The 55,891-nt window shown below is 66.6% G+C and carries 57 protein-coding genes and 4 pseudogenes (1 of these 61 running past the window's edge); 30 read left to right on the plus strand and 31 right to left on the minus strand.

Annotated elements, in window-relative coordinates; all coding sequences use genetic code 11:
- The first annotated feature begins 210 nt into the window (after positions 1-210).
- Together RHA1_RS02435 and RHA1_RS50270 are read left to right on the plus strand one after the other, a co-directional pair.
- Positions 211-585: a nuclear transport factor 2 family protein gene (locus tag RHA1_RS02435; protein WP_009473104.1), complete on the plus strand. Its 375-nt coding sequence runs from the start codon at positions 211-213 to the stop codon at positions 583-585.
- A gap of 362 nt (positions 586-947) precedes the next feature.
- Complete coding sequence (locus RHA1_RS50270) at positions 948-1,115, plus strand: hypothetical protein (RefSeq protein ID WP_016880955.1); 168 nt, start codon at positions 948-950, stop codon at positions 1,113-1,115.
- Between the two features lie 811 nt (positions 1,116-1,926).
- Here RHA1_RS50270 and RHA1_RS02440 read toward each other — a convergent pair.
- Positions 1,927-2,295, minus strand: a complete 369-nt coding sequence (locus RHA1_RS02440) for a PH domain-containing protein (protein WP_009473107.1) — start codon at positions 2,293-2,295, stop codon at positions 1,927-1,929.
- Positions 2,296-2,495: 200 nt separating this feature from the next.
- Here RHA1_RS02440 and RHA1_RS53175 point away from each other — a divergent pair, with 200 nt between their 5' ends.
- A complete protein-coding gene (locus tag RHA1_RS53175) occupies positions 2,496-2,672 on the plus strand; it encodes an FHA domain-containing protein (RefSeq protein ID WP_337503921.1) in 177 nt (58 codons plus the stop codon).
- Positions 2,673-2,749: 77 nt separating this feature from the next.
- On the opposite strand, the gene RHA1_RS02445 is transcribed toward RHA1_RS53175, so the two are convergent.
- Both RHA1_RS02445 and RHA1_RS50275 read right to left on the minus strand, forming a co-directional pair.
- Positions 2,750-3,103, minus strand: coding sequence for a DUF732 domain-containing protein (locus RHA1_RS02445; RefSeq protein WP_009473109.1), 354 nt, complete (start codon positions 3,101-3,103; stop codon positions 2,750-2,752).
- 712 nt (positions 3,104-3,815) lie between these two features.
- On the minus strand, positions 3,816-3,959 hold the full coding sequence (locus RHA1_RS50275; RefSeq protein WP_167540918.1) for a hypothetical protein: 144 nt from the start codon (positions 3,957-3,959) through the stop codon (positions 3,816-3,818).
- Positions 3,960-4,618: 659 nt separating this feature from the next.
- Between RHA1_RS50275 and RHA1_RS51515 the strand changes: the two genes are divergently transcribed.
- Complete coding sequence (locus RHA1_RS51515) at positions 4,619-4,810, plus strand: hypothetical protein (RefSeq protein ID WP_009473110.1); 192 nt, start codon at positions 4,619-4,621, stop codon at positions 4,808-4,810.
- 386 nt (positions 4,811-5,196) lie between these two features.
- Here the strand turns inward: RHA1_RS51515 and RHA1_RS02455 are convergent.
- A protein-coding gene (locus tag RHA1_RS02455; RefSeq protein ID WP_085996104.1) for an IS3-like element ISRhosp1 family transposase occupies positions 5,197-6,419 on the minus strand; the annotation gives its coding sequence in 2 pieces (ribosomal slippage) (positions 5,197-6,164 and positions 6,164-6,419; 1,224 coding nt in all).
- A gap of 321 nt (positions 6,420-6,740) precedes the next feature.
- Here RHA1_RS02455 and RHA1_RS02465 point away from each other — a divergent pair.
- A complete protein-coding gene (locus RHA1_RS02465) occupies positions 6,741-7,952 on the plus strand; it encodes an LCCL domain-containing protein (protein ID WP_050787234.1) in 1,212 nt (403 codons plus the stop codon).
- 22 nt (positions 7,953-7,974) lie between these two features.
- On the opposite strand, the gene RHA1_RS02470 is transcribed toward RHA1_RS02465, so the two are convergent.
- Both RHA1_RS02470 and RHA1_RS53480 read right to left on the minus strand, forming a co-directional pair.
- The gene (locus RHA1_RS02470; RefSeq protein ID WP_011593767.1) at positions 7,975-9,834 is read right to left on the minus strand and encodes a serine/threonine-protein kinase PknD; all 1,860 of its coding nucleotides are present in this window, start codon (positions 9,832-9,834) and stop codon (positions 7,975-7,977) included.
- A gap of 357 nt (positions 9,835-10,191) precedes the next feature.
- Positions 10,192-10,404 (minus strand): DUF6461 domain-containing protein, encoded by a 213-nt coding sequence (locus RHA1_RS53480; protein WP_423816206.1) that lies wholly within the window; start codon positions 10,402-10,404, stop codon positions 10,192-10,194.
- A 212-nt stretch (positions 10,405-10,616) separates the two neighbouring features.
- On the opposite strand from RHA1_RS53480, the gene RHA1_RS45565 reads away from it, so the two are divergent.
- Positions 10,617-11,420 carry a GOLPH3/VPS74 family protein gene (locus tag RHA1_RS45565; protein ID WP_011593769.1) on the plus strand — a complete coding sequence of 268 codons (804 nt, stop codon included), beginning with the start codon at positions 10,617-10,619 and terminating at the stop codon, positions 11,418-11,420.
- 236 nt (positions 11,421-11,656) lie between these two features.
- The gene (locus RHA1_RS02485; RefSeq protein ID WP_011593770.1) at positions 11,657-12,025 is read left to right on the plus strand and encodes a DUF732 domain-containing protein; all 369 of its coding nucleotides are present in this window, start codon (positions 11,657-11,659) and stop codon (positions 12,023-12,025) included.
- A 181-nt stretch (positions 12,026-12,206) separates the two neighbouring features.
- Here the strand turns inward: RHA1_RS02485 and RHA1_RS02490 are convergent, their stop codons facing one another.
- Complete coding sequence (locus RHA1_RS02490) at positions 12,207-13,340, minus strand: BTAD domain-containing putative transcriptional regulator (protein WP_011593771.1); 1,134 nt, start codon at positions 13,338-13,340, stop codon at positions 12,207-12,209.
- 183 nt (positions 13,341-13,523) lie between these two features.
- Between RHA1_RS02490 and RHA1_RS53485 the strand changes: the two genes are divergently transcribed.
- Positions 13,524-14,324 carry a DNA ligase-like domain-containing protein gene (locus RHA1_RS53485; RefSeq protein WP_011593772.1) on the plus strand — a complete coding sequence of 267 codons (801 nt, stop codon included), beginning with the start codon at positions 13,524-13,526 and terminating at the stop codon, positions 14,322-14,324.
- A 37-nt stretch (positions 14,325-14,361) separates the two neighbouring features.
- Complete coding sequence (locus tag RHA1_RS02500; protein ID WP_011593773.1) at positions 14,362-16,602, plus strand: putative bifunctional diguanylate cyclase/phosphodiesterase; 2,241 nt, start codon at positions 14,362-14,364, stop codon at positions 16,600-16,602.
- 72 nt (positions 16,603-16,674) lie between these two features.
- On the opposite strand, the gene RHA1_RS02505 is transcribed toward RHA1_RS02500, so the two are convergent.
- The 12 genes from RHA1_RS02505 to RHA1_RS02555 form a co-directional block, all read right to left on the minus strand.
- Positions 16,675-16,923 (minus strand): hypothetical protein, encoded by a 249-nt coding sequence (locus RHA1_RS02505; RefSeq protein ID WP_041810966.1) that lies wholly within the window; start codon positions 16,921-16,923, stop codon positions 16,675-16,677.
- A 14-nt stretch (positions 16,924-16,937) separates the two neighbouring features.
- Entirely contained in the window at positions 16,938-17,165 is a 228-nt protein-coding gene (locus tag RHA1_RS02510) for a hypothetical protein (protein WP_148228366.1), read from the minus strand.
- 39 nt (positions 17,166-17,204) lie between these two features.
- Positions 17,205-17,609 carry an SDR family oxidoreductase gene (locus tag RHA1_RS45575; protein WP_011593775.1) on the minus strand — a complete coding sequence of 135 codons (405 nt, stop codon included), beginning with the start codon at positions 17,607-17,609 and terminating at the stop codon, positions 17,205-17,207.
- A gap of 103 nt (positions 17,610-17,712) precedes the next feature.
- Complete coding sequence (locus RHA1_RS49215) at positions 17,713-17,958, minus strand: SDR family NAD(P)-dependent oxidoreductase (protein ID WP_029538294.1); 246 nt, start codon at positions 17,956-17,958, stop codon at positions 17,713-17,715.
- Between the two features lie 140 nt (positions 17,959-18,098).
- On the minus strand, positions 18,099-19,139 hold the full coding sequence (dmpG, locus tag RHA1_RS02520) for a 4-hydroxy-2-oxovalerate aldolase (protein WP_011593777.1): 1,041 nt from the start codon (positions 19,137-19,139) through the stop codon (positions 18,099-18,101).
- Positions 19,136-20,083 carry an acetaldehyde dehydrogenase (acetylating) gene (locus tag RHA1_RS02525; protein ID WP_009473124.1) on the minus strand — a complete coding sequence of 316 codons (948 nt, stop codon included), beginning with the start codon at positions 20,081-20,083 and terminating at the stop codon, positions 19,136-19,138. Before RHA1_RS02525 ends, dmpG begins: the two co-directional genes overlap by 4 nt.
- A gap of 18 nt (positions 20,084-20,101) precedes the next feature.
- On the minus strand, positions 20,102-20,902 hold the full coding sequence (locus tag RHA1_RS02530) for a 2-keto-4-pentenoate hydratase (protein ID WP_011593778.1): 801 nt from the start codon (positions 20,900-20,902) through the stop codon (positions 20,102-20,104).
- A gap of 43 nt (positions 20,903-20,945) precedes the next feature.
- A complete protein-coding gene (locus tag RHA1_RS02535) occupies positions 20,946-21,890 on the minus strand; it encodes a 3-carboxyethylcatechol 2,3-dioxygenase (protein WP_011593779.1) in 945 nt (314 codons plus the stop codon).
- A 120-nt stretch (positions 21,891-22,010) separates the two neighbouring features.
- The gene (locus tag RHA1_RS02540; RefSeq protein WP_011593780.1) at positions 22,011-22,880 is read right to left on the minus strand and encodes an alpha/beta fold hydrolase; all 870 of its coding nucleotides are present in this window, start codon (positions 22,878-22,880) and stop codon (positions 22,011-22,013) included.
- Positions 22,877-24,787: an FAD-dependent monooxygenase gene (locus RHA1_RS02545; protein WP_011593781.1), complete on the minus strand. Its 1,911-nt coding sequence runs from the start codon at positions 24,785-24,787 to the stop codon at positions 22,877-22,879. The genes RHA1_RS02540 and RHA1_RS02545 overlap by 4 nt, the downstream gene beginning before the upstream one ends.
- Positions 24,788-24,791: 4 nt before the next feature.
- A complete protein-coding gene (locus tag RHA1_RS02550; RefSeq protein ID WP_193384946.1) occupies positions 24,792-26,138 on the minus strand; it encodes an MFS transporter in 1,347 nt (448 codons plus the stop codon).
- A 379-nt stretch (positions 26,139-26,517) separates the two neighbouring features.
- Positions 26,518-27,243 (minus strand): GntR family transcriptional regulator, encoded by a 726-nt coding sequence (locus tag RHA1_RS02555; protein WP_011593783.1) that lies wholly within the window; start codon positions 27,241-27,243, stop codon positions 26,518-26,520.
- A gap of 364 nt (positions 27,244-27,607) precedes the next feature.
- On the opposite strand from RHA1_RS02555, the gene RHA1_RS02560 reads away from it, so the two are divergent.
- The 6 genes from RHA1_RS02560 (at position 27,608) to RHA1_RS50285 (ending at position 32,627) form a co-directional block, all read left to right on the plus strand.
- On the plus strand, positions 27,608-28,681 hold the full coding sequence (locus RHA1_RS02560) for an LLM class flavin-dependent oxidoreductase (protein ID WP_011593784.1): 1,074 nt from the start codon (positions 27,608-27,610) through the stop codon (positions 28,679-28,681).
- A 28-nt stretch (positions 28,682-28,709) separates the two neighbouring features.
- Positions 28,710-29,330: a cysteine hydrolase family protein gene (locus tag RHA1_RS02565; RefSeq protein ID WP_016880934.1), complete on the plus strand. Its 621-nt coding sequence runs from the start codon at positions 28,710-28,712 to the stop codon at positions 29,328-29,330.
- A 119-nt stretch (positions 29,331-29,449) separates the two neighbouring features.
- A complete protein-coding gene (locus tag RHA1_RS02570; RefSeq protein WP_011593786.1) occupies positions 29,450-30,559 on the plus strand; it encodes an alcohol dehydrogenase catalytic domain-containing protein in 1,110 nt (369 codons plus the stop codon).
- 69 nt (positions 30,560-30,628) lie between these two features.
- A complete protein-coding gene (locus tag RHA1_RS02575) occupies positions 30,629-30,949 on the plus strand; it encodes a WhiB family transcriptional regulator (protein ID WP_041810969.1) in 321 nt (106 codons plus the stop codon).
- 31 nt (positions 30,950-30,980) lie between these two features.
- Complete coding sequence (locus RHA1_RS50280; protein WP_167540919.1) at positions 30,981-31,142, plus strand: hypothetical protein; 162 nt, start codon at positions 30,981-30,983, stop codon at positions 31,140-31,142.
- 546 nt (positions 31,143-31,688) lie between these two features.
- Positions 31,689-32,627, plus strand: a complete 939-nt coding sequence (locus tag RHA1_RS50285; RefSeq protein ID WP_011593789.1) for a MalT transcriptional regulator family protein — start codon at positions 31,689-31,691, stop codon at positions 32,625-32,627.
- A 163-nt stretch (positions 32,628-32,790) separates the two neighbouring features.
- On the opposite strand, the gene RHA1_RS02590 is transcribed toward RHA1_RS50285, so the two are convergent.
- From RHA1_RS02590 to RHA1_RS02615, 6 genes are all read right to left on the minus strand, one after another.
- Entirely contained in the window at positions 32,791-33,171 is a 381-nt protein-coding gene (locus RHA1_RS02590; RefSeq protein WP_009473137.1) for a nuclear transport factor 2 family protein, read from the minus strand.
- Positions 33,172-33,271: 100 nt separating this feature from the next.
- Entirely contained in the window at positions 33,272-33,883 is a 612-nt protein-coding gene (locus RHA1_RS02595) for a malonic semialdehyde reductase (protein ID WP_011593790.1), read from the minus strand.
- 168 nt (positions 33,884-34,051) lie between these two features.
- Positions 34,052-35,215 carry an acyl-CoA dehydrogenase family protein gene (locus RHA1_RS02600; RefSeq protein ID WP_011593791.1) on the minus strand — a complete coding sequence of 388 codons (1,164 nt, stop codon included), beginning with the start codon at positions 35,213-35,215 and terminating at the stop codon, positions 34,052-34,054.
- 139 nt (positions 35,216-35,354) lie between these two features.
- Positions 35,355-35,996, minus strand: a complete 642-nt coding sequence (locus RHA1_RS02605) for a 3,4-dihydroxy-2-butanone-4-phosphate synthase (RefSeq protein ID WP_011593792.1) — start codon at positions 35,994-35,996, stop codon at positions 35,355-35,357.
- Positions 35,997-36,087: 91 nt separating this feature from the next.
- Positions 36,088-36,585, minus strand: a complete 498-nt coding sequence (locus tag RHA1_RS02610; RefSeq protein WP_011593793.1) for a flavin reductase family protein — start codon at positions 36,583-36,585, stop codon at positions 36,088-36,090.
- A gap of 224 nt (positions 36,586-36,809) precedes the next feature.
- On the minus strand, positions 36,810-38,087 hold the full coding sequence (locus RHA1_RS02615) for a PucR family transcriptional regulator (RefSeq protein WP_011593794.1): 1,278 nt from the start codon (positions 38,085-38,087) through the stop codon (positions 36,810-36,812).
- A 306-nt stretch (positions 38,088-38,393) separates the two neighbouring features.
- On the opposite strand from RHA1_RS02615, the gene RHA1_RS02620 reads away from it, so the two are divergent.
- The 4 genes from RHA1_RS02620 (at position 38,394) to RHA1_RS02635 (ending at position 43,771) form a co-directional block, all read left to right on the plus strand.
- Positions 38,394-38,966 carry a VOC family protein gene (locus RHA1_RS02620; protein ID WP_011593796.1) on the plus strand — a complete coding sequence of 191 codons (573 nt, stop codon included), beginning with the start codon at positions 38,394-38,396 and terminating at the stop codon, positions 38,964-38,966.
- 68 nt (positions 38,967-39,034) lie between these two features.
- Positions 39,035-39,925 (plus strand): fumarylacetoacetate hydrolase family protein, encoded by an 891-nt coding sequence (locus tag RHA1_RS02625; RefSeq protein WP_011593797.1) that lies wholly within the window; start codon positions 39,035-39,037, stop codon positions 39,923-39,925.
- Positions 39,918-41,684, plus strand: coding sequence for an FAD-dependent oxidoreductase (locus RHA1_RS02630; RefSeq protein ID WP_011593798.1), 1,767 nt, complete (start codon positions 39,918-39,920; stop codon positions 41,682-41,684). Before RHA1_RS02625 ends, RHA1_RS02630 begins: the two co-directional genes overlap by 8 nt.
- Positions 41,685-41,770: 86 nt before the next feature.
- Positions 41,771-43,771, plus strand: coding sequence for an acetoacetate--CoA ligase (locus RHA1_RS02635; RefSeq protein ID WP_011593799.1), 2,001 nt, complete (start codon positions 41,771-41,773; stop codon positions 43,769-43,771).
- 69 nt (positions 43,772-43,840) lie between these two features.
- On the opposite strand, the gene RHA1_RS02640 is transcribed toward RHA1_RS02635, so the two are convergent.
- Together RHA1_RS02640 and RHA1_RS02645 are read right to left on the minus strand one after the other, a co-directional pair.
- Complete coding sequence (locus RHA1_RS02640; protein WP_041810976.1) at positions 43,841-44,545, minus strand: GntR family transcriptional regulator; 705 nt, start codon at positions 44,543-44,545, stop codon at positions 43,841-43,843.
- An 86-nt stretch (positions 44,546-44,631) separates the two neighbouring features.
- On the minus strand, positions 44,632-45,108 hold the full coding sequence (locus RHA1_RS02645) for an Lrp/AsnC family transcriptional regulator (protein WP_011593801.1): 477 nt from the start codon (positions 45,106-45,108) through the stop codon (positions 44,632-44,634).
- A gap of 273 nt (positions 45,109-45,381) precedes the next feature.
- Between RHA1_RS02645 and RHA1_RS02650 the strand changes: the two genes are divergently transcribed.
- Genes RHA1_RS02650 through RHA1_RS02660 form a run of 3 tightly spaced genes read left to right on the plus strand, consistent with a single transcriptional unit; the run spans position 45,382 to position 49,173 of the window.
- Entirely contained in the window at positions 45,382-47,733 is a 2,352-nt protein-coding gene (locus RHA1_RS02650; protein ID WP_011593802.1) for a thiamine pyrophosphate-binding protein, read from the plus strand.
- Positions 47,734-47,776: 43 nt separating this feature from the next.
- The gene (locus RHA1_RS02655; RefSeq protein WP_011593803.1) at positions 47,777-48,880 is read left to right on the plus strand and encodes a 2-oxo acid dehydrogenase subunit E2; all 1,104 of its coding nucleotides are present in this window, start codon (positions 47,777-47,779) and stop codon (positions 48,878-48,880) included.
- A gap of 41 nt (positions 48,881-48,921) precedes the next feature.
- Positions 48,922-49,173, plus strand: a complete 252-nt coding sequence (locus tag RHA1_RS02660; RefSeq protein ID WP_011593804.1) for a DUF3263 domain-containing protein — start codon at positions 48,922-48,924, stop codon at positions 49,171-49,173.
- A gap of 54 nt (positions 49,174-49,227) precedes the next feature.
- Here RHA1_RS02660 and RHA1_RS51530 read toward each other — a convergent pair whose 3' ends face one another.
- Complete coding sequence (locus RHA1_RS51530) at positions 49,228-49,416, minus strand: hypothetical protein (protein ID WP_237726834.1); 189 nt, start codon at positions 49,414-49,416, stop codon at positions 49,228-49,230.
- Between the two features lie 896 nt (positions 49,417-50,312).
- Between RHA1_RS51530 and RHA1_RS02670 the strand changes: the two are divergent.
- Positions 50,313-51,989, plus strand: a pseudogene (locus RHA1_RS02670) (acetolactate synthase large subunit).
- Between the two features lie 134 nt (positions 51,990-52,123).
- Here RHA1_RS02670 and RHA1_RS50290 read toward each other — a convergent pair.
- On the minus strand, positions 52,124-52,276 hold the full coding sequence (locus tag RHA1_RS50290) for a hypothetical protein (RefSeq protein ID WP_167540909.1): 153 nt from the start codon (positions 52,274-52,276) through the stop codon (positions 52,124-52,126).
- A gap of 1 nt (position 52,277) precedes the next feature.
- Here RHA1_RS50290 and RHA1_RS51535 point away from each other — a divergent pair.
- Positions 52,278-52,392 (plus strand): annotated as a pseudogene (locus RHA1_RS51535) (malic enzyme-like NAD(P)-binding protein); the annotation flags it as partial.
- Between the two features lie 231 nt (positions 52,393-52,623).
- Here the strand turns inward: RHA1_RS51535 and RHA1_RS02675 are convergent.
- On the minus strand, positions 52,624-53,016 hold the full coding sequence (locus RHA1_RS02675; RefSeq protein WP_011593806.1) for a WhiB family transcriptional regulator: 393 nt from the start codon (positions 53,014-53,016) through the stop codon (positions 52,624-52,626).
- 339 nt (positions 53,017-53,355) lie between these two features.
- Complete coding sequence (locus tag RHA1_RS02680) at positions 53,356-53,661, minus strand: epoxide hydrolase N-terminal domain-containing protein (RefSeq protein WP_011593808.1); 306 nt, start codon at positions 53,659-53,661, stop codon at positions 53,356-53,358.
- Between the two features lie 128 nt (positions 53,662-53,789).
- Between RHA1_RS02680 and RHA1_RS53490 the strand changes: the two are divergent.
- The 6 genes and pseudogenes from RHA1_RS53490 to RHA1_RS02705 form a co-directional block, all read left to right on the plus strand.
- Positions 53,790-53,978 (plus strand): annotated as a pseudogene (locus tag RHA1_RS53490) (zinc-ribbon domain-containing protein); the annotation flags it as partial.
- A 14-nt stretch (positions 53,979-53,992) separates the two neighbouring features.
- A pseudogene (locus RHA1_RS02685) lies at positions 53,993-54,256 on the plus strand (acyl-CoA dehydrogenase family protein); the annotation flags it as partial.
- A gap of 115 nt (positions 54,257-54,371) precedes the next feature.
- Entirely contained in the window at positions 54,372-54,998 is a 627-nt protein-coding gene (locus RHA1_RS02690; RefSeq protein WP_011593810.1) for a histidine phosphatase family protein, read from the plus strand.
- 15 nt (positions 54,999-55,013) lie between these two features.
- On the plus strand, positions 55,014-55,310 hold the full coding sequence (locus RHA1_RS02695) for a hypothetical protein (protein ID WP_011593811.1): 297 nt from the start codon (positions 55,014-55,016) through the stop codon (positions 55,308-55,310).
- A 138-nt stretch (positions 55,311-55,448) separates the two neighbouring features.
- Positions 55,449-55,658: a hypothetical protein gene (locus tag RHA1_RS02700; protein WP_011593812.1), complete on the plus strand. Its 210-nt coding sequence runs from the start codon at positions 55,449-55,451 to the stop codon at positions 55,656-55,658.
- A gap of 56 nt (positions 55,659-55,714) precedes the next feature.
- Positions 55,715-55,891 carry the 5' portion of a hypothetical protein gene (locus tag RHA1_RS02705; protein ID WP_011593813.1) on the plus strand. It continues 291 nt past the right edge of the window, so only the first 177 of its 468 coding nucleotides appear in the window; it begins with the start codon at positions 55,715-55,717; its stop codon lies beyond the right edge, outside the window.

The following is a 55,891-nucleotide window of genomic DNA, read 5'->3' on the forward strand; positions in this document are numbered from 1 at the left end:
AAGAGGACACCCATCCGGCACCGACAACGCCGCGATGAATCAACGGCCCAAGTTGCCCGGTCGGACGGAACACTCCGTGATTCGAAGCGGGGAGCCGTGCGGCGGCAACGTGCCCGGTCCGAAGTAAGCCCGGGCGCGTCGCCGTGCATTTGCGACGTTTAGTACACCTGTACTCGGGTAGGGCTGCAGGACCAACTTAAGGGGCCAGCCATGTCAGCACAGCAAAACATCGAGACCGCCAAGAATGGGTACGCCGCGTACTCGGCGGGCGATGCCGAGAAGGCTATGAGTTTCTTCGACGACGACATCGAGTGGATCTCGCCCGGCAACAGCACCGTCAGCGGCACCTTCCATGGCAAACCGGAGGTCGGCGCGATGTGGATGAAACTGGCCGAGAAGTCCACAACGACAACACCAGAGCGTTTTCTCGCCGACGACGATGTCGTTGTCGTTCTCACCCGAGTCGCCGCCGGTGGGGAGTCCGCCGACGAAGCCGATGTGCTCACTTTCCGCGATGGGAAGGTCGTCAAATTCCAGTCCGCCGCGGACACCGCGATGCTGGAACGAGTCTTCGGCACGAAGTAGCCGCGAACGGACACGATTGCATGACAGCTCGTGCGATCGATGACGTCGTGGGTAGCCGCGGTCGGAACCGCGGCTCGGGCTGGGTGTTGTCAACCGCGCTAACAGCACCCGGATCACGTGCCGTCAAACTGGCCCCAGGATCACACGATCATTGGTCGCAGGCGTTCTCTACCTCGTAAACAACACACGCCACTCCCCGACCGAGCCACTCGGATTGCGCAGTCAGTGGCCGGTGCCCGCTGCGAAGGTCTATCCGCTGGACCTGCCGCTCAGCCGCGCGGACACTGGGTGACGAGAGCACCAACCAGGCCCACCGGCACCACCTGCTCGGATGGACGCTCAACCGAATTGGCGGTGAGACGATGAATCGCGAAACGATTCAGGGGTGGGTCGCGGAACAGATACACCTCGATCCCGCGACCGCCACGCCGGCGCTGCTCGCGAAGCTGGACGATTTGACCGCGCGGGCCGAGGCGATGTGCGTCCGCCAACTGCTCGATCTGCCAGAGTTCCGACGTCTGGTCTGGTGAGCTTTCACCGCTCCGAGTGCGTGAATCCCGTCGCGGGGCTCGTGCAGTCGACTGACGATCACGTGCGGGTGCCCTTCTGAAACTGACAGTGGGCGCCCGGGGACCAAAAGCTCCTGAGCGCCTCCTGGCGGGTCGGCCGTCCGTTTGGGCTTGACCACAACGGAACCCACACCGCCACCCGACGGTCGGTGGCCGGATCACGCCACATCCCCAGCTTGCCGTCGTCCAGCTGGCCTCGTCGCCGGGCGGGACCACACCCGGGGCACCGTGACCTTCGACTCCACCACATCATCGTCGAATTACGCTGCCACATAACGTCGAACGGTCGATTGCGACACCGTTGCGCCGTGGTCGTCACGCAGGCGTTGCGCGATTGTCGCCACCGTTGCCGTCGACTTCGACTGTCCGCCGGTCCCGTCGTGGTGCGCCGCGATCGCCGGCCACGTCACCGCCCGCGCTGCCCGGTCGCCGACCTCCTAAAACCACCCGGCGATCAGCTCCCGCCAGGGCGCCTCGTCGAACTTCCCACCCTCCTTGGGTGCCAGCCCCGCCGCCAGCACGGGTGCCCCACCCGAACCATGCTGCCCGCCTTCAGGACTGGCCAGTGAAAGCGCCAAGAAGGACCCCGCCCCGCCGCGCGAGCTGTGCCGAGCCGTGCTGAGACGACCGAACGGGACGCCCGCCTGTGATTCCCAGACGTCAGGAGTGGTGCTCCGTCCTCGTCACAGGCCCAATACGCAACCCCAGAGTTCGCCGAGGGCGTGTGGGGGTTGTCTCTTCAGAAGACGCCGAGGCTCCCTGTTGTTTTTGGTCAACGCGTGATGTGCCAGAGAATCACGTCATGGACGTGGCGTGACTTGTCCATACCGCGAAACTCTGCCGTGTGCACTTTGCCGGCATCGATCGCGATGCTGCCGCCGGAGAAGAAGGCGCCCGCCCAACTTTTGTTGCTGACGACGGAGACCGAACGAATCTTGCCGTATGGAATCGACGTGATCGCGGTCTTGTTGCCGACAAAGCTCCTGTCCTGCAAAATGACACGCCGATCGGTCAGGGCAACGAACCCAGTACCGGTGCCGATGCAGTCGTAGACGGCGATGACCGATTCCCCCTGCAACAGTCCGCTTTGTATCTGCGCGAGCTGCTCGCGCTTGTCGAAGATGGGTTGCAGTGTCTGCATGTGGTGTCCTTGTACATTCGGGAGGGCAGATCGTGCCCGTCCGGGCGGGTGTGCCGCGTTCGATGTGAGTCGGCATATTCGCAGTCGACAATGCGGATCGAAGCCGCGCCTCTGGGAGTTCCAGAGTTGGTGTGCCGTCGTCGTCGCCGTAGGCGCCTGTTGTACGTCTGTGCCAACGACCCGGATTCTCGGATCGACAGGTGGCGAGCCACTGTGGGAAAGACTTGCGCTCCCCGACTGGCGTATCCGTGCGCGGCAACCGCGTCGTCGACAGCGTCCGGCTCACCGACGGTGACATCGTTCGGATCGGCGACCACGAGTTCGCATTCCAGATCGCGGTCGACCAGTGCCCTTGCCGGCCAACCGTCGGACGGTAGGCAGGGCCGGTCTATGCCCCGTCGACCGGTTCGCATCGCGTGCGGCCACCAACGCGGCGGGGCGGTGCGACGGGGAATCAGGCTGGGATCTCGTAGGCATATTGCGGGCAGAACGCCCCCACGGCGTCGCCAATGAAGAAGCCCACCTCGTACGGCGTGTAGTAATAGTCGGACTTGTTCAGGTACGCCTCGGTCATCTCGAAGAAGCCGTAGCCGCTCTCGAAGTCCCCGCAGATCTCGTAGCCAAACCCCACCGCGTAGTAGGACGAGCCGTAGGAAATGCCTTCCGCATCCAGGGCGGTCAGGTATGTCTCCTCCGGCGACAGATAGCTTGTGGCGTTGGCGGTGCCGACCGCGCCCAACGCGGCGGCGCCGAGAACGGCGGCGACGGCGGCGGCGCCGACGGCGGACTTCTTCAGACTGGTGAACATGGCGGGTCCTTTTCGGTGAGTACCTTGGCTGGTAGGAAAAGGATCCGAGACGCCGCTTGTTAGATTCTGAACAGAACCTTGTGATGGTCTCAGTGAGTCCGCCCCGGGCCTTTCGGCTCCGCCTTGACGGTGTGGATGTCGTCGAGACGGTCTTCGCGTTCCCGAGATTGCTGCGGGCGCTGCGGGCATACAGTTTCGCGACGACACCATCGGGGATCTTGCCGAGGTGGCCGCCGAACTTCCCGGACTCCTGGTGCCAGGCGACGCGGGGCCCCCGGCCCCTGCCGGGGCGAAGCGGATTTCGGTCTCGAAGGGCGCGGGGGTGTCGATGCCCCGGCGACGCAGGTACTTGCCCTGCTGTACGTCGGTCACTTACTCGGTGACCGCGAGCCGGCGGCCGTCGACCTTGACAATGTGATGCACGACGGCCCCACCTCACCGCCGTTTCCCGAGACCTGTTCGTAGGAGACCACATTCCTGGCGTAGAGAGTGCGTTGGCCAGGTCCTGAAAGAAGGCGAACACCTGGTTGACGGGGTGGTGGTGAGTCGGTTGTCGATGACTGCCGCAGAGAAGATGTCCCACCTGGCCGTTCCACCACCACCTCCGTCGTGACCCGGTGTGGGGCGGCGGTCCCGATGGTCCGGCGGACTGGTTGCCCGTGTGCTCGGATCGGGTTGAGCAGTTTCCTGTCCCTGTTAGCCCGTCTCCATGTCAGTTGATGGTGACGGTGCGGGGCGGATAGACGTGCTGGTTCTTCCCGCGAAGGGTGCCACCTTGAAGCCGCGTCGCGCTGCTCGGCCGCTCATGGATGTCCTGGTCGATCGGCTCAGGATCCGCCGCGACCTTCCAGTCCACGGCGCCATGCGAGGCGGCGTCGAACCTGAGCCCGTCGACGCGGCCTTTCTCCCGCTTGGACCGGCGCCCGGCCGCGCCGAGCTTGCGGAGACCGTCACAAGATTCTATTCAGATTCCGACAAGCGACATCCCAGATCCTTTTCGTACCTGCCAAGCTACTCATAGAAGAGGACCCACCATGTTCCCCACGTTCGTCAAGTCCACCGCTCGCGTCGCCACCGCCACACCGGCGCCCCGAATCGCCGGCTCTATCAAGAGACACACCGGCCTTCGCGCCGCGATATGTGTCGGCGCTACGATTCCGCTGGCGCTCTTCGGACATGGAATAGCCTCAGCCGCAGGAACTGTCGAGATATATGGCAATGCCGGCGAGGTCGATGTATATGTCACCGACGGTACCCCCGGGGAGAACTGCCTAGTCAATGACAACGGCTACACGTTTGGCGGCGTAGTAGACGATGCGGGTTATCTGGATTTCTATATTCCAGCCGAGCCCGGCGACCACCAGGTGACAGTGGCGTGCGACCCGCAGCGGAGGCTACGGCCAATGGGTCACGGTCGCACCCACCGGCCCCGGACCCGGACCGGCCCCGGCCCCAGCCCCAGGACCTGCCCAGGGCTACTTGGTTAACATCTGGGGCATCCCAGGCGGAGTCGATGTGAATATCACCGGCGCGGTGCCATGGGAGTGGTGTCGAGCCGACGCGGACAACACGCCGTTCTACGTTGAGGACCTCGTAGATGAATCGGGCAACCTGGTTCTTATTCTCCGCACGCCTCCCGGCCAGCAAACCGTGACCGTGGTGTGCGACAGCAGCGGAGCCGTCGCTCAAACGGTGACGGTCAGCTGACAGGTCTCGTCACCGGATTCTGGGGGCAGTCGGTCACCGATTACCCTCGGCCGACGCCTTCTTCGCCGAACACCCTGTCCTTGCCTGACTGACAGTCCGGTCCTTGCTTGACTGACAGTCCGGTCCTTGCTTGACTGACAGTCCGCCCGCAGCGAACGGTGGCCGAGAGGCGTTCGTCCAGCGCGTCGAGTACCTCGCTGAGAAGTGCGGTGAGCGCTTCCCGCGTCGACGTCGGGAAGCAACAATCCGGGATCAGGCGCGATCAACGGGTTCGTGGACCGTTGTCCGGGTCGTCGGTTACCGCCTGCGCAAGCCGGAGAGCCAACTGGGCCGTCGACACCGGTTCTCGTGGGGTGAGGTTGCCCCTTGAGAGTGGACACCGGATTTCATGCGGCAACTGACAGCGTAGACGACGCGATGAGTCGTTGTTCGAACTCCACTGGGGTGAGGTATCCGAGGGCGGAGTGACGGCGACGTCGATTGAAGTACGAGAGCCACTCGAACAGCTCCAGCCGTGCCTGCGACTTCGACGTCCAACTCCGTCCGTGCAGCCACTCCCTCTTGAGTCCTTGGAAGAACGACTCGGCGAGAGCATTATCGTAACTTGACCCGACCCGTCCTCGACTTTGCTGAATCCCATGACGGCGGCAGACATCGACGAAAGATGCTGCGGTGTACTGTGATCCGCGATCGCTGTGGAAGATAACGCCACCGACGTCACCACCGCGGGTGCGCACCGCCATCTCGATCGCGTCCGTGACGAGCTCGGTGCGCATGTGGTCAGCGATCGACCAGCCCACCACCCGGCGTGAGCAGATGTCGATCACCGTGGCCAAGAACAACCACGAGGATCCCACCGGGATGTAGGTGATGTCCCCACACCACTTGGTATCGACAGCCGTAGCGGTGAAGTCTCGCATCACCAGATCCGGCACCGACGGAGCCGACTTGTCCGCGATGGTCGTGCGCTTGCTGCGGCGCAGGTGCCTGCCCACCACGTGGTGGATTCGCATCAGCCGGGTCACCCGTTTGCGGTTGATCTTGCGTCCGCGGGAGCGGAGTTCGGCGTGAACCCGCGGGGCGCCGTAGGCGCTCCGGTGCTCGGTATGGATTGCGCGGATCTCGGCGACTGTCGCGGCTTCCTCGGCCTGCCGCTCGATTCGGGCCGGCTCCGTGATCAGGTGCTTGTAGTAGGCGGAACGGGAGGTCCCGAGCGCCCGGCACAGCCGCTGCACGCCGAACTCGGCGCGATGGTCGGAGATGAAGTCCCAGCGGCGGGTCTTCACTTCACCTCCTTTGCGAAATACGCGGCTGCCCGGCGCAGAATCTCGCGTTCGAGCTGCCATTCCTTTTCCGCACCGCGCAGCCGCGCGTTCTCCGCGCGCAGCCGCGCGAGCTCGTCCGCCTCGGTCCCGTCGGCGCCGGTACTGCGGTCCTGCGAGCGCGCGTTACGGGCGGCGGTGTCCTTGCGGACCCACGTCCGTAGCGTCTCGCCACTGACGCCCACATCCGCGGCCACATCCGCGTACGTGCGTTTACCGTCGGCCGCGCGGTACAACGCGACCGCGTCTTTCCGGAATTCCTCCGTGTACAGAGACTGGCGTCCCACCTCGACATCCCTCCTGGCTCTCCTAGAACCATTGTCAGGGGTGTCCACTCCAAGGGGGCAGCCTCAGGGGCCCGGTTTGGGGGGGTATCGTAGGCGAAAATCCGGCGGCATGGTCGACGGCGGTGCACCATGAGCGAAAATCCGGGTTCGCCAGGCGGTCCGCACTGGCAACCCAGCGGGCCTGAGTGGCAACCTCAGGCCCAACAATGGCAACCGCACGCCCAGCAGTGGCCGCCCGCCGGTGGGCAGCCCCCTGGTCCTCCACCTCCACCGCCACCTCGTCGTTCACCGGGCGGTGGCCGCTGGCCTCTGCTGGTCGGGTTGATCGCCGCCGTGCTGATCGGACTGCTCGTCGGCGGCTATCTGTTGTTCGTGAGGGGTGATGCGGATGAGGGTGAGGTGTTGCTCGAGGCGGCGGCATCCGAGGGGCCGTTTCCGTGGACGCCGCCGGTGGTTCCGCCCGATGCGCCGACCACGCTGCCGGAATCGATGCCGACGATGGCTCCCAGTGCGCCGGATCCGGGACGGCCCGGATTGATTGCCGTGCCGGGCGACCGAACCGGAATCTACGGTGGCTCCCTCGAGTTGTCGGTCTGCGACAAGCCGAAACTGATCGGATTCCTCGAGCAGAATCCGGGGCAGCGGGCCGCGTTCGGCGAGGTGTTGGGTATCACCGACGTCCGCGCCTTTGTCGAGTCGCTCACGCCCGTGATTCTCGGTTCCGATACCCGGGTGACGAATCACGGGTACGAGAATGACCGACCGACACCGTTGCAGTCCGTGCTGCAGGCCGGGACGGCAGTCCTCGTCGACGACCGCGGTGTACCAAGGGTTCGGTGCCAGTGCGGGAACCCGCTGTTGCCGCCGCAGCCCACCAAAGCAGCCCCGACATACACCGGGCAGCGGTGGCCGGGTTTCGAGCCCGACAAGATCGTCGTCGTGCAGTCCGCGCCGACGCCGGTTACCCAGCTCACGGTCATCAACATCGTGACGGGGGCACCCGTGGTGATCAACGTCGGCAGCGGGACACCGCAGCAACCGACGACGACGCCGACGCGTACCACGACGGCGCCACCCCCACCGCTCCGAACGACAGCGGCGCCACCCCCACCGCTCCGAACGACAGTCGCGCCACCGCCACCCCTCCGGACCACAGCGGCGCCACCCCCACCGCCGCGGACCACGATGGCGCCACCCCCGCGGACGCAGCCGCCGACAACGCAGGCGCTGCCACCCGCCGACTGGAGTACGACGGCCGAGGCTTTCCGCGGCCAGGACGGAGGTCGAGCGTCGTTCGACTGCCCGCCAGGAGGAACCTTCGGCTCCGTGTGGGGTTCCGGCACCTACACCGATGACTCCAGCGTGTGCACGGCCGGTGTGCACGCGGGGGTCATCTCCCAGCAGAGCGGCGGGGTGGTGATCATCGAGATCTCTCCCGGTCTCGGCTCCTACCAAGGATCGACGGCCAACGGTGTCACGTCCCAGGACTGGGGAAACTGGTACGGCTCGTTCCAAGTCGCCGGTGGTGGCTGACCGCGCTCGGCCGGCGACCAGATCAACCGTCGCCCGACAGTTGCAGCACTCTGTCGCCGTCGGTGACGACGAGATCACCGGTGGCCGTGACCGCGACCCAGATCGGGCCGTGCAGTCCGGTGAACCGGACGACGGCCGGCGTATCGGCACCGGCCCGAAGTGCGACGACGCGGCCGCCTCCGTAGTCGGCAACAAACACACCGGTGGAATCTGCCGCCACACCGGTCGGGGACGCGAGGCCCGTGAACGGCAGCACGGTCTGGTCGGTGGCGCCGGCGGGCAGGAAGAGCACGCGATTGTTGTCGGTATCGGTGACGAATACGTCTCCACCGGAGTTGACCGCCACCCCGACCGGTCCGTGCAGGTCGGATAACGGCAGCACCTGCGGGCTCGCAGCACCCGCTGGCAGAGCGACAATTCTGTTGTTGTTGTTGTCGGCGACGAAAAGATGACCCGCGTCGCTGACCGCCACTCCGGCGGGCCCAGCCAGGCCGGTGAACGGCAGCACCGTCTGGGTCGTGGCTCCCGCGGCGAGCTCGAGCACCCGGTTGTTGCGTGTGTCGGCGACGAAGACGTCGCCGGCGCCGTTGGTCGCCACCCCCGACGGGTGGTCGAGATCGGTGAACGGGAGTACCTCCTGGGCGCCGGCGCCCGCGGCCAGTCTCAGGACTCGATTGTTGTTGCTGTCGGCGACGACGAGATCGCCGGCAGTGTTGACCGCCACGCCGACCGGATAGTCGAGGCCTTCGAACGGCAAGGTGGTCTGCGTCGCTGACCGGTTCGGCCAGCTGACGAACACCACCGCGGCACCGACTGCCAGCAGTGCGAGGAGGGCCAGCGCAAGCAGAACCCCGGCCCGTTTCCGCCGGGGTGGAACGCTGTTCCTCTGCGGCGGGGGCGGTTGCGGTGCCAGAGGGGGAAGCTGTTGCCCTTGCCGGCGTGGCGTCGGCTGCCGACTCGTCGGGGTATCGGGTGCGGCGTGCACGTTCGCCGTCTGCCTCCGCGTGAGGATTTGCTTGGCCGTCTGCGCGGACTGCATGCGTGACAGGGCGAGCTGAACGCCCGCGGAAAGTGCGTGGCAGCTCGGCAGCCGGTCTTCACGGCGCTTCGTCAGAGCTGCGGACACGATGTCGTCGAAGGTCGGCGGAAGATCACCGCGCACAGCGCTGATCCGCGGTACGGGTCCACAGAGATGACCGCGCATGACTTCCTGGGTGCTTCCGGTGAACGGGGGGTGTCCGGTGAGCAGGCAAAATAGGGTGCATCCCAATGAGTACACGTCTGCGCGCAGGTCGAGTGGGATGCCTTGGAAAGCCTCGGGCGCCGAGTACTGCAGGGTGGCCACCAGCGACCCGGTTCTGGTCAGGTGCTGCGTCTCGTCGAGGGCCTTGGCGATACCGAAGTCGGTGAGCAGTACCCGCTCGGGTTGCCCGGCGCCCGACATGCCCAACAGAATGTTCGCCGGTTTGACGTCACGGTGCAGCACGCCGTTCTCGTGCGCATAGTCCAGAGCCTTGGCTGTTTCGGCGACGATGTGCACGGCGCGCGGCGGGTCCATCGGACCCTCACGCAGCGCCACCGCGGCATCGGTTCCGGCGACGTATTGCATCGCAATCCAGTGTTGATTTGCTTCCCGGCCTCGGTCGAAAACGGACACGATGTTCGGGTGTTCCAGCCGCGCCGCGTGGTCGGCCTCGAGCTCGAAGCGGGATCGGAAACAGTCGTCGGTGGTCAGGCTCCGGTCCAGCAACTTGAGGGCGGTGTTCCGAGGCAGGTGAGGATCGCGCGCGAGGTACACAGCGCCCATCCCGCCGACCCCCAACACCCTTTGGATGGTGTAGCCGGCGAACACGTCACCCGGCTCGAGTTCCGCACCACCCATCGGCAACACCGCCTTCGGTCGGACCTCTGCGCTGTATGTGAGCCAATTGGAGTGTATGACTTGGCACACTTACGGGGCACGAGTCGGTCGCCCACGGAATCCACCTCGGCCGCCACGGCAAACGCCGATACCTTCCGCCAGCCCGCGGCGTTCCGCCGGCCGTCACGACTGCATCTGCCTGAACCAGAACTCGACGGCCCCCGCCGGGCGGCGTGCCAGCGAGGGCCCGGCATTGTTCCACGCACGGTGATCGCGAAGAATTCCGCATGCAGGCGCAGATGTCTATCCATAACGGGAACGGGTTCTCAGTGGTTCGATTGCCGGTGTCACGGAGTGCGCCGGCACATTCAACCCGGGTCATCTGATGCCGGCGACCGTGAACGATCCGTCGTCGAGCAACACCGGAGCGATCCTTACCCCGGTTATCCGTTCGACCAACGCGAACACACCCCTCGATGTGTTGGTACTCGCGGCAGCCGCACGCAGCCTCGTCAGTTCGATCCCGCCGCTCTCGCGGACAAGCGCAACCCGCGATTCGGGGGCCGTACCCACATCCGACCACGTGACCACGACGCTGAGCGTCAGCAGTCAAAAGTTTGCGGGCAGTAAGCCATTCGCACCACAACTCGTCGTTCCCGAAGCTTCAGCTCTATGAATTCGTCCACCCTTGATGCTGCGGTGGTGCGATCAGCGTATCGGTGATCCAGACATCGCCGCTGTTCCGCTGGATCATCAGCGACGCCGCCGTTGCCTGATTCGGTCACGGCGGCATCAGGGCTGGAATGGGATGTGTGCCTCCCCTCTCGCTGTGGAAGCGCCTGTATCTGCTCTGCACACGCCCCGACGGCCTCGTCGCCGAGTACGACGAACTCGGTGCACTCGTCCGTGCGGGGGTTCTTGCCGAGCTCTACCTGACCGGCGAGGTAGCGGATCGCAAGGGCCACGCGGTCATCGAGTCCACCCCGGTGCTTCCGGGCGCGCTGGAGCAACATCTGATCGCGCAGATCTCCGCCTCACACCCGCGCACCTGGGAACACTGGATCGGCACCGACCCGCGGCCCACCGAGCGGCTGGCCCGGGACCAACTCGTGAGTGAGACAATCGTGGCCACGGAGCAGCGCCGGTCCCTCGGCATGGTCCCCTATACGAGGTACCGGGCGTCCGACCTGGAGTTGAGGGCACGGCTGCGGGCGGCGGTCGAGGACACATTGCGCGCGGCCAAAGCCGACGAGCCCGACCACGACGCCATCACACGCGCCGCGCAGGGCGCCCTCTCGATGCTGCCGGACAATGCCAAGTCCCTCCCCCGCACACAACAGCATGAACTGCTGGCCGAACTCCGCGAGCGGGCCGAGTCCAGCCTTCGCGCCTCCCATCCGCGCGGTCAGGGACGCGCGGTCACCGACACGGACGCCGTATACGCCGCCCTGTCAGTGCGAATCCCATATCGCTGCAAACACTTCCAAGTTGAAGGCGACTACCACGACCAAATCCTGTCCTTCTCGAAACGAATCGGTCCGATCGCCCCGGCGTTGTCGTCGGCATTGCGCACCATGAAGTGGACGCGCGCCGCCAGTTTCACTTAGACCGACCCGGCCGAGCGGGACATCCGACCCGGGTCCGATCGGCTCGGGATCCTCCGAGACCGTCGAGTCACGGAGCGGAGCCGAGGCGGCATCACACCCGAACCCGTTGATGCAGCGGTCCTCCCGCTGTGACCGGCCCCAGGCCGCGTCGAGCTCGCGGAGACCATCACAAGTTTTCGTTCAGAATCCGACAAGCGACATCCCAGATCCTTTTCATACCAGCCAATGGCAACTCAATGAAAAGGACCCGCCATGTTCCCCAAACCGTCAAGTCCGTCAAGTCCGCCGCTCGCGTCGCCACCGTCACCGCCGTGCTCGGCGTCGCCGCCGTGGGTGGGGTCGGGGTCGCCAACGCCACCAGCTATGCGCCGGAGGAGGTGTACCTCACCGCCCTCGACGAAGAAGGCATCCCCTACGACTCGGCCTACTACGCGGTGGCGCTGGGCTACGCGGTCTGCGGGGACTTCGAGAGCGGCTACGACTTCTACGACATCGGACTGGATTTCCTGAGCGAGTCCTCCTACTCGCCGTACGAGGCGGGCTTCATCATCGCCGACGCCGTGACGGTGTACTGCCCGCAATACACCTACGCGCTCCCAGCTTGATTCACCCGCCACACGCCCCGCCGAGTCGGTTGCCGTACCCGAGACGAACCGGTCGGTGGGGTGTGCCCGTCGGTGCCGCTCCGCGACCGGCCGGAGCGTCAAGGCCCGGTGGTGATGCCGCGAGGCGGAACACCGGTCGGGTAGCACGACGACGCACGCGTCGGGGGTTGGAGGCGCTGCGCTATTCGAGCACGATCTGGAATTCGAGCTCGGTGTCGCCGATCCGAATGATGTCACCATCGACGAGCCAGACGCTGTCGACGACGCGGTTTCCGCCCACGTACACACCGTTCGAGGAACGCAGGTCCCGCAACACGAAGTTCATCCCGGTGTCCACGATGATCGTGTGGTGGCGACTGACCTTGCCCTGTGCGAGCACGATGTCGTTGTCGGGCATCCGGCCGATCCTGACCCCCGCCGATCCGATCCGAAAGACATGGCCCTGACGATCACGCAGCTGCGCGGCCAGGGCGCGTTCCAGCGTCTCGAGGACGGTGACCGTATGAGCGGCGGTCGCCAGCGCGGTCTCGGTCACCGCCAATGATTCCTGCCGCAGGATGCGGCCCTCCAGTTCCAACAGATCACGGCCCGGATCGATGCCGAGTTCCTCGGCCAGGTTCGAGCGCAGCCGGCGACACGCCTCGAGGGCGTCGGACTGTCGGCCACACACATACAGCGCGGTGATCAGCTGACCCCACAACGGCTCGCGATGCGGGTACACGGACGCGAGGGACACCAACTCGGGGATCACCGCCTCGGCTCGTCCGCACACGATCTCGGCTTCCGCGCGGGCGGCGAGGGCCGACACCTTCTCCTCCTCGATCGCGGCGGCAAACGTCTCGGCGAACTCCAGATCCCGGAGATCGTCGAGTGCCGGGCCCTTCCACTCGGCGAGCGCGGCGGCCAGGTGCCCGCTCGCGTCCTCGAATCGCCGGGCGGCGGCGGCCTGGGTCCCGGCCCTCTTCTCGGCGAGGAATCGTCCCAGATCACAACCCTGGTCCGGCACGATGAGCCGGTACCCCGGCGGCGCGCTGGCCAGCACGGCCCGGGCATCGACCCCGGCATGGCGCAGAATTCGACGCAGATTCGAGATGAACACCTGCAGGCTCGCCCGGGCCTCGGGCGGCGGCCGATGATTCCACACCCGGTCGGCGAGGGCCTCGGCGGACACCGGGTGGTTGCGGTTGATGATCAGGGCCGCGAGCACGGCACGCTGCTTGGGGCCACCCAGCGGTGGGGCGATCCCGTCGATCGTCATCTGCACCGGGCCGAGTACGTCGAAGTGCAGTCCCGTCCCGGGCTGTGTGCCGTCCACTACATCGATGACCCTACCCCGGTGGCCCCCTCCGGTGCGGCCCCGTCGTCGGGGACCGTCGCGGCGCTGACACAAAGCCTGTCCGCCGTGACCCGCGGACAACGGTTGGCTGATGCCCGGACGTGGCGGAGGTGGTCGGTGTTGACTGAGGACGGCGAGGCATCCGGGTGAGGTGGTGACGGCATGGGTGAGCACGGCATCTTGAGGCCGAGTGAGGTGTTCGCCGGGTACACCATCGAACGCGTGGTCGGCGTCGGGGGGATGGGCACCGTGTACGCGGCGGCGCATCCGCGGTTGCCGCGGCGGATCGCCCTGGGGTGCCGGGTGCTCGCCGCTGTCGGCGCAGGCCGCGATCCCGAGCTGTGGACCCGCAACCGGAACGTCGTAACAGCCGCCTACCCGGAGGTGGGCGAAGTCCACGGTCGGCGTTCCGCGGGTCCTCAGGATATTCACAGGTTTCATGCATTGCTGCGGCCACCGTGGGGGGTGGACGATCGGGCTGTGCATCGACGACGCTGGCCGGCGAACCCTCCGCCCCCGTGCGGGGGTGTCCGGGTGCACGGTCGCCGTGTGCTGGCCGCAGACCCACACCTGACGTTGGAGCTGGGGCGGATCGTCGGGTTCGGCAGCGGGCTCGCGGTGTACCTGACGCTGACCGTCACCGGCATCCCGGCCGAGCGGGCCCGCCACGAGACCCGCACGCTGACCGACCCGGCGGATCGGTCGGCGCGGTGGTCCTACCTCGGGGTGTGCGCGGGTGCGGACCGGATCGCCGTCGCGGACCCGTACCTCGCCCACCCGGATCTGCAGGCGTGCACGGCCGGACTGTGCACGTACCGCACCGAGCCGCAGTACTGGATCGACACCCCGGCGCCGGTACGGTCGGTGACCCTCACCGCCGGGTGGCCGCAGATCGGTCTGGCACCGACGGTCGCGACGCTCACGCTGGCGCGTCGCGATCATGTGTCGACGAATCGGCGGTAGTCATTTCGCCGACCTGTCGGATGAGGAAGGTGTACAGATGGGATTCGACTCGGCCGACCCGGACCTGTGGCGGTCGGTGTTCGAGCGTGCCACGGACCTGGTGATGGTGTCGGATTTCGTCTCCGGCCGCATCATGTTTCTCAACTCGGCGGGAATCCGACTGGTGGGCCTGCACGACGATGCGGACGCCCGCGCCCGGACCACCGCCGAGTTCCTCACCGACGCCGGGCTGGCCCAGACCCCCGAGGTGGAGGCGGCCCTGACCTGCGACGGGCATTGGGAGGGAATCAGCGAGCTGCGACACTTCGGCACCGGGGCACCAATCCCGGTGTCCATCTCCACCTTTACCGTGCGCGACGGGGAGGCCGGCCCGGCGGTGATCGCCATCATCGCGCGCGACCGCCGCCACCGCCGCACCCACGATCGCCGATTCCGGAAGGCCCTCGATGAGGCCGCGCACCGGGCCCGTGAACAACACGCCCTGGCCGAGCTCGGCCAACTCGCCGTCGACGCCGACCTCGACACCCTGCTGCCCGCCGCCACCGGTGCGGCCGCCTCCCTGATCGGGGTGCAGTGCGCCTCCATCTCCCGGATCACCGACACCGACGCGCTCGAGGTCCTCGCCTACCGCGGACATCCCCCGCAACCGCGGTCCTTCGCCACCGGGTCGGCATCCCAGCCTGGGTACGCCCTGGCCACCGGCGAGGTGGTGGTCTGCCCGAACCGGCAGCAGGAAACCCGGTTCGCCACCACCACGATGGCCGGGCGCGGGCTGCGCAGCGGCATCAGCGTGCCGATCGGCGACGGAACCCGCTGGGGGGTGCTTACCGTGCACAGCGCCCACCCCCGTGACTACACCGACCGCGACGTCGCGTTCCTGCGGGCGGTCGCGGCCGTGCTGTCCGCTGCGATCGGCCGGATCGACACCGAAACCCGGGTGCGGCAGCAGAGCAGCCGCGACCCGCTCACCGGGCTGCCGAACCGCACCGCCGCGTACCGGCGGATCACCGCCGCCCTCCACACCGCCCACCAGGACCACACCCTGCTCGCTCTGCTGCTGGTCGATCTCGACGACTTCAAAGTCGTCAACGACAGCCTCGGCCACGCCCACGGCGACGCCGCCCTGATCCGGCTGGCGGAGCGGCTGGTCGGGGCGGTCCGCCCGGCCGACACCGTCGCCCGCCTCGGCGGCGACGAATTCGTCCTCGTCTGCGAGGACATCGGCACCGCGGACGCCGCGACCGCACTGGCCGACCGGATCACCACAGCCCTGCGCACCCCGGACCACTCCGCCAGAACCCCGGTGCCGCTGCGCGCCAGCATCGGCATCGCCCTCTCCGACCAAACCTGCACCGCCGACGAGCTGATCCGGCGGGCCGATCTGGCGATGTACCGGGCCAAGAGCGCCGGCGCCGGCGGTCACGCGCTCTACCACCCGGGCGACCGCGACAGCTACGACGCCGACCGGGTGCTGCGAATGTCCACCGACCTGCGCACCGCACTCGACCGCGACCAGCTGACCCTGCTCTACCAGCCGATCGTCGACCTGAGGAACGGCGCCGTCGTCGCGGTCGAGGCTTTGGTCCGGTGGGCGCACCCCACCCTCGGGAACATCAGTCGCACCGAGTTCGTCGCCGTCGCCGAACGGACCGGCCTGATCGGCCCTCTCGGCTCCTGGGGGCTGCGCACCGCCTGCCGGCAAGGTGTCGCCTGGCCGACGCACCCCGGGACCGACGTCCGCGTCCACGTCAACGTCAGCACCGTGCAACTGCGCGACCCCATCTTCGCCGACCAGGTCGCCGACATCCTTGCCGACACCGGGCTGCCCGCGCACCGCTTGGGCCTCGAGATCAGCGAGACCGCGTCGGCGTCGGTGACCGCCCGCACGGTCGGCATCCTGACCGCGCTGCACGAGCTGGGGGTCGTGCTGCTGCTCGATCACCTCGGCACCGGACACGGCCCACTCGGATATCTCATCCGCTACCCGATCTTCGACTCCCTCAAAATCGACAGGTCCTACATCACCGCCCTGCCCGGGCCACGCCCCGAGGCCGTCGTCACCGCCTTCGTCACCATCGCCCGTGCCTACGGCGCCACCGTCATCGGCAACGGAGTGGAAACCCGGATCCAACTCGACACCCTCCACGCCTGCGGCTGCGACCTCGCCCAAGGCTCCTATCTCGCCGAACCCGCCCCCGCCGACGCCATCCCCGCACAGCAGCGCGACCACCGGGCCGGCACCGACGCACCGAAACCAGCACCCCCGCCAGCCCACTGACCCTACAAAAGACGACCGGTGTCGAAAATCGATCAATATCTTCAGCCCTACCGATGCTGTCTTTCACGTAGTTCACGCGATGCTTTGGGAGTACACAGTGTCCATGCGCGGGCCGGTCGTCAGCGGCACGAGGAGATCTACGGCCAGGGGTGCCCGCATCCGCGTCCGCCTCACCCGCGCCACCGCCGCCTCGGTGGGATACACATGGCTGAGGATGTGCACCATATGACCGCCGATGATGCGGTAATTCTTGCCCGCGGCGGCGGCAGCGAGATCCGCCAGCGCACTTGGGCCCCAGGTCCGCCGCGTTGGAGGCGGCATCGATCCGCACGACGTCAGCCACGCCAGGTTCCATCCAGGATCGCCCCACGCAGATGCTCGGCGGCCTCCGCCGCATCCGGGCCCGGGCTGCCGAGCACATCGTGTAACGCGATGATCGGATCGACCCGCACCACAGGCACATCGTCTGCTAGGACGGTCGGATCGAGCGCCGTCGGTTGTGCCGCGGCGGCCGCAGTGCGCCATACGGTCCGGTCCTGCGGCAGAATGTTCTGGAAGACCACCTTCGTGATCCTCCTGCTGGTCGTCATAGTGCTGACAGGTCAGCAGCACTTGCTGCCCGTCCTGTACGAAGTGCTCGGCTCAAGCTTCGGGTTGGCGGCGTGACAACCGTCAGGTTGGCGGCGTAACAACCGTCGGGAACGGCACCCGGCCCCGCACCGGGTGTCGTTCCTCTGTGCACGAGGTCGTGCACGTCGGGCAGTTGGCTCTTCGACCTGCCTGAACAACGAAAAGTCGGTGGTCCGGGCAGGAAACATACGACCGCAGGCGATGTCGTCCGGGGTGGCGAGTTGGCGCAGCGCAGTGGTGGAGGCGGCGGTAGCGCGGGCATGGTCGTCACCACGAAGCCAGCGTGCGTTCATGTCGGTGTCAAGGGCAGCGGGTGCCACGGCGTTGACGGTGATGCCGCGTTCGCCGATGTCTACGGCGAGGGCGGGTGTGAGCACCTCGATCGCCCCCGGGCGTAGCTGATGACGTCGGGTCTGGCGGATCCGGAGGAAATGTTGACGATGCGACCGCCGTCGCGCATGCGGGGCAGGGCGTGCTGAGTCACGAAGAACGGGACTCGCTGGTTGAGCGCGCCAGTCGGTCGAAATCCTCAACAGTGACGCGCTCGAGCGCTCCGCACCGATTGATCCCGGCGTTGTTGACGAGGATGTCGAGCCCCCGGTCGAGCCCGAGACCGTTGAGTTCGGAGTCGAACTTCCGCATCAGCGTTTCGGGCCCCTCGGGTCGGGACAGGTCGGCCTGGACGGCGGGCGCGAGATGCCCGGCAGCCGTATTGCTGTCATCCATCGCAGCGGCGGCGGCCGTCCGATCGGATCCGTAGTGGACGATCCTTCGGCGCCGGAGGCGGTCACCACATGTGCGGCGGCCGCCCCGATGCCGCGGCTGCCCCCCGGTGACCAGGGCGACCCGTCGGCCGATGTGCATTCCTACTGACGGGCCGCGAGGTCGAGGGCGATGTCGGTGATGAGGTCTTCCTGGCCGCCGACCAGTCCTCGTTCGCCGACGGCGAGCAGGATCTGCCGGGTGTCGAGCCCGTACTGTTTTGCGGCCGTTTCGGCGTGCCGCAGGAAGCTCGAGTACACCCCGGCATAACCGAGGGTGAGGGTTTCCCGGTCGACCTGCACCGGACGGTCCTGCAGGGGTCGGACGACGTCGTCGGCGGCGTCCTGGAGGGCGAACAGGTCGCAATTGTGCTTCCACCCGTGCAGGTCGGCGACGGCGACGAACGGTTCGATCGGGCAGTTGCCGGCACCGGCGCCGTGCCCGGCGAGGGAGGCGTCGACCCGGGTGACGCCCTCTTCGACCGCGACAACGGAGTTGGCGACGGACAGCGACAGGTTCTGGTGGGCGTGGATACCGATCTGGGTCTCGGCATCGAGGATGTCGCGGTAGGCGCGGACACGTTGGCGGACACCGTCCATGGTGAGCCGGCCGCCGGAGTCGGTGACGTACACGCAGTGCGCGCCGTAGGACTCCATCAGTTTGGCCTGCTCCGCCAATTGCTGCGGTTCGGCGAGATGGGACATCATCAGGAAGCCGGAGACGTCCATGCCGAGTTCGCGGGCGGTGCTGATGTGCTGGGCGGAGACGTCGGCCTCGGTGCAGTGGGTGGCCACCCGCACCGACTGCACGCCCAGGGCGCGGGCGCGTTTGAGTTCGGCGACGGTCCCGATGCCGGGGAGCAGCAGGGTGGTGAGCTTGGCGCAGTGCACCACCGCGGCGGCGGCCTCGATCCATTCCCAGTCGGTGTTGCTGCCCGGCCCGTAGGTCAGGGAGTGCCCGGCGAGGCCGTCGCCGTGGGAGACCTCGATGGCGTCGACGCCGGCGCTGTCGAGGGCGCCGGCGATGACGGCGACGTTTTCGGGGGTGATGTGGTGGCGGGTGGCGTGCATGCCGTCGCGGAGGGTGACGTCCTGGATGTAGAGGGTGACGTCGTCGTCGTCGGCGGTCGGGGTGGTGGTGCTCATCGTGCGATCTCCAATGCTGTGCGCTCGGCCAGCTTTTCGGCGACCTGGAGCGCTGCGGATGTCATGATGTCGAGGTTTCCGGCGTAGGCGGGCAGGTAGTGGGCGGCGCCTTCGACCTCGAGGAACACCGATACCTTCCACACCGGTGAGCCGATGTCGGCGCCGCCGGTGAGGGTGGCGACCGTGTCGGCGCCGCCGAGTTCGGTGAACTGCACGTCCTGCTTGAGTCGGTAGCCGGGTACGTAGGCGGCCACCGTGGCGACCATGTCGGTGATCGACTGGCGGATTGCGTCTTGGTCGGGGTTGCTGACCAGGGCGAGGACGGTGTCGCGCATGATCAGCGGCGGGTCGGCGGGGTTGAGGACGATGATCGCCTTGCCGTGCGCGGCGCCGCCGACCTCCTCAATGGCCTTCGCGGTGGTTTCGGTGAACTCGTCGATGTTCGCGCGGGTCCCGGGGCCGGCGGACTTCGACGCGATCGAGGCGACGATCTCTGCGTAGTGCACGTCGGTGACCTTGGAGATCGCGGCCACGATCGGGATGGTGGCCTGGCCGCCGCAGGTCACCATGTTCACGTCGGGGGCACCCAGGTGCTGGTCGAGGTTGACCGCGGGCACCACGTAGGGGCCGATCGCGGCGGGGGTGAGATCGATCAGGTGCTTGCCGTAGGGGCGCAATGCTTCTGCGTTGGTCAGGTGCGCCTTGGCGGAGGTGGAGTCGAAGATGATTTCGATGTCGTCGAACTCGGGGTGCTCGATCAGCCCCTGCACCCCGGTGTCGACGGTGCTGATGCCCAGGCGGCGGGCACGTGCGAGTCCGTCGGAGGCCGGGTCGATGCCGACGAGGACGGCGATCTCGACGTTCTTCGCGACCTGCTCGAGCTTGATGACCAGGTCGGTTCCGATGTTTCCGGATCCGATGACCGCTACTTTGGTGGTGCTCATGGGTTTCTGCTTCCTTCTTCAGTCTGTGAACGAGACCCGGACGTCGCCGATCCCGGTGATGGAGGCGGCGTAGGTGGCGCCGGCGACGACGGGGACCATCGGGCCCAGCGCCCCGGAGAGCACGACCTCACCGGCGCGCAGTGGGGAGCCGTAGGACAGGCTGGTGTTCGCCAACCACACCAGCGCGTTCCAGGGGCTGCCCAGGCAGTCCGCCCCCACCCCACTGGAGACTTCGGTGCCGTTCTCGGTCATCGTCATCGAGATGGCGGACAGGTCCGGTGCCTGCGTGCGGGGAATCGACGCGCCGAGGACGTACAGGCCGGAGGAGGCGTTGTCGGCGATGGTGTCCGCGAGGCTGATGTCCCAGTCGGCGATGCGGGAGTCGACGATCTCGAACGACGCCACCACCTGCGCGACGTACTCGGGGGCGTCCTCGCTGGTGATCGGGTCGGTGATGTCGCGCGAGAGAATGAAGGCGATCTCGGCCTCGATGCGGGGTTGCAGCATCCGCGACCGTCTGACCTGTAGCTCGGAGCTGACGTCCATGTGGTCGAACAGCACCCCGAAGTCGGGTTGGTCGACACCGAGTTGGGCCTGCACCGCGGGTGAGGTCAGGCCGATCTTGCGGCCGACGATCCGGTGACCGGCGGCGACCGCCGCATCGACGTTGCGGGTTTGGACGCGGTAGGCGGTGTCGATGTCGGTCCGCCCGATCAGATCCCGTACCGGGGTGCACGGGGCGCCAGCACGTTCGGCGTCGGCCAGGCGTGCGGCGGCATCCTCGATCAGGTGATTGTCTACTGGGCGGACGGAGGTCATCCGGGGTCCCTTTCGTTGGTCGGCGTGATGGGAGCGGCGGGGTCTATTCGTCGACGGCGACGGCGGTGCTGATGCCGAATCCGGCGATCCATTCCGGGATTTCGCGGTAGAAGGTCGAGGTGACGCGGTACTTCCCGGCGGCGCTCATCGCCGCGTACGCGGCGATCCAGGTGCGTACTTCGTGGGAGGAGTGCCCGGCCTGTTCGACGAACCATTCGTTGGTCCAGGAGTCGATCTGCTCGATCTCGCCGGAGGTGAGAACGTCGAGCAGGTTGCGATCCCATTCCGGGTTGAGGGGCGCAATGGTGGCCACCCCGGCAGCGAAGTCGCGACCGGCGTCGATGACCCGCTGTTCGCGGGCGTTGCGCTCGGCCTCGGTGGGGTTGCGACCGTCGATGAGCTTCTCTTTCACCTCCGTGGGGGCGGTGGCGAACTGCGGGACCGGCGGATCGTGGGACAGCCCACCGGATCCGACGAACAACACCCGCTTGTCGAGGTTTGCCGCGGCCCGCCCGACGGCCTCGCCTAGCAGTCGGACGCGGCTGACCGGGCCGAGTGGTTCGGCGACGGAGTTGATGAAGATCGGCACGGTCGGGACCGCGGTGATCGAGCCGACCAGCAGTTGCAGGGCTTGGGCGAAGCCGTGGTCGACGTGCATGCGTTCGGAGAACGCGACGTCGACTCCGCTGGCGAGGACTTCCCGGGCGACCGTGTAGGCAGCGTCGCGGTCGACGTTCAGTGGTCCGGATTCGGTGCCGTAATCGCCGACCGACTGGGCCGCGGCACCGATGCAGAACGGGGGCATCAGATCGTAGTAGACCCCGTTGTAGTGATCCGGGGCGAAGATCACGATCAGGTCGGGGGCGAAGTCGGCGATGAACGTGCGCGCATTCTCGAACGCGGCATCGACGTCGTCGATCACGGTTTGGGCCGGGTCGTTTCGTCCCATGAGGGGGGAATGCGACATCGTGCACAGCGCTACGGGCATCGTCTGTTTCCTTCTGGTTCTCGCGCGGTTCGTCGACCGGGAGTGCGAGGGATCGGGGTGGCTATGTGGGGGCGCCGATTCGTGGGTGCCTGCTCGCGGTGGCAGGCACCCACGGGGCGATCAGGCGCGGTCGAGTAGGAAATCCAGGTGCAGCTGGTTGAACGTGTCCGCGTCCTCGTACTGGGGCCAGTGCCCGCAGTTCTCCATGATCGCGAGCTTCGCGCCGGGAATGTGGGAGGCGATCCGCTTGGCTTCGTCGACGGGACCGGAGGGGTCCTTGGTGGTCCACAGCATCAGCGCGGGCGCGGTGATGCCCTCGAGGGTGGCGTCGGTGATCATGTTGCGTTTGCGGGTTTCCGGGTCCTGCAGGGCCATGTTCGCCTCGCAGGCCTTGAGCCAGTCCGGCTGTTGGAAGATCGCCTGCCGGGTGCGGATCAGGTCGTCGGTGACCATCGCCGGGTCGGCCATCAGCCATTCGAGCCGGGCCTGGACGCGTTCCCAGCTCGGGTCCTTCGCTGCCTCCATGGACAGGGTGTAGAGGCGTTCCATCACCTTCGGGTTGGCCATGGTGCCGCCCATGGTGTTGAGCACGATCCGCTCGACCTTCTCCGGGTGATCGTGCGCGAACTGGGCGGTGACCCAGCCGCCGAGCGATTCGCCGGAGAACGAGGCCTTCTCCACGCCGATCGCGTCCATGAACTGCAGGACGTGGTCGATGTAGTGCTTGATCTCGAGCGGGTGGTCGGGCTTGCTGCTGTAGCCGTGGCCGATGAAGTCGATCGCCCACACGTTGAAGTGCTCGGCGTGGGCGGCCAGGTTGCGGACGTATGCTTCGGCGTGGCCGGTGATGCCGTGCAGCAGGATCAGTGCCGGCTTGGAGGTGTCGCCGGCGTGTAGGTACCGGGTCCGGTAGGGGCCCGCTTGGATGAAGCCCTGGCTGAATTCGACCTGGTTCAGGTCGTTCCAGACGCTGGTGTACGGGCGGGTCATCGGTTTACTCCCTCGGTTGTGGTGCTGGTGGCGGAGGCGGGTGCTGCGTCCGCGGGGGTGGTGTGCGGGACGGTGATCGGCACGGCCTGGGTGTTGTACTGGGGCTCCTGCGTGGCGTCCGGGGCCGGTGCGCTGCTGCCGGACGGGCGGTCGAGAACTGCGGTGAGCGCGTCCTCGAGGCTGGTCAGTGCTTCGCTGTCGTCCCAGACCGGGGCGCTGTGCCGCCACGCGATGTACCCGTCGGGGCGGACGAGGAGGGCACCGGCCTCGTCGATGTCGCGGATCTGCCGCCAGTAACCGTAGGGGTCGATGGTGCCGGGTTCACCGACGACCACGGTCCGCAGGAACGGCACGTCGAGTTTGGCGGCGGCACGCTTCCACGCCTGGCCGCCGATTCCGGTGAGCAGGGTCATCATTCCCTTCCCGGTGACATCGAGAGTGGAGATGCGGGTGCCATCGGCGCCGACCAGCCACGCGTGCGGCAGCTTCGCGCCGGGCCGGGTGGTGGCCTGCAGGTACAACTGCCGGTCTCGTGCCCACACCTCGTCTCCCGCCTCGGGATCGGGGACGACCGCGGAGGAGGCGTAGCGCTGGTTGAGTTCGACGCCGTGGGCGTTGAATTCGGTGTTCTTCACCTCGAGCGCCTCGTAAAGCTGCTCGCGCAGGGCGACCCCCTCGGGTGTGGGTTCCTTCAGCTTCTCCAGACCGGCGGCGACCGGATCGTCGCTGCCTGAGTCGAACCACTCGCGCAGCCCGGCGTAGTCCTTGCGGGACTGGTTGGCGCGAGCGACGATCTGCTTGCCGACCGGGACCCGCTCGGGCGAATAGGACTCGAGCAGGCCCTGCCCGGCGTAGCCCTTGACGACGAACGCGACCTTCCACGCCAGGTTGAACGCGTCCTGGATGGAGGTATTCGATCCCAGCCCGCTGCTCGGTGGGTGCCGGTGCACGGCGTCGCCGCCGCACAGCACCCGGCCGGACTGATAGTGCTCGGCGTACTGCTGGTTGACATACCAGAAAGACCGGGACACGATCTCGACGTCCAGATGTGGGTCGCCGACGAGGGTCCGGATCTGTTCGAGGACAACGTCGTCGGAGACGTCGGGCTGGCCCTTGGCCATGTCGAATCCCCAGCCGGCGATCCACTGGTTCCACGGCTTGATCGCCCGCAGCAGGCCCATGCCGATCTCACCGAACCCGGCCTTCGAGTTGACGATCCAGTGCAGGATGGACGGCCGGTGAGCGACGTACTTGCTCAGGTCCGCGTTGAAGAGCACGTAGGCGGTGCCGGCGCGGGCCAGTTTGCCTTGGAAGGGAAGGTCGATCTCCTCGGCGATCTTCGAGCGTGCACCGTCGAAACCGAGCAGGAAGCGGGCTCGCTGGGTGAATTCGGTGCCCGAGCGGACGTCGCGGAACCGGACGGTCACCCCGTCCGCGTCCTGGGTGTGGTCGAGGTATTCGGTGTGGAAGCTGATGATCGCGCCGCGTTCGGCGGCGTTCTTGATCAGCACCGGCTCCATCAGCGGTTGGGGGATGTCGAGCATCGTGCACGGGCTGCCGGACAGGTAGTCCCCGTAGCGGGTGTCGCCCGTTCCCCAGGTCTGCATCCGGACGATTTCTTCGCCGGCCAGGCTCGTGGTGAACAGCGTGTCACCCATCTGGTCCCACGGTGTGGCGTATTTGCGTGCCTCGTCTTCGACGCCCAGGTCGCGGAGCACCTCGACGGCGCGCTGGTTGGTGATGTGCGCGCGCGGCGAGTTCGCCACCCAGGGGAACATCGAGACGGCGTGGACGCGCAGGCCGTAGGTTGCCAGGGCGAGCGCCGCCGTGCCACCGGCGGGCCCGAGTCCGACGATCACGACGTCGGTGTCGTAGGAGGTTCGGTCGTGGTCACTCATGTCTGTCATCACTTCACTTGTCGAGGACACGCAGGTCCGTGGCCGTGTCCGGGGTTGAGAATGTGGTCACCGCGGGGGTGGGCCGGGCGGAGCCGGCTTCGTCTCGAACGAGTTGGCTCGCTGCGCCTTTGCGGCCCCAGCCGCCGGGCAGCAGGATCACCGAGACCACCGAGATCGCCGAGACCACCAGCAGGTAGGCGACGATCGAGGTGCTGGACTCGGTGGAGGCATACAGGGCGGTGGCGATCGTCGGCGCGAACGCCGAGCCCACGACCTGGGAGAGGGTGTAGCCGATCGAGACGCCGCTGTAGCGCACGTCCGCGTCGAAGACCATGGTGAACAGGGATCCGGTGACTCCGGCGGCGGGTGCCATCGCGATCCCGAAGACCAGTACCTGTGCGGCCATGAACAGCCAGGGGTTGCCGGTGTTGATCAGCGCGAACGCCGGGGCGATCACCACCCCCATGGCCACGGCACCGAGCAGATACATCGTCTTGCGGCCGAAGGTGTCGGAGAGGGCCCCGAAGACCGGGTAGAGGATGACGGCGACGATGCCGGCGACGAACACCCCGGCGAGGGCGAAGGTGCGGCTGATCCCCGCGACGGTGGTGCCGTAGGAGACGAGGTAGGCCATGCAGATGTAGGCGAACACGCCCTGGGACAGGTAGGTCCCCGCGATGAGCAGGATTTCCTTCCAGTGCTTGCGGAATGCTTCGGCGATCGGCATCCGCACCACCGCGCTCTGCGCCTTCACCTCGGCGAAGTCGGGGCTCTCGGTCAAAGACAGGCGGATGAACAGCCCGATCACGATCAGTACCGCACTGAACAGGAACGGCAGTCGCCAGCCCCAGCTGAGGAACTGCTCGTCGGGCAGTTGGGAGACCGCGAAGAATGCCAGGGTCGCGACGCTGGTCCCGGCCGGGGCGCCCATCTGGGAGAAGGATCCGAAGAAGCCCTTCTTCGCGGTCGGGGCGTGCTCGACGGCCATCAGTGTGGCCCCACCCCACTCGCCGCCGACCGCGAAGCCCTGCACCAGGCGCAGCAGGGTCAGCAGGATCGGGGCGGCGATCCCGATCTGGGCGTAACCGGGCAGCAGTCCCATCAGGACGGTGGCCGAGCCCATTCCGACCAGGGAGATCACCAGCATCTTCTTGCGGCCGACCCGGTCACCGAAGTGGCCGAAGACGATGCCGCCGAGCGGGCGGGCGAGGAACCCGACCCCGAAGGTCGCGAAGGACAGCAGGATTCCGATTGCCGGGGACACATCGGGGAAGAACAGCGTGGGGAAGACCAGGGCGGCGGCGGTGCCGTAGATGAAGAAGTCGTAGTACTCGACCGTGGTGCCGATGAAGCTGGCCATCGCCACCCGGAGCGGTGAGGTGGCTGCGGGCTTCGTCGAGGACGCGGAGGTGTTGCTCACGGTCGGGCTTCTCCGATCCGCGGGCCGAAACATGTCGGCGCCGCGTGGACCAACCTGCGCGAAGCGGTCGTCATGGCCGCTCCTTTCTCTGAGGGAAGTGAGAGAAACATTCACAACTGGAATGCTAGACGTCTAGCAGTGAAGTTACGCCGCCATGGAAGGTGACGCAAGTCTCTCCGGTGTTGAGATGCGACCGGCGGTACTCGCCGGCACAAGGCGCCGGTCATCGCCAAAGGGTGTTTCCCCCGGCAGTGGGCATAGAAAAGGCCCGCCCCGTGCAACGTGTGGTTGCGGGGGGCGGGCCGCCGGTGGGGGCGTCTCAGCCGACCGAGTCGTCGGCTTCGTTGCGGATGACCGAAATGGTTCCCACGATGTGCCGTTCCATGGCCTCGCGGGCCGTCGCCTCGTCCTGTTGCCGAATCGCCTCGATGATCGCGTGGTGATCGTCCTGGCGTTCGGGGAGGGCGCTCGACAGCGGGTTGGTGATCCCGGTGGTGTTGATCAGGAAGTCGGACATGTCCCACATCCGCTGGCTGGTCTCGGCCATGATCCGCGAATGCGCCATTGTGTGGATGGCGGCGTGGAATTCGCGATTGTGGATGCGGTATCCGTGCGCGCGCACCTCGGGGTCGTGGGAGGTGAGCAGCGCATCGATCCGGGACGAGATCAGGCCCAGCTCGGTGAGCTGGGCGTCGGTCCGGCGGGCGGCGGCGACCGCCGCGATCGTGCCCTCGAAGCCTCCGAACAGGGTGAAGAAGTCCTCGACCTCACGCTGGGTGTAGGAGACGACCTCGCACCCGCTCTGCGGGAAGATGTAGACGAGCTTGTCGCTGGAGAGTCGGCGCAGGGCGTCCATGACGGGCTGCTTGCTGACCCCGAACTCCTGGCGGATGGACTCGACGACGATCTTCTCCCCGGCCGCGTAGCGTCCCTCGAGCAGTCTGGTCTTGAGGATGTCGTACATGGCGGCGGAGAGCCGTGCGCCCGAGGTCCGGACATTCGCGAGAAGGGCGGCAGCCTCCGGATCGGTGCTGGTGGTGCTCATATGTACACGCTTTCGTCGGGCGCGCTGATCATGGTGTCCCCCTCGCCTGCGGCGCTCACCGCAGCAACTTGCATTCTAGTACTTGTGGTCCGCGTCACTGTCAGCTACGGTCATCTGGAACGCTAGAATTCTAGTTTCGAGGTGTACGGCTTGTTTTACCAGCACAACGGGTCGGCGGCAACCCTTCCGTAGCGGGATCGCGCCGCTCAATGCCGTTCCCTTTCAACGGAATTGCTCACCATTCGGCGCTTGCGCGACCTGACCCGGGACCCGAACACGCAGTCCCGGATTGCTCATCCCGCGAGCCGATCGCCCTCGTTCATGGAGTCAAACCACACCAGCGGGTCAATGCAAGGAGAAGAAGATGGAATTCTGTATCGGCACCTGCGCCAAGATCGACCAGGTCGCGATGGTGAAGCAGGCCGAGGACCTCGGGTTCTCGCACTTCGGTGTCGGCGAAGGGCCCTTGCTGTTTTCCGACCCGTACCAGTACCTGGCGCTCGCCGCGACCCAGACCAGCTCGATCAATCTGGGCACCATGGTCACCAATCCGCTGACCCGGATCGCCCCGGTCACCGCGAACTCCATGGCCACCCTCAACGCCCTGGCACCGGGGCGCACCTTCCTCGGCATCGGCACCGCCAACAACGCGCTGCGCTCGATGGGTAACCGCACCGCGAAGATCTCCGAACTCACGCACGCCATCGAGGTCTCGCGGGAGCTGATGGCCGGACGCCGGGTCACCCACAACTGGCTCGGACAGTCCCGGGAAGTGGAGTTCCTCGACAAGGACAGCGGTTTCTACAACGTCACCGACCACATTCCGATGTGGGTGGCCGCCGGCGGACCGCGCGGGCTCGCCGAGGCGGCCAAGTACGCCGACGCCGTCGTCTACTGCCTCGGACCGAACGTCGAGATGATCAAGCTGATCCGCAGTCGCCTCGACAAGGCGGTCGCCGACGCCGGCCGAGCTCCCGGTTCGGTCAAACTCGTCTCCCTGTCCTGGTTCTACCAACTCGGCAGCGGTGAGACCTGGGAAGACGGTGTCACCAACGGTTTCGGTTCCGGACCGATCAGCTCGTGCATCACCAACGCCGGCCTGATGGACCAGCACCGCGACCAGCTGGGCGATTCCATCGTCGATGCCTCCATCACCGCCGCGCAGCGGTATTTGGGCGACCCGAAGGCCCCGGACCAGCCGCACTACCTCGACGTCTGGGCGAAGTACCTGCGCGGACTCGATCCCGCACACCGGCCGATCATCACCAAGGAACTCGTCGACTACTGGTGCCTCTACGGATCACCCGCCGAGCTGCGGGACAAGGCCGCCCTGATGCGCGAGGCAGGTGTCGACATCCTCCAGGTCTTCCTGTCCAACCCCTTCACCGCAGCCCGAGACATCGACAACATCGGGCACTCGATCCTCGCTCACGCCTAAACCCGCACCCCCGAACCAGGAGCTATTGATGGAACTCGACCCCCGCACCACCGCCGTCGTGGCCGTTCACTGCCAGGGCGACGTCGTCGGCCCCACCGGCGCCTTCGCCGACTTCTTCCACCAGCAGGTGAGCGAACGCCGCGTCATCGACCAGATCGCCGCACTCATCGCCGCGGCCCGCGAGGCCGGCGCCCCCGTGGTCTACACCCGGGTCGCCTGGAAACCCGACTTCTCCGACCTCGAGGTCAACTCACCGCTGCTGGGCATCGTCGCCCAGTCCGGCTGCCTCAAGGAGGGCAGCGAACTCGCCGAGATCGTCGAACCGCTGAAGCCGAACGGCGACGACATCGTGCTCACGCACCAGCGGATCGGCGCCTTCGCCGGGACCGACCTCGACACCATCCTGCGGGGCAAGGGCATCACCACACTCCTGTTCGCCGGTGTGGCCACCAACGCCTCTGTCGAGGGAACAGCTCGCGTTGCAAGCGATCTCGGCTACCGCGTCGTGATCGTCGAAGACGCGTGCTCGGCGGCCAACCCCGAAGCGCACGAGGCGAGCATCAACTCGCTCGGACTGCTCGCCGAGATCGCCACCGTCGACGACATCCGGACCGCCCTGACCGCCTCGGTCACCGGCACCACCGCCTGACCACACCGAACCGAAACCGGCCGCACTGGTGTGGGCGCCCCGCGGCGCCCACACCAGCACTCCGTGTGCCCGACATCCCGCTATCCAGCCAGACGAACCACCACTCAGGAGTTCCCTTCATGAAGTCGACCATGCGCGTTGCCCGCCTCCACGAGATCAATCAGCCGATGCAGATCGAGGAACTCCCGACCCCCGAACCGCGGGCCACCGACGTGCTGGTGCAGGTCAAGGCCTGCAACGTCGTACCGAACCTGTCCAACGTGCTCGCCACCTACAGCGAATGGTTCCCCTACCTGCCGCTTCCGAAGCTCCCCGCCATCTTCGGCCTCGACTCCGCCGGCGTCGTCGCCGCCGTCGGCAGCCACGTCACCGACGTCGCCGTCGGCGACCGCGTCTACGTCAACCCCGGAATCTCCTGCGGCGGCTGCCGCGCCTGCCGGCAGGGGCACGATCAGAACTGCGACAAGTACACCTTCATGGGCTACTTCTCCTTCGGCGCCGACGGCCAGCAAATCTTCGACGCCTACCCCTACGGCGGGCTCGGTGGGTATCTGACTGCGCCGCAACGCAATCTGGTGAAGCTGCCCGACTCCGTCAGCTTCGAGGAAGGCGCCCGATTCGGCTACCTCGGTACCGGTTACTCGGCCCTGTGCAAGGCCGGCGCCGGCGCCGGCTCCACCGTGCTGATCGATGGCATCTCCGGAACCCTGGGTCTGGGTACCTGCCTGAGCGCCCTCGCGCTCGGTGCGAGCCACATCTTCGGCACCGGCCGTAACGCCGATCTCCTCGAGGACGTCCGATCCATCGCCCCCGACCGCATCCACGTCCTGCCTGCCGGCGAGGGCGACCTGCGCAGCTGGGTGCGCGAACACAACAACGGGGAGGGCGTCGACATCGTCATCGACTCACTCGGCCCCGGCGCACCGGCAGAATCGTTCCTCGACGCCATCACCACCCTGCGCCGCGGCGGCGTGGCCGTCGACATCGGTGGCATGATGGAACGCCCACCGCTGGACATGTTCTCGCTGATGTGCAGCCAGATCAGCGTCCTCGGCAGCCTGTGGTTCTCCACCGCCGAGGCCCAGGACATGGCCGACCTCGCCGGCGCCGGGGTCCTCGACCTGTCGGTGTTCGAGCACCACAGCTTCCCGCTCGAGAAGATCAACGAAGCTCTCGCCGACCTCCCGGCCCGGCACGGCGGCTTCACCAACTTCGTCAGCGTCCCCTGATCCGCCGGCGCCCCGCATCACCCACCGGTGCGGGGCGCTCGACCGCCCTCCAGCAAAAGGAGCACCGCTGTGCGGGCCTATCGAACCGTCAGACAAAGCGACCTACCCGAGCCCGAGGAACTGAGCTGGCGCCTCGCCGCGACGTGCCGGATCGTCAGTCCTGCCCTGTTCTTCCACCCCACCAACGAACGCGGACCCAAACGGCAGAAGCGCATCCACGAGGCCAAGAAGATCTGCTCCCAATGCCCCGTCCAACGGCCATGCCGGGACTACGCGCTCGCCGTGCGAGAACCCTTCGGGATCTGGGGCGGGATGTCCGAAGAGGACCGCGACCGCATCCTCGGCCGCGGCCGTGGCCGTGCCGACAACACCACCGAGCGCAGCGCGTGACAGGCCGATCCCGACGAACAGGGAAATACCCATGCCGATCCTCCGCCTCCACGCCGTGAGCGCCGGAATCAGCGTCGTCAGCGGGTGGCCGTCGGCACCACTGCAGAGACCCGTGGCCGCGCTCGCACACTCGTACACGGTCATGCGATGGACGGTTCTGATTGCAATCGAGGACGACGCTGAGCACCGCTGAACTAATCACCGGCCAGATTTGCGATAGCAGTCTCAGCACCCCAGCGTCGCTGTCGGACAAAGACGCTCATGCGACAGACAGGGCGGCAGAACCCCGCGAACCCAGTGATGAAGAGTCACTTGCTCTACCCGGGATCGCAGCCGATGCCGCATGGTCTGACTCGCAACCCACCGGCAACTGTATCTGCCGCGGATGTTGTTTACGACGGACGCAGCTCCGCGCCGGCTTCGCGGTGGATGCGATGGCCCTACCCATGGGGACTGGTGAATCGGCGAACACCCAACGCGCGGTCGGTCTCGAAACGGACGAGACTCAGCGACCCGCCGATATCGGGTCGCGTCCTGGGTCAGGCCGGGCTCTGACGCCGCCGACACCGGCCACTCGGTTTCGGCCCCCCATCCCGGCCAAGGTTCCGGTGGTGCGACAACGGTTGATCGACATGCGTGAGGACGGTCGGCGCCCACGGTTGACCGTGATCCATGCCCCGGCCGGCTACGGCAAGTCGACCCTCGCTTTCAATGGCAGCAGGCACTGACCGCCGACGGAGTGAGCGCGGCGTGGCTGACCATCGATACCGATGACAACAATGTGGTGTGGTTCCTTGGGCATCTGATCGAAGCCCTCCGCCGGGTGCGGCCTGAGCTGTCCCAAGATTTGGGTCAGGTCCTCGAAGAACACGGCGATCGGGCCCAGCAGTACGTGCTGACGAATCTGATCAACGATATTCATGCCGGGGGCGACCGCGTCGCCGTGATCCTCGATGACTGGCATCGGGTCACCGAGCCGGGCACGATCGCTGCGTTGGGATATTTGCTCGATAACGGATGCCACCACCTCCAGTTCGTGGTCACTAGCAGAACCCAAACCGGCCTCCCCTTAAGCCGGATGCGGGTGCGCGATGAGCTGGTCGAAGTCGGGCCGGAGGCATTGCGCTTCGCCCCGGACGAATCGAAACGCTTTCTCGTTGACGTGAACGGGCTGGTCCTCGCCGATTCTGAGATCGACCGGTTGACGGCCTCGACAGATGGGTCGGTGGCGGCCCTCCAGCCAGCATCGCTGTCCCTGCGTGACGCAAAGGATCCACGGTTGCTGATCGACCACCTGTCCGGACGGCACCGGACGATCGGCGAATACCTGGTCGAGAACGTGCTCGACGCCGTCGAACCGCGCATTCTCGAATTCCTGCTGGCGACCAGCATCCCCGCTGGGGCCGGAGCTGGGTCATCGCGCGCCCCCCGAGGCCCAACATCGGTGAAATCAGCAGGCCGCGCAGTCCGGCAGTTCTGGTGCCCAGTGTTTCGGAGATCTTCAGGGTTCCCCCCCGAGACGGAGCCGCCGAATACCACCGCGGGTGTGGCAAACCCCGCCGTGATGACGCGTAGCTTGGCGCGCAGGGCATCGTCATCTCACGGTCGGAGCAACCGCGCTGGATGTTGTGCCTGTGAAACCGTCACCGCGACCTCCTCCGGGGCGGGTGCCCCATGACTCGCAAACGCGACAATGTTTATATCCCAATAGCATTCATTTGCGGCGGGAAGAGATGCTTGTGCTTCGTCACGTGAACTGGAGGTCGTGGGGCCTCGAGAGTCCTCCCGATGTCCGCAGTCAGGAGCCGGCCCCCGGAGGCGGGGGCCGGCTCATAGAAGCCCTATTGCGTGGTGCCAGAGATAACGGGGCTGGGGTCCATGAAGATCAGGTATTCGGTGACCTTGTTGTTCTCGACGCGGGTGCGCGTCACGGCCGGGAGTGTGAAGGATTCACCGTTCTGCAACGTGTAGGTGACCTCCACCCGGAGCGCGGCTACGGTGCCCTCCGACCATTGTTCGATGATCTCGTGGCGCATCGACGCCACCGAGGTCAGGTATTGCGCTACCCAGGATTGGATGGCGCTCTTGCCGATGACGGGGGCGTTGTTGCCCATGCGGAAGACGCAGTCGTCGGAGAAGTAGTCGAAGAATTCTGCGATGTCGGTGTCGGCGGCTTGGAGAAGTTTGCGGGTGGTCTCGACCTCGGTCGTGGCTGTGGTCATCGCGGACTCTCTTTCTCTGGTGATGTGACGGAGACCCCGGCAGTGTTGGGGTCGTTCTGAATTGGAGGTGGGCACGCCCCGGGGAAGCCGTCTACAGCCCTCATGCCCAGTGCACGGTCTCTGCGGGATCGAGTCTGGGGAGACGCTCGAACCACGGATTCTCACCGGGGTGTCCGATGTTGACGACCAGGATCGATCTCCAGGTTGTTCCGGAGAAGAACTCGGTGTCCATTCCTTTGGGGTCGAATCCGGTCATCGGCCCGGCCGCCAGACCGGCGGCCCGGATGGCGAGGATGAAGTACCCCGCCTGCAGGGCGGCGTTGAAATTGCCGGTGCGCTCGCGCAGCGCGTCGTTGGCGGCGAAGACCTCGCGGATCTGCGGCCGGATCGGCAGCAGATGGGGAAGGTGCTCGTGAAATCCGCTGTCTACCGCGAGAATCACGGTGACGGGAGCTGATGTCGTCTTCTCACGGTTGCCCTCGTCCAGGTGCTCGATCAGTCTGCGGCGGGCGTCGTCGGTGCGCACGTATTGCACGCGCAGCGGTTGGGAGTTCGCGGCCGTCGGCGCCCAGCGGGCCATTTCCCAGATCTGCGCGAGTTCGGCATCGCTGACCGGGGTCGGTGCGAAGTTGTTGACTGTTCGTGCTTCCGCGAACAGCAGGTCTCTGGCTGCGTCATCGAGGCGTTCGATCGTCGAGTTACTGCCGACCATGTGTCTGTTCCTGTTCTCCAGATCCTGCGCCGGTCGATGCCGATTCACCGGGTGTCCGGCCGGTGGGCGCATCATTGGGGTCATGGGGTCCGAGTCTCGGCTGCCCCTCCCGAGTCGGCCGTGGTGGAGCCGCGACCGAGGCTCGGGTGAGGTGGTAGCGACAGCTCGTCAGAGGAGCGGATCGGACACGGGCAGGTCGAGGGTGAACCGGCCGATGGTTTCCGAAGCCGTGTCGATGTCGAGGAAGGCGTGCACCGACAGCACGGACAGGTCACGGAAGAACCGCTGGATCGGTGCCGAATTCCGGTATCCGTCGCCGCCGATTCCGCGCACCATGTCGTTGAGTGCGTTGCGGGCCAGATCTGCCAGATATGCTGCCTTGAGCTTCATCTCGGCACGATCGCGGGGGTCGGACTGCTCGGGTCGCTGTGCGGTGAGGCGTTCGAAGAAGGCGTCGAGGAGTGTTTCGGCAGCGTCCGCGGCGGCCAGCGCCCGGCCGAGCCGCATCTGGGCGGCCTGTTTGCCGGAGGCCTTCTCCTGGCTGATGGTTCCCTGCCGGTCCCGGGTGCGCTGGACGAACGCGTCCGCCGCCCCGCGCAGAGCACCGACGACGACCGGGGTGACCTCGGCCATCGCGAACGGCAGGAAGGGCAGATGGTACATGGGGTTGGGGTGGATCAGCTGCCCGGGCGCAGTACCGGCGAGGGCGAGGTCGAACGGTCCGGTGCGGTAGTCCGGGACGAACACGTCGTCGACGCTGATGTCATTGCTGCCGGTCCCGGCCATGCCGGCGATGAACCAGGTGTCGAGGATCTTGACGTCCTCACGGGGCACGAGGAACCACAACGAGGTGGGGGCGCTGCCCTCCTCGAATACGACGCCTGCGAAGGTGAACCATTCCGCGTGCACCGATCCGGAGTTCCAGGCCGTCTGCCCGGTGATGCGGTAGCCGCCGTCAACCTTCTGCACCTGTCCCAGCGGGGCCGCGGTACCGGCGGTGAGGGTGTAGGGCTTGTCGGCGAACACTTCTCGTTGGGCCTGTTCGGTGAAGATGTTCACTCGCCAGGCCGCTCCGATGTAGAAGGAGGTGACCCAGCCGGTCGACGGGCAGGCCGCGCTGATGGTGCGGACGATCTCGGCGGCGACGTCGAGTCCGAGTTCGAGTCCGCCGTACTCCTTGGGGGTCAGCGTGGCCAGGATTCCCGAGTCGATGAGGTCGGTGATCGTCTCGTCGAAGGGAGCACGGTTTTCCTCGGTCTTCTGGGCGCGTTCGGCGAAGGCCGGTACCAGGGCGTGGACCCGGTCCATGAGTTCGGTGCGGGTGATGTCCATTGTTTCCTCCGGTGTGGGTGAGTGGCTGTTTCGTGGGATGGGGCGCGAGAGACACAGCTCAGGGCATGCGGGGACCGCGCCGGTGGTGTGCGGATGGTGGGGGTCGGGTCTGGGGGTCAGGTGCGGCACGGCCGGGGTGTCAGCGGACGTTGCCCTTCAGGTCCGGGCCGGCGACGAGTGTCAGTCCGTACCGGTCGGCGAGGATCTCGGCATCGTGTCGATCGCCGACACTGATCGGGTCGGCGATGCCGTCGAGGTCGGCGAATACCGCGCCTGAGCATTGGGTGGCTGTAGCGTCGGTGAGCGCGAGGGCGAGGGACGCGGTGGTCTGACGCGTACGAAACTCTGTGGGTGTCAGGCGCACCGGGACCAGGTGCCCGGGCCGGGTGAGGTCGCCGGGGCCCGTGGCCGGGTCGGCGAGGATGCGGGCCGTACGCGCCCGGTCGGCGCCGGAGATCCCGGTGGTAATACCGGCAGCAGCGTCGACGGTGACACATTGGCCATGGCCGAGTGTGGAACTGGTCCGAACCGTCGGGGTCGCTTCCGGCAGAACGAGAAGGTCACAGATCCGTTCGTGCAGCGCCACCTGCAGAAATCCGGTGGTGTGGCGAATCAGAAAGGCCATCTGCTCGGTGGTCACGGCGGAGGCGGACCCGACGAGCACGACGCGGCGGAGATGGCTGAGGATGATCAGCTCACCGGCGGCGAGGGCGCGGCTACCGGCGGCGATCGTCGACCATGACCGTTGGCGTGGGGCGCGGGGCGCGAACGAGGTCGTCATGGCGTGCCTTCCTGGTGCGAATGATCTTGCTGCGGTGGGCGATACGGCTTGGTGAAGTTGGTCGCGGCGACGCCGTGATCGTGCGGTCGGGTTATGCGGATTCGAGCGCCGAGTGCGTGCCGAAGACGCGGCGGTGGTAGGTGAGCGGATCGCTGTAGTTGTTCTCTGCTGCGACGACGGTGCCGAGCACGACCACGTGGTCGCCGCCCTCGACGAACTGGTCAACGTGGCAGGCGATCCAGCCGGCGGCGCCCGCGATTCGGGGAAGGTCGTGGTCGATCTCCCACCGCACGCCCTGGAACTTGCCGATTCCGCCCATCTTCGCGAACTTGAGCGCGGTGCCTTGTTGATCGCTGGCCAGCACGTTCAATCCGAACTTCTTCGACGCCGTGATCAGTTCGAGCGTCTCCGATCCTCGATCCAGTGAGACCAGGACCATCGGGGGTGTCATCGACAGGGAGGTGAAGGCGCTGACGGTGGTACCGAAGGGCAGGCCGCCGTCCATGGAGGTCACGACGGCGACCGGAGTGGCCACGTGTGACATCACGTCCTTGAACGTTTCCTGGACAGGACTCAAGGTGGTGTGCATCGTAGACTTCCTTCTGTCGACTGCGGTTCCTACCGCGATTCCCGGCGAAGGGACGGTTTTCCGTCTCTGGGCTTTGTGGACTCTCGCCACCGGGATCTGGTGTGTCCTACACCACAAGTAGACCGCATGAGTTGCGTGGTTCGCACTACTGCACAACCCAGGGTTGTCGCCGTCTTTTGGTTTCTAGACCAACCGGGGACCGGCGGCTCACCGACGTGCGACAGCTACCACTGTGCGATGGGGGCGTCTCGAAGCCACTCGTAGATGCGCAGCGCTGCCCGCAGGTCCGTGCTCGATCCACCTGAAGGCGTGCACAGACTCAATGCCTTCTGCACTCGATAGGTCACTGTGTTCTTGGAAATATGCTCTGCCGTCGCGACTTTGGCCAGACCGTGGTCCATGTCGAGGTAGAGGCTCAGGGTCGAACGCAGATCGGCCATGCGGGGGTCGTTGCCCGCGAGCGGGCCGAGCAGTCGGGAGGCGAACTGCACCGCGGCTTCCGGATCGGCAAGGAGGAGCACTTCGAGGGCGATGTGCTCGTGAGCGGTGGTGGTGGGTGGATGACCGACCCGCAGGCGAACCAGCCGCTCGACCGCGCGGGCCTCGAGGTGACTTCTGCGGAATCCGTCGATCCCGGAGCCGAGTTGGCCGGTCACGACGAAAGTGTCGCCGAAGGCGGGCAGGGTGGACGTCAGCGCGCGCGTTGGGTCAGGGGTGATGGCACCCCACGCCCAGATCGCCTGCAGGCCGACGGGGATCACCAATGATGCGGTCGGTGTTCCCCACTGTCGTAGCGCCGGGTCGACGACGGCCCGCAGGTCATGGCCCGAGTGCGGGCCGCTCCAGGCGATGAGGGCCACGTGGTGGCCGCCGAGGGGGTAGCCGAGGACCTGTTCGGCGTGGGCGGATTCGATGGGGTCCGCGGCGATGATCTTGGTGACGAGATCGAGTCGCGCTGCGGATACTCCCGCGGCCCACGCGCTCTGCTCCTCGAGGAAAGCCGACGCGGCCACCCCGGTGAAATCGTCGAGCACCTCGAAGAGCAGCAGCGAGATGCGGCGCATCTCGTTGCCGCTCTCGCTCGGTGGAATCAGGCGGGTGACCGCGTCGAGAAGTGCGGCCGCCAGCACGGCGTACCCGACGCGGATGGTCCGGAGCAGGTCGTCGAGCTCCATGCCTCGACGGGCGAAGTCTCTGGCGATCTCCTCCACCTCGGCGCTGGCCAGCGACGTCTCCGACTCGCCGAGGCCGGCGACCAGTGTCAGGGCTCGACACACGGTCGCTGTGGTGGCCCGCCGGATCGCGTCCAGGGGTAGCGCACCCTCGCCCACCGCCGGCACTTTTCGGGAGATCTTGGCGGCGATGTCCTGACCGACTTCGACAGCCCAGGTGACCGCACCGTCGCCGAGCACGGCGCGAATCCGGTCGGCGTCCGGACTGAGCCACTCGAGCTCCGATTGCCGGGCCCGTCTTCCCGAAAGTTCACCAGTCCAATGCGGCACTCAACATCCTTCCGATCCGCCTCCACGGTACAACGAGCACACCAGCTGTTTTGGTCTGTAAACCAATTTCTCCCGCAGTTCCTGTTCCGTAGCCCGTAGCCATCCCCGGTGGAATTTCGTGAAATGGGGAGACCACTACGTGACGGGGACCACAGAGAAGTCTTCGGCACAGGTCGGCGCACCGACTGTTATCAGGTATAGCACCCGCGCCAGGTAGGCACACGTAGCCGACGAACGGACCTTCCGTAGTCCGGTGTCCACATATCCCCTCGCGGTCGCCGACCGCGAGTATCGAAGGAGTCAACGATGACCGCCACTCCCAAGTTCGCGCACGTCGTGCTGCAGACCAGCCGATTCGAGGAGATGCGCGACTGGTACTGCACCGTGCTGGACGCGCACGTGGTCTACGAAGGGCACGGCTTGTGCTTCATCACCTTCGACGAGGAGCACCACCGGGTCGCGCTGCTGGGCGCCCCGGTGCAGCTCGAACCGCGCAATCCGGGTGCAGCGGGCATGCACCACACCGCCTACACCTTCGACACACTCGACGATCTGCTCGATCGCTACGACTCGCTCAAGGAAAAGGGGATCGAACCGAAGGTGCCGATCCAGCACGGGGTAACGACCTCGCTGTACTACCAGGACCCGGACGGCAACTTCGTCGAACTGCAGATCGACAACTTCGCGACGCCGGACGAGGCGACGGCCTACATGAACGGCCCCGAATACGGCAACAACCCGGTCGGAGTGTCGTTCGTCCCGGAGGCGATGCGGCAGGCACTCGCCCAGGGCACCCCGGTCTCGGAGATCACCACCCACTCCTGGGCCCTGCAGACCAGCCCGGACCTGCCCGACCCGATGGCGGCACTGACCAGCTGACCGCACGCGAGCTCACGCTCGGCCCGACGAATCAGCATCTTTCCGATCGATCACCCGAAGGACTTCTCATGCGTGTGGCAAACCAGGCCGGCCGGCTCCAGATCGTGGCGGACGGCATCGCCGTCGACGTCGAGACGGCCAGCGGGGGCCGCTTTTCCGCCGAACCCCAGCAGATCTTCGACCGATGGGACGAGTTCACCGCATGGGCAGCCACGGTGAATTTTGCCGCCGGGGCGCCGGTGGTCGAGTCCGAGCTGGGCGCCCCGGTCCCCCGGCCCGGCCAGATCTTCGCGATCGGCGTGAACTACGCCGACCACGTCGAGGAATCCGGGCTGACACTGCCCGACGCCCCTTTCGTATTCACCAAGTTCCCCGCCTCGATCACCGGTCCCTACGACACCATCGAACACCCCGGCGGGTTAGTGGATTTCGAAGTCGAACTCGTGGCGGTCATCGGCAAGGAAGCCCGACACGTTCCCGTCGCCGAGGGCTGGGAGTATGTGGCCGGGCTGACCCTCGGCCAGGACCTGTCCGAGCGGGACCTGCAGCTGTCCGGTCCCCCACCCCAGCAATTCACCCTCGGCAAATCGTTCGCCGGTTTCGCCCCGATCGGGCCGGTCCTGGTCACCCCGGACGAATTCGCCGACCCCGACGACATCGAGGTCAGCACGATTCTGTCGGGCGAGCTGATGCAGAACTCGCGCACCCGGCACCTGATTTTCCCGATCCCGGTCCTCGTGTCCTACCTGTCGTCGATCCTGCCGCTGCGCCCCGGCGACCTCATCTTCACCGGCACCCCATCGGGTATCGGCTTCACCCGAGATCCAAAACGGCTCATCGGTGTCGACGACGAACTCGTCAGCCGCGCCGACACCATCGGCGAGATGCGGCACCACTTCACCGCCGCAACCCGCCCGCACCCACTCACCACTGTTTCCAGGAGCACCAGCCATGTCTGAGATCACCGTTCCCGTCCTCATCGTCGGCGGAGGCGGGTGTGGATTGACCACCTCGATCCTGCTGTCCGAACACGGCATCGACCACCACCTCGTCGAGCGGCACACCAGCACCTCCCATCTGCCCAAGGCCCACTACCTCAACCAGCGCACCATGGAGGTGCTGCGCCAGGTCGGCGTCGCGGACTCGATCTACGCGGTGGGCACCCCACCGAAGAACATGGGCAAGACCCGGTGGGTCACCTCCCTCGGCGGCGACGGCGAACTGGACGGCCGCACCCTGTACACCCTCGAATCGTTCGGCGGCGGACGACTCGAGAGCGCATACGCGGTCGACAGCCCGTGCCCGTCCACCAACTACCCGCAGATCCGCCTCGAACCCCTCCTGCGTGAGCACGCCGAGAAGCGGGCACCGGACTCGATCCACTTCGGCCGCGAACTCGTCTCGTTCGAGCAGGACGAGAACGGAATCCACGCCGTCGTCCTGAACCGCGACACCCAGGAGACCTACACCGTCCACGCCCAGTACATGGTCGCCGCCGACGGCGGCAAGACCGTCGGACCCGAACTCGGTGTGAAAATGGAGGGCCCGACCGGGATCCTCGACATGGTCAGCACCCACTTCACCGCCGACCTGTCGCAGTGGTGGGAGGACGACGTCCTGATCACCTGGCTGCTCAACCCCGAGGGCGCCGGCTCCTGGAACAGCGGCGCCATGGCCGCCATGGGCCCCACGTGGGGCAAGCACTCAGAAGAATTCGTCCTGCACTTCACCTTCCGCCCGGACGACCCGGCCCGGTTCGACGAAGAGGCAATCGTTCCCCGGCTGCGCGAGCTCCTCAAGCTGCCCGACCTCGAATTGAAGATCCACAAGGTCAGCCACTGGATCCTCGAAGGGGTGCTCGCCGACAAGTACCAGGTCGGCCGGATCTTCCTCGCCGGCGACGCCGCCCACCGGCACCCACCCACCACCGGTCTGGGCCTGAACACCGCCATCCAGGACGCCCACAACCTGGCCTGGAAACTGGCCGCGGTCGTCAAGGGTGACGCCGCCCCCGCCCTGCTCGACACCTACGAGCCCGAACGCCGCCTCGTCGGCATGCGCAACGTCGACTGGGCCATGTTCACCTTCCTCAACCACATGGTCGTCGACGCCGGCCTCGGCCTGATCCCCGGCCAGCCGCTCGAAGCCCAGGTCCAGGTATTCCGGGACTACTTCTCCGACACCCCGATGGGCGAAACCCGCCGGGCCCGCGCGGCCGAGGTGATCAGTACCCAGCGCACCGAATTCCAGGCCCACGACCTCGAAATCGGCTTCGCCTACCGCGACGGGGCCCTCGTCCCGGACGGCACCGAGGCACCGCCGCGCGACCCGATGGGGCACAACTACCACCCCACCACCCGCCCCGGGCACCGACTCCCGCACGCCTGGCTCGAGCACGACGGCCGGCAGATCTCCACCCACGACCTCACCGGCAACAACGCTCACTTCGTGCTCATCACTGCCGCAGACGGTGCCGCCTGGTCCGATGCCGCCCGGTTGGCCAACGACAAGTTCGGGGTCCAGATCAAGGTCGCCCAGATCGGCGCCGGCACCGACTACACCGACCCCACCGGCCGCTGGAGTGAACTTCGCCAGATCGACGACACCGGGGCAATCCTGGTCCGACCGGACAACCACGTCGCCTGGCGCAGCACCGGCGCCGTCGCCGACCCCGCCGACGAGCTCACCCGCGCACTCGGCACCGTGCTCTCACGCTGACCCCACCGCACGAACGCTCCCGCCACGGGCAGACCAGGACACCACGTCTGCCCGTGGCGGCGGGAGCCGGAAAGGACGCACCAACAATGACCGCCCCAGGACGTGAAGTGTTGTGGACCCCGCCGCCCGAGCGGGTCTCGGCTTCGAACATGAGCCGATACCAACGCTGGCTCGCAGCCGAGAAAAACGTCTGCACTACCGACTTCGACTCGCTGTGGTGCTGGTCGATCAGCGACCTCGAAAAGTTCTGGCTCTCGATCTGGGAGTACTTCGACGTCATCGCCTCGGCTCCACCGCAGACGGTGCTCTCCGACCCCCGGATGCCCGGGGCCCGGTGGTTCCCCGGCACCCGGCTGAACTGGGCCGAAAACCTGCTCCGTCACACCGACCGGACCGGGCCCGCGATCATCTCGGTCGACGAAACCGGCACCACAGGCGAACTCTCGCGGGCCGAGCTGGTCGCGCAAGTCGCCAACCTCGCCGCCCACTTCCGGAAGATCGGTGTGCAGCCCGGAGACCGGATCGCGGCGATGCTTCCGAACATCGCGCCCACCGTCGCCGCGGTGCTCGCCGCGGCCAGCGTCGGTGCGGTGTGGTCCTGTTGCGCACCGGATTTCGGTGTGAAAGGGCTGGTCGACCGGTTCGCGCAGATCGAGCCGACCGTGCTGATCGGGGTGGACGGCTACCAGTTCAACGGCAAACGCGTCGACCGCCGAGACGTCTTCGCCACCCTGCTGGACCAGCTCCCGACCGTGCGGCACGCCGTCGTCGTCGACAACCTCGGCCTACCCTTCATCGGGGAGCATCGGCCGAGCATCGCCGCGTACGCCGATGTGGTCGTCGGGGACGCCGCACCACAGTACGAGCAGGTGCCGTTCGACCATCCGCTGTGGATCCTCTACAGCTCCGGCACTACCGGCCTCCCGAAGGGCATTGTGCACTCGCACGGCGGCATCGTGCTCGAAGCGCTCAAGGCCAACGCGCTGCACTATGACCTCGGCCCCACCGATCGGGTGTTCATCGCCGCGAGCACCGCCTGGGTGGTGTGGAACATGCTCGTCGACACCATGGTCACCGGCGCGGCGATCATCACCTATGACGGCAGCCCCACCTACGGCCGGCCCGACCACCAATTCGAGATCTGCGCCCGCTACGGGGCCACCCGATTCGGCACCGGCGCCGCCTATCTGACGCTGTGCGAGAAGGCCGGCACCGAGCCCGGTACCGCTTTCGACCTGTCGGGGTTGCGGTCGATCATGTCGACCGGTTCCCCGCTGCCGGACACCACCTGGCGGTGGATCTACGACACGGTCAGCCCGGATGTGCACCTGGGATCCGACAGCGGCGGCACCGATGTGGCCACCGGCTTCATCGGCGCCAATCCGCTCTCCCCCGTTCGGGTGGGAGAACTGCAGGGCCCCTACCTGGGGGTCGATGTGCAGGCCTGGACCGAGACCGGTGAGGCGGTCGTCGGGGAAGTCGGTGAAATGGTGATCACCGCACCGATGCCGTCGATGCCGATCTACTTCTGGAACGACCCGGACGGAAACCGGTACCGGGACGCCTATTTCGAGGTCTACCCCGGGGTGTGGCGGCACGGAGACTGGATCACCATGGAAGCCGACGGAGGCTGCGTGGTCCACGGGCGGTCGGATTCGACGATCAACCGTGGCGGGGTCCGGATGGGGTCGGCGGATATCTATCAGGCCGTCGAAGCGCTGCCGGAGATCGCCGAGGCGCTGGTGATCGGCGCCGAACTACCCCACGGTGGCTATCACATGCCGCTGTTCGTGGTACTGCGCGACGGATACGACCTCGACGACGCGCTCGTGGAGAAGATTCGCACCACGATCCGCCGGGAGGCCTCGCCCCGGCACGTGCCGGACGAGATCATCGACGTCCCGGCTATTCCCATCACCCGTACCGGCAAGCGGCTCGAGATTCCGGTCAAGAAGCTGATCCAGGGAGTCTCTCCGGAGACCGCGATCAACCGCGCCACGGTCGCCGACACCGACGCCCTCGACTGGTACATCGACTACGCGCAGCGGTTCCAAGACCACCGCGCTGACACCTCTACCCTCACCTGAGGGCAGGTCGCCGGGGCGGGGCCCCGGCGACCGCAGAGCCGACGTGAACATGCGCCGAGGCGGCAGCGTTCAGGGCGCGATCGGGTCGAGCGCCCGAAGCGCGATCTGTTCGTTGTCGTCGAGGTGCTGCCGTGTCGCCGCGGCGACTTTTCTCATGTTGCGGGTGCGCACGACGGTGAGGATCTCCGCATGCACGTGTCCCCGCCGCTCGTGTTCATCCGGTTCGGCCTCTCGACCCGAGAACGCCAGCCGGACATACCGTTCGGCGGCGTGCCACAGGCCGTCGAGCACGCGCAGGTCCCACGCGGTGGCGGCGGGCCGGAGCAGCTCGTAGTGGAAGGCGTGGTGCGCCTGGTAGATGTCGTCGAGGTCGAGGCTCTCGTCGCCGAACATGGTCACGTAGTTCTCGAGTCGACGCAGGTCGGCGTCGTCGAGCAGTTTACAGGCGCGGCCGGCGATCTCCGGTTCGAGTTGGCGGCGCAGCCGATAGATCCCGTGCAGGTCCTCGTGCGAGAGCGGGGCGACCATGGCGCTTTTCCCGGGGCGGGTCACCACGAGACCCTGCGCTTCGAGCTCTTTGAGTGCTTCCCGGACCGGGATGAAACTCACCCCGAGCTGGCTGGAGATTTCCCGCAACGAGAACGTCTGCCCCGGACGGAGTTCACCGGCGAGGATCGAGCGCCGGATTTCCTTGGCGACCTGCTCGGGAACGGAGGTCGGAGTCAGGGACCGCACCGGCGGTTGCGGGTTTCTCGTGCTCGTTGTCACGACCATCTCCGTCTCGTTCTCATCGCTGTCACCACGTACGAGGCATGTTATAGCACCAGGTCGGTGCCGATCCGGGCGCGGACCGGCCGGTGTCAGTCGATGAGCTTCTCGACCAGCGGCGCGATCCGGTAGTCGACCATCTCGCGCATCACCAGGGCGGTCGTGGTGCGTTTGACCCCCTTGATCCCAAGGATGTCCCCGGCCACCCGATACAGGTCGTCGGCGTCCCGGACGGCGACGTGGAGGAGCAGATCCGCGACACCGCTGAGGCCGAGGACCTCGAGCACCTCGGGAATGCCGTCGAGGGCGGCCCCGACACGGGCAAGCTTGCGCTGGGTGACGTTGGTCAAGATGTATGCCTGCAGCGGGTAACCGAGAATCGCCGGGTCGATGCGGCGCTCGAACGAGCGCAGCGCGTGCGAGTCGTCGAGCTTGCCCATCCGGGCCTGAACGGTGTTGCGTGAGAGTCCTATCCGGTCCGCCAGGGCAATGGTCGTGGCCCGCGGCGACTCCGCGAGCGCGAGCAGAAGCCGGGCGTCGATCTGATCCGCTTGGTGCGTGCTTGGCATTGTGTCAATCCCAACTTCCCTCGAGTGCCCTGCCGGCGTGCATTCTGCTCAATATCGACACCGACTATTGCGCAGGCGGCAAAATCCTGATCCACTGTTATAACAGGTGGGCGGCGGTCAGACCAGATCCGGCACCGCCGCATTCCGATACCGCATCCGACCGCACACACCCCGTCACCGGTCGAGTGGATTGCTCCCTGGCCACCCCGTCGGAGCCGTTCTGATAGTTGCGCTCGTCCGCAGCGATCCGCCCTTGTGAGGAAAGAGAATCCGATGCACGACACCCTGCCCGTCGCCCCCGGAACCGCGACCCCGCCCGCCCAGGCCGGTGGTCCGGTGGATCTGGAGACACTCGAAACGATTCGGCAGCGGGTGTTGTGGCTCTCCACCTCGATGATCCACCATGCCAACCGCATCCGCCCCAACCCCACCGGCCTCAAGGTCGGCGGGCATCAGGCCTCGTGCGCCTCGATGGTCTCGATCATGACCTCGCTGTGGTTCGAACAGCTCCAGCCCGGTGACCGGGTGTCGGTCAAGCCGCACGCCTCCCCCGTGTTGCACGGCATCAACTACCTGCTCGGGGAGCTCGACGAGAAGTACCTGACCACCCTGCGGGAATTCGGCGGCCTGCAGTCCTACCCCAGCCGGTCCAAGGATCCCGACACCGTCGACTACTCCACCGGTTCGGTCGGCATCGGCGCTACCGCCCCGATCTGGGGTGCGATGGCCCGCCGCTACGTCGAAACCACTACCGGCGGGGCGGGCACCGGCCGTCAGTACTCGCTGGTCGGAGACGCCGAACTCGACGAGGGCGCGGTGTGGGAGGCCATCCTCGACCCGGGCATCGCCGACCTCGGTGAGGTCGTGTGGATCGTGGACCTCAACCGGCAGTCCCTGGACCGGGTCATTCCCAACATCGCCGCGAACCGGTTGGAGAAGATGTTCGACGCCGCCGGCTGGCAGGTGATCACCGTCAAGTTCGGCAGACTCCTCGAAGAGTTGTTCACCCGGCCCGGTGGGCAGGCGCTGCGCACCCGGATCCTGGACATGCCCAACCCGGAGTACCAGCGGCTGCTGCGGTGCAGCGCCGATGAGGTCCGCACCCGCCTGCCCGGGAACGGCCCCGGGAGCACCGAGATCAGCGCGCTGATCGCCGGCCTCGACGATGCCACCCTGACCGCGGCGATCCGCAACCTCGGCGGCCACGACCTGTCCGCCCTGACCGCGGCCTATCGGCAGATCGACGACACCCGGCCGACCGTGATCATCGCCTACACCATCAAGGGCTACGGGCTGCCCACCCAAGGACACCCGCAGAACCACTCGTCGCTGCTGTCGGTCGACGAATACGCCTCGCTCGCGGCGGATCTGGGCATGGACCCGGCGTCGCCGTGGGGCCGGTTCGCCGCCGACTCCGCGGCCGGGCGGCGGTGCGCGAGCAACGCGGAGCGGCTGCGCCGGAACCCTGTCCCGGCGCTGCCCGCGCTCACGATCCCCACCGACATCGGCCGCACCCCCAAGGGCACCGCCACCACCCAGGCGGCCCTGGGCCGGGTGCTGCTGGACCTGACCCGCGAAGCCCCCGAGGCGGCCAAGCGGGTGGTCACGGTCAGCCCGGACGTGAGTTCGACGACCAACCTGGCGGGTTGGGTCAACAAGGTCGGCGTGTGGTCGGCGGCCGAGCGCCGCAACTGGTTCGACGACGACCGCGAGACCATCATGCACTGGAATGAGCGGCCCACCGGGCAGCACATGGAACTGGGCATCGCCGAAACCAACCTGGTCGGACTGATGGGTGAGCTCGGTGCCACCTGGAGCCGGTGGGGGCAGCCGCTGTTTCCGATCGGCGTGATGTACGACCCGTTCGTCGAACGCGCCCTCGAGCCCTGGTCGTACGGCATCTACGCGGGCGGGCAGTCGATCCTGGTCGGCACCCCCTCTGGTGTCACCCTGGCCGCCGAAGGCGGTGCGCACCAGTCGATCAAGACCCCGTCCATCGGTCTCGAGCAGCCCGGGTGCATCAGCTACGAACCGGCGTTCGCGATCGACACCGAGTGGACCTTGCTGGCCAGCATCGGCCGGCTCGGTCGCCCGGACGGCACCTCCGCCTACCTGCGGCTGTCCACCCGCCCCGTCGACCAAACATTGGCGGCGGTGCCCACCGATCCGGCGGCCCGCGAATGCCGCCGCCGTCAGGTGGTGGCCGGCGGGTATCCGCTGGTGCGCCGGGACGACGCGCAGGTCACGCTCGTGGCGATCGGGGCGATGATCACCGAGGCATTGGCGGCCGCCGATCGTCTCGCCGAACAGGGCATCCCCGCCGACGTCGTCTGCATCACCAGCCCCGGGTTGCTGTTCGAGGCCGTGCAGGGGCGGCAGGGCCGCGGGTCCGGGGAGAGCTGGATCCTCGATCAGCTCTTCCCCGCCGACCGCGCCACCCCGATCGTCACCGTCCTCGACGGGCACCCGCACACGCTGGCGTTCCTCGCCGGCATCAACCAGGTGCGCAGCACCGCACTCGGAGTGAGCAAGTTCGGGCAGGTCGGCTCGCTCGACGAGGTGTACCGCTACCACGGCATCGACACCGACAGCATTGTGCGGGCCGCGCTCGACATCATCCCCTGATCACCGAGACCCGCACGCACACAGGCCAGGAGAAGACAACACGATGACAACCGAACAACTCGAAGGCACCACGGTGCGGATGCCGGCCCTCGGGGAGAGCGTCGACGAAGGCACCATCACCCGGTGGCTCAAACAACCCGGTGACCACGTCACCGCGGAGGAACCACTGCTCGAGGTCGCCACCGACAAGGTCGACACCGAGATTCCGTCACCGGTCACCGGGATTCTCCAGCGCCACCTCGCCGAGGAGAACGACGTCGTCGCCATCGACGCCGAACTGGCCATCATCACCGAATCCGGCGGCACGGCTGCGGCTCCCGCGGCCCCTCCCATACCGGCACCGACGGCGGATCCTGCACAGACCCCGCCGCCTCCGGAGCCGGACACGGCCACACCCCCGGCCACACTAGGCACCGCTGCGTCGCTGCCGGCGACCGGCTCGACCACCGAAAAACTACCGCGGATCCGCCGCACGATAGCGAAGCGGATGGTCGAATCGTTGCAGACCGCCGCCCAGCTGACCACGGTGCTCGAGGTCGACGTCACCGCGATCGCCCGGCTGCGGGCCACCCACAAGGACGCCTTCCTGCAGCGGACCGGAATCAAGCTGTCCTTCCTGCCGTTCTTCGCCCAAGCCGCCGTCGACGCGTTGGCCGAGCACCGGGTCCTCAACGCCTCGCTGAACACCGACGTCACCGAGGTGACCTACTACGACCACTGCCACCTCGGCATGGCCGTCGACAGCGCAAAGGGCCTGATGGTGCCGGTCATCCGAGACGCCCAGCAGCTCGGCATCGAGGGACTGGCCCAGGCGATCGCGGACAAAGCCGACAAGGTCCGCACCGGCACGATCACCGCCGACGACCTGACGGGCGGCACCTTCACCCTCACCAACACCGGCAGCCGGGGCGCACTGTTCGACACCCCGATCATCAACCAACCGCAGACCGGGATCCTCGGTGTCGGTGCCGTGGTCGAGCGCCTGGTCCCGTCCCGGCAGGACGGTGAGCTCCGCATCGACGTGCGGTCGATGGCCTACCTGTCCATCTCCTACGATCACCGCATCGTCGACGGCGCCGACGCCGCCCGCTTTCTGACCACCGTCAAAGCCCGGCTCGAAAACGGTTTCACCCCAAACGATCTCTGACAAACATCGCACCACCACACCATCGGGGGCGAGGAGGAAAGATGACCCGAGACGATCAGGCCATGCTGGCGTTTGCAACGCGGTGGTGCCGTTACGGCGGAGGAGACGAATACATCCTGCCCGAGTTCGGCATCACCCCGCAGGTGTTCTACCAACGCCTTCTGGCGATGGTGACGTCCACAGTGATCAACGACGTCGACTTCTCAACCCGGACATACTTGATGGACTTCTGCTCGAGCAAGCTCGCCCGGCCGGCCTCGAAAAGTGTCGCGGCCGCACACACTGCCGTGTGATCGATCCGTACCGGAATGGTTGCGAGAGATTGTTTGCGCCAACGGATTCGGGTACTACGCGTTCCCGGTTGGCCGAGCGACGAGCGTGATGCCCAGGTTCGCACGACGTGACACTCCGGCCCACGGGCCAAGCATCGGATACACGGTGCGATCCACCGTCGTCTCCGCGGTGATGTCGAGTGCGTCGGCCGCCGCGATCGATCGGAGCTGCAACTGGGCGGGAGCGGTGGTCCCCCGGACCATCACCTCACACACAACTGAACCGCTCGACAAGTCGGCACCGTCGATCGCCACTTCGATCGTGGGGTCTTGTCCGTGTGGAGATAGTGCGCGGACCGCAGGTGCCAATCACTTGGCCCCAATGCGGTATCGATCCGATCGGCGGCGAGCAGGCCGGTCCCGGTGATGCGGCCGCCGCTGACCGTGATCGAGCCCTCCCGCACCGGGATACGGCCTCGCACCCTATCAACCCGAACGCTTAGGCGCGGAACGTCACCGCCGATTTCTCGGTATCAACGGCATACGTACCGGCGGGAATGGCCGGGGAGGCGGAGGACGCGGAATGGATGTCGGGCATAGGTGGACTCCTTGGGTCGTGTGTCGCCGATCGGGCTATTGCAATATTTGATAACAGTTAGGGTTGATGTGCAAGGTTCGACCGTCAGCTCCTGTGCCCTGCTGGTCCCCACAGCCGATCACGTTCAGTGCGCAGCGATTTCGTCCGACAGCGTCGCCGGTGGGCAGGATGACCACCGGGATCGGGACCAGCAGCAGTGCCGGCGTGCAGATTGCTCACCCTCATGAGTGCTGGTTGCCGGATCTGCCGGTCACTGCTTGACTGAGATCACGCCAGGCACGAGAACGCCACGCCGTTCCTCGATCGCCCGCCGGGAGAGCTCACGAGGCCGGAGACCCGGACAACGACACCGCCGCACGATTATCGACGCACCGTATACGGCGCGTTCTGACCCGTAACCGCAATTCGGCGCAGCAAGTACAGCACGGACCCGACTCGAGGACTTCCTGTGCGATCTACTTTTTCCCCTATCCAGCGACCCCTCCCGGCAATTCGCGACACCGAGCCGCCCAGCCGGAATTCCGCCGCTTCCTCCACTGCGCTCCCCGAGCGAATCCACCCGATGCGGATGACCGGCGCTCAAGCGGTGGTGCGCGCGCTCGAAGCGCTGGCCGTCGAGGTGGTCTTCGGCATTCCGGGCGGAGCAATCCTGCCGGTGTACGACCCGCTGATCGATTCCCAGCGGCTGCGTCATGTGCTGGTGCGTCACGAACAGGGTGCCGGACATGCCGCCACCGGGTACGCCCAAGCCACCGGCAAGGTCGGGGTTTGCATGGCAACGTCCGGGCCGGGCGCACCGAACCTGGTCACCCCGCTCGCCGACGCGCAGATGGACTCGGTGCCGGTCGTGGCGATCACCGGGCAGGTCGGGCGCGGGCTGATCGGCACCGACGCCTTCCAGGAAGCCGACATCTGCGGTATCACCATGCCGATCACCAAGCACAACTTCCTGGTCACCGACCCCAAGGACATCCCCCGCACTCTCGCGGAGGCGTTCCACATCGCCGCCACCGGGCGCCCCGGTGCCGTGCTCGTCGACATCCCCAAGGACGTCCTGCAGGCCACCACCACCTTTGCTTGGCCACCGGCGACCAAGCTGCCCGGCTACCGGCCGGTGACTAGACCGCACGGCAAGCAGATCCGGGCGGCCGCCGACCTCATCGCCGCCGCGAAGGCGCCGGTCCTTTACGTCGGCGGGGGTGTGATCAAGGTTTCCCGTCGTGACGACGCTGATGGCCCGCGGAGCGTTCCCCGACAGCCACCGCCTGCACTACGGGATGCCTGGCATGCACGGCACCGTCGCCGCTGTTGCGGCGCTGCAGAAGGGCGACCTGCTGATCGCGCTCGGTGCCCGGTTCGACGACCGCGTCACCGGGGAAGCTACCTCGTTCGCCCCCGACGCCAAGGTGATTCACGCCGACATCGACCCGGCCGAGATCGGCAAGAACCGATTCGCCGATGTGCCGATCGTCGGCGACTGCAAGCAGACCACCACGGCACTGATCGACGCGATACGTTCCCGCCGAGACCAACGCCGACCGATCGACCTGACCGGCTGGCGCCCTCGACCAGGTTCGCCGGGCCTACCCGGTCAGTTACGACCGTCCGCGTGATGGTGCCCTGTCGCCGGAGTTCGTCATCGAAGCTCTCGGTAAGGCCGCCGGCCCCGATGCGATCTACTGTTCCGGCGTCGGCCAGCACCAGATGTGGGCCGCCCACTACATCAGCTACGAAAAGCCGCGTACCTGGCTCAATTCGGGCGGTCTCGGCACGATGGGTTATGCGGTGCCCGCGGCGCTCGGTGCCAAGCTTGGAGCACCCGACCGGGAGGTGTGGGCGATCGACGGCGACGGCTGCTTTCAGATGACCAACCAGGAACTGGCCACCGCCGCGATCGAGGGTGTCCCGATCACGGTAGCCCTGATCAACAACGGCAACCTCGGCATGGTCAAACAACTCCAGGAAATCCACTACGACGGCCGGTACTCGAACGTCGACCTGGCCACCCATGAAGGACGTCGACGCGGTGATCGCCCAAGCCCGCGCCCTCAACGACCGCCCCGTCGTCATCGACTTCATCGTCGGCGACGACGCCCTGGTCTGGCCGATGATCGCCGCCGGCGCCAGCAACGACCAGATCATGGCAGCTCGAGGAATTCGACCGCTGTTCGACGACCACGAGGAAGCCACCGAGACAGCAACCATCAATGAACTGCTGAAAGGGAACGAAGACCAGTAGGACGCCGGTCGGTGACGCGCCGTTCAGTGCCGAAAGCGGGACTACTCGTCGGTTTGCATCGCCAGCACGACAGCGACCGCGGTGATCAGCAAAACTAGCAGAAGCAGCACATTCATCCTGTCCCCCTTGATGTGTCAGAGTGGACCCGTCTGGCTGACCGGTCGTCGGTCGTCGGCGAACATGGCCTCGATCCTCGCTTTGATCTCCGCGGTGCTCATGCCGCCCCTGCACAGCACCAGCGGCCGCGAGGTGATCGACGACGCCGGAATCATCGAGGCTGTGGTCATGCGCGCGGATTTCCCGAATCAGAAACAATGTGCTGGCCTTCCCCGGTGTGTTCCGGGGTGCGCTCGTTGCCAGTGCCCGCCGGATCACCGAAAGCATGAAGCGCTCCGCCTGCCAAGGGCCGGAGGCGGGTTCTTCCCCCCAAGAGCCGCTGCTGCGCAGCGCCACTGGTATACAAGCGCAGCCCCGAACAATTCGGCATCTGAGCTACCTACCAAATACTCAGTACCACAACCGCTTACATCAATACTCAGTCCGAAGAATCTCGTAGGGGGCTCGCGGGTCGATTTCGAGCAACCCCGTGCATTCCAGACAGGATGTGGAAGTTCTCAGGGCGGCGCATCGTCTGTCAGCGCAGCGGTTCCTCGACAGGAAGGTCGGCGGCCCGCCCCTCTCGTTGCCGGGGCCGGATGTGCCGTCTGCGGTCGTTCTCGGACATCCCGCCCCACGTCCCGTACGGTTCGGCAACGGCCAGGGCGTACTCGCGGCATTCGGTGAGCACCGGGCAGTCCTGGCAGACGCGTTTGGCGCGCGCTTCGCGCCGCGCCCGGTCCCGACCACGCTCCCCCTCTGGAGAGAAGAACAACGACGACTCGACGTTCCGGCACGACCCCAGCATGCGCCAATCTCCACGATCACGGTCGGCGGGCGGTCCGGTCCGTGGCGTACCTTCACGGCGGGAAGCCGGCACAGTGTTCGGCGCACGAGCGGATATACAAGTCATCGGATCGGTCTCACTCATCTCACTCACGGGTATTTGTGCTGCGGACCTGTCACCGCGGTAATCCTTTCGCAAACAACATTCTTCACAACCAATCCGGACGGTCTCTTTAGGTTCACGTGCCCAGCCAGAACCTTCGACGAGCGACGGTGATCATTTGCTCGACCAAGCGGCCGCAGCGGTGCCGGCGCGGCGACGTCGAGATACGCGACCAGTGCCCGACAGAACGCTGCGGTGTCCATCCCGAAATCGGTTCTGATCACCTCGGGAGGGCCGCCGCCGTGGGCGCACCAACGTGGGGCTCGGGCCGTGGAGTGCGCACCTGGGAAGGGTAAAAGTACGGATGAGATGACTTGTGTCCTATTTCGCAACACTGGTTGCTCCATGAAGAAACGGAGTCGGATCTGACCATCGTGTCGTAACCCAGCTCGGGTAAGGTCCGAGGCCGGGCTTGCGCATGAGGTGCACCGGAACCCCGACGACGCTCACCTGGCAGTGCTCGTAGGCGTTGATGGCGGCCTCGGCCCTGCGCCAGTCGTAGCCGTCCCACCAGTAGGCAACCAGCTCACTGAGATTAGTGTCCGGGAAGCTGTAAGACCATTCCCCGTTCCCCTCGTCCAGCGCGAGGGTCCGCAACATAACTGCGAGGTTGTTTGCACGCCGCATCCTTCGACGCCATGACGACCCGAGGTCAGCTTTCAGTCGCTGAGAGGGCACCGTACTTGGTTGTTGAAGGGCACCCAGATCGGAACGGCGATCTCGCCGCGGTCCGCGTCAGTTAAGGGACCAACAAGCCCATTTGGTGGTGCTGCCAGAAGTGTGGGCATGAATGGTTGAGCGCGCCTCGGACGAGAATCCGGTCGACCGAGACAACGAGTTCACAACGGATCATGGGGTGCCCGTCGTGCTGGAAGTTCAGCGCTAGCAACAGCACGCAAATTTCGGGCCAACAAATGGCATGCGACACTCAGCCACCGACCTGACCCTCTCGAAGACCGACGTCACACAGGGTTACCTCGACCAGTGCCTTCTCGCACACACCCACGGTGGGTTGTCCGCAATGGACGCAGCCAAGGCGAAGTGGTGGTCTGAGGAAATCCAGAACGAGGTCCTCGACTCCTGCGTCCAGCTGCACGGCGGCTACGGCTACATGAACGAGTACCGGACGGCGCGCGCGTGGAAAGACGCCCGGATCACCAAGATCTGGGCCGGCACCAACGAGTTCATGAAAGAAAGTATCGGCCGGGACCTCGGCCTGTAGCGCAACCGACCTGCAGACGCCAGCAACCCACCCAGGCAAAGACCACAGCCGGGCCCACACGCAGACAGCCAGCGACCACCCGCACACGCACACTCTCGCGAGGGAAGGCCCTGGAATGGTCGTCCTACTCCGGCACGCCCACGCGATAGGAAAGCAGAGCTGGCGCGGGTCCGACGCCCACCGGCCCCTCAGCGCCCTCGGCCAGGAACAAGCCGCCGGCCTCGTCGACACCCTCACCGGCGTGGAGTTACGCGTCCTGTACTGCAGCCCGACCACCCGCTGCCTGGACACCCTCGCCCCGTTGGCCGCCGCCTACGGCCTTGCCATCCACGAGCACCCCCTCCTCGCCCCGGACGCCGCCGCCGACGATTTGTTCGCCGCCCTCGACACCGTCGACCTCACCGGCACCCTGTGGGGCACCGCGCTCGCCGCATGCACCCGCACCGACGGGACACGCGCATTCCCCATTGGTGACACCGCAAAGGTGGGGCCTGGCTTCTCAATGCCCACACCCCGCCGCGCTACATCGATCCCGATCCGCCGCAGTAGCCGGCTTCGGCGGTGGGGGTCGCCGCTACGAAAGTGCAACGAGCGACTTCGTGCCGTCGACCCGGGAGATCCAGCTACCCTTCCATCAGTGACGCAGGTCACATTAATCCGGGGTTCGGTCGGCGTAACGTTTCCGGCCCTCCCCGACACCGTTCGAATAGCCGCAGACGCTGGGCCCGCGGCACCCGAATGAGGACCACCGATCACCATGAGCACCACACAGCTCCACCCGAACACCCACCCCGCCACCAGCACCTCCCACTGGAAGCGACTCGCCACCGCCGCCGCCGCGACCGCCGCACTCGGCCTCGTCCCGGTCGCCGCCGCCAACGCCACCACCGCACCGCCGAACGCCACGCAGCCCGCCGCCGCCGTCACCCACGACAGCCCACTCGACCGCGACAACGACATCCAACAGCAACACCAACACGACCGTCAGCGTGACCAGCGGCAGGACCGCCGCGCCGACACCATCGTCCTCGACCAGATCCTGCTCGACGGCTGAGACAGCAGCACCCCGCTGTAGCGCAACCCAGCCGCCGTAACCCCGGGAGCCGAACAGCGCACAGCTGTTCCCCAAACCTGGGATGACGGCCCGCACCCGACATCCCCCGCGTCCCCGACACCCCGCGAGAAGGCAACCATGAACACCATCGAACCCCCCGCCACCGAGGCGGTCACCACCACGGCAACAACATTCGGCAGCACCGCCGACCTGACCAGCGCGCTGATTCGCGCCGCGACCGCCCACGGTCAACACGAAACGCGCACCGGCGCCGCGGATCCGAACTGGCCCGACTGGTACGCCGCCTACATGGTCGCCGAACAGGCGGGGACGGAGCCGCCCCTCTAACCACCCTCCACACCATCGACCGACCCCCCACGCACCACCCCACCAAGGAGAACGTCATGTCCACGATCCACCTGCACCAGACCACAACCGCCACACCGGAACAATTCCTCGACGCACTCACCGACTTCGGGCCCGGCCGCCAGGCGATCTTCGGCAACAGCGCCGACGACCACCTCCAGGTACACGAACTCGACACCACCCACGCCGACGTCACCGAAGGCTCCGGCGGGGCC

This window comes from Rhodococcus jostii RHA1, from assembly GCF_000014565.1.
Lineage (GTDB): Bacteria > Actinomycetota > Actinomycetes > Mycobacteriales > Mycobacteriaceae > Rhodococcus_F > Rhodococcus_F jostii_A.

Bases quoted from the DNA above. Each gene is read 5' to 3' on its own strand.
- RHA1_RS02435 (WP_009473104.1), top strand. From the start codon at position 211: ATGTCAGCACAGCAAAACATCGAGACCGCCAAGAATGGGTACGCCGCG.
- RHA1_RS02595 (WP_011593790.1), bottom strand. From the start codon at position 33,883: ATGGTCGGCAGTAACTCGACGATCGAACGCCTCGATGACGCAGCCAGA.
- RHA1_RS02540 (WP_011593780.1), bottom strand. From the start codon at position 22,880: ATGACCCGCCCGTACACCAGCGTCTGGAACGACCTGAACCAGGTCGAA.
- RHA1_RS02440 (WP_009473107.1), bottom strand. From the start codon at position 2,295: ATGCAGACACTGCAACCCATCTTCGACAAGCGCGAGCAGCTCGCGCAG.
- RHA1_RS02640 (WP_041810976.1), bottom strand. From the start codon at position 44,545: ATGGTCGTGACAACGAGCACGAGAAACCCGCAACCGCCGGTGCGGTCC.
- RHA1_RS02695 (WP_011593811.1), top strand. From the start codon at position 55,014: ATGAGCACCACACAGCTCCACCCGAACACCCACCCCGCCACCAGCACC.
- RHA1_RS02445 (WP_009473109.1), bottom strand. From the start codon at position 3,103: ATGTTCACCAGTCTGAAGAAGTCCGCCGTCGGCGCCGCCGCCGTCGCC.
- RHA1_RS02650 (WP_011593802.1), top strand. From the start codon at position 45,382: ATGCACGACACCCTGCCCGTCGCCCCCGGAACCGCGACCCCGCCCGCC.
- RHA1_RS51530 (WP_237726834.1), bottom strand. From the start codon at position 49,416: ATGGTCCGGGGGACCACCGCTCCCGCCCAGTTGCAGCTCCGATCGATC.
- RHA1_RS45565 (WP_011593769.1), top strand. From the start codon at position 10,617: ATGGGATGTGTGCCTCCCCTCTCGCTGTGGAAGCGCCTGTATCTGCTC.
- RHA1_RS53485 (WP_011593772.1), top strand. From the start codon at position 13,524: ATGGGTGAGCACGGCATCTTGAGGCCGAGTGAGGTGTTCGCCGGGTAC.
- RHA1_RS02505 (WP_041810966.1), bottom strand. From the start codon at position 16,923: ATGCCGCCTCCAACGCGGCGGACCTGGGGCCCAAGTGCGCTGGCGGAT.
- RHA1_RS02560 (WP_011593784.1), top strand. From the start codon at position 27,608: ATGGAATTCTGTATCGGCACCTGCGCCAAGATCGACCAGGTCGCGATG.
- RHA1_RS02625 (WP_011593797.1), top strand. From the start codon at position 39,035: ATGCGTGTGGCAAACCAGGCCGGCCGGCTCCAGATCGTGGCGGACGGC.
- RHA1_RS50280 (WP_167540919.1), top strand. From the start codon at position 30,981: ATGCCGATCCTCCGCCTCCACGCCGTGAGCGCCGGAATCAGCGTCGTC.
- RHA1_RS02535 (WP_011593779.1), bottom strand. From the start codon at position 21,890: ATGCCCGTAGCGCTGTGCACGATGTCGCATTCCCCCCTCATGGGACGA.
- RHA1_RS50290 (WP_167540909.1), bottom strand. From the start codon at position 52,276: ATGACCACAGCCTCGATGATTCCGGCGTCGTCGATCACCTCGCGGCCG.
- RHA1_RS02645 (WP_011593801.1), bottom strand. From the start codon at position 45,108: ATGCCAAGCACGCACCAAGCGGATCAGATCGACGCCCGGCTTCTGCTC.
- RHA1_RS02470 (WP_011593767.1), bottom strand. From the start codon at position 9,834: ATGGGTGGTGCGGAACTCGAGCCGGGTGACGTGTTCGCCGGCTACACC.
- RHA1_RS02590 (WP_009473137.1), bottom strand. From the start codon at position 33,171: ATGACCACAGCCACGACCGAGGTCGAGACCACCCGCAAACTTCTCCAA.
- RHA1_RS02545 (WP_011593781.1), bottom strand. From the start codon at position 24,787: ATGACAGACATGAGTGACCACGACCGAACCTCCTACGACACCGACGTC.
- dmpG (WP_011593777.1), bottom strand. From the start codon at position 19,139: ATGAGCACCACCACCCCGACCGCCGACGACGACGACGTCACCCTCTAC.
- RHA1_RS02600 (WP_011593791.1), bottom strand. From the start codon at position 35,215: ATGGACATCACCCGCACCGAACTCATGGACCGGGTCCACGCCCTGGTA.
- RHA1_RS02700 (WP_011593812.1), top strand. From the start codon at position 55,449: ATGAACACCATCGAACCCCCCGCCACCGAGGCGGTCACCACCACGGCA.
- RHA1_RS02530 (WP_011593778.1), bottom strand. From the start codon at position 20,902: ATGACCTCCGTCCGCCCAGTAGACAATCACCTGATCGAGGATGCCGCC.
- RHA1_RS02610 (WP_011593793.1), bottom strand. From the start codon at position 36,585: ATGCACACCACCTTGAGTCCTGTCCAGGAAACGTTCAAGGACGTGATG.
- RHA1_RS02635 (WP_011593799.1), top strand. From the start codon at position 41,771: ATGACCGCCCCAGGACGTGAAGTGTTGTGGACCCCGCCGCCCGAGCGG.
- RHA1_RS49215 (WP_029538294.1), bottom strand. From the start codon at position 17,958: ATGGATGACAGCAATACGGCTGCCGGGCATCTCGCGCCCGCCGTCCAG.
- RHA1_RS02660 (WP_011593804.1), top strand. From the start codon at position 48,922: ATGACCCGAGACGATCAGGCCATGCTGGCGTTTGCAACGCGGTGGTGC.
- RHA1_RS02550 (WP_193384946.1), bottom strand. From the start codon at position 26,138: ATGGCCAGCTTCATCGGCACCACGGTCGAGTACTACGACTTCTTCATC.
- RHA1_RS02630 (WP_011593798.1), top strand. From the start codon at position 39,918: ATGTCTGAGATCACCGTTCCCGTCCTCATCGTCGGCGGAGGCGGGTGT.
- RHA1_RS02620 (WP_011593796.1), top strand. From the start codon at position 38,394: ATGACCGCCACTCCCAAGTTCGCGCACGTCGTGCTGCAGACCAGCCGA.
- RHA1_RS02675 (WP_011593806.1), bottom strand. From the start codon at position 53,016: ATGAGTGAGACCGATCCGATGACTTGTATATCCGCTCGTGCGCCGAAC.
- RHA1_RS02690 (WP_011593810.1), top strand. From the start codon at position 54,372: ATGGTCGTCCTACTCCGGCACGCCCACGCGATAGGAAAGCAGAGCTGG.
- RHA1_RS02570 (WP_011593786.1), top strand. From the start codon at position 29,450: ATGAAGTCGACCATGCGCGTTGCCCGCCTCCACGAGATCAATCAGCCG.
- RHA1_RS02655 (WP_011593803.1), top strand. From the start codon at position 47,777: ATGACAACCGAACAACTCGAAGGCACCACGGTGCGGATGCCGGCCCTC.
- RHA1_RS02605 (WP_011593792.1), bottom strand. From the start codon at position 35,996: ATGACGACCTCGTTCGCGCCCCGCGCCCCACGCCAACGGTCATGGTCG.
- RHA1_RS02565 (WP_016880934.1), top strand. From the start codon at position 28,710: ATGGAACTCGACCCCCGCACCACCGCCGTCGTGGCCGTTCACTGCCAG.
- RHA1_RS02680 (WP_011593808.1), bottom strand. From the start codon at position 53,661: ATGCGGCGTGCAAACAACCTCGCAGTTATGTTGCGGACCCTCGCGCTG.
- RHA1_RS02485 (WP_011593770.1), top strand. From the start codon at position 11,657: ATGAAAAGGACCCGCCATGTTCCCCAAACCGTCAAGTCCGTCAAGTCC.
- RHA1_RS02555 (WP_011593783.1), bottom strand. From the start codon at position 27,243: ATGAGCACCACCAGCACCGATCCGGAGGCTGCCGCCCTTCTCGCGAAT.
- RHA1_RS02525 (WP_009473124.1), bottom strand. From the start codon at position 20,083: ATGAGCACCACCAAAGTAGCGGTCATCGGATCCGGAAACATCGGAACC.
- RHA1_RS50270 (WP_016880955.1), top strand. From the start codon at position 948: ATGAATCGCGAAACGATTCAGGGGTGGGTCGCGGAACAGATACACCTC.
- RHA1_RS02500 (WP_011593773.1), top strand. From the start codon at position 14,362: ATGGGATTCGACTCGGCCGACCCGGACCTGTGGCGGTCGGTGTTCGAG.